This window comes from Gammaproteobacteria bacterium, assembly GCA_027296625.1.
GTDB lineage: Bacteria > Pseudomonadota > Gammaproteobacteria > JAKEHO01 > JAKEHO01 > JAKEHO01.
Genome location: JAPUIX010000170.1, coordinates 1 through 57671, shown reverse-complemented (window position 1 = coordinate 57671; position 57671 = coordinate 1). Strand labels below are relative to the sequence as shown.

Sequence of the window (57671 nt, the reverse complement as noted above, 5' to 3'; positions counted from 1 at the left end):
TTGTTCGGTCAAGGCGTACTACGCCTTAAAACTCGCTGGGGATGATCCCAACGCACCGCATATGGAAAAGGCCCAGCAGGCGATATTGGACCATGGCGGTGCCGCCCATAGCAACGTCTTCACCCGTATTGCGTTGGCGTTGTTTGGTCAGATCCCCTGGCGGGGTGTACCGTTTGTCCCGGTGGAGCACATGCTGCTGCCACGCTGGGCTCCATTTCACATTAGCAAGATTTCCTATTGGTCCCGCACGGTCATGGTGCCGCTTTCTATCCTTTGCAGCCTGAAGCCACGGGCCGCGAATCCTAAAGGTGTGGACATTCCGGAACTCTTCACCACACCACCTTTTGAAGAGAGGCACTATTTTCGGGCGAACTCGGCACTTGGCTCTGTGTTTCTCATTTTGGATCGCGTGCCCCGGGCGCTCGAGCCGCTCATCCCAAGCTGGATTCGCAAGCGCGCCATTAAAAGAGCAGAGACATGGGTCACAGCCCGGCTTAACGGCACGGGGGGTCTGGGCGGGATATTTCCCGCCATCGTCAACGCCTACGAGGTGCTCGCACTCTTGGGCTACCCCGAGGATCATCCGTATCGGGTCGAGACCAAACAAGCGATTAGAAACTTGCTGGTCATCGGCGACACGTCGGCCTACTGCCAGCCCTGTGTATCGCCCATCTGGGATACGGCCCTTGCTGCCTATGCGGTGGCAGAAACGTCCCCCGGCGACCCCCCAGAGGAGCTTACGCAAGCACTGGACTGGCTTGCCGAGCACCAACTGGCTGATGAACCAGGGGACTGGCGTGAAAATCATCCGGAGCTTGAAGGGGGCGGATGGGCCTTTCAATTTCAGAACACGTATTACCCGGATCTCGACGACACCCCGATGGTCGCCTGGGCCATGCACCGGGCTGACCCGCTCCGTTACCAGGAGGCCATTGAACGGGCCGCTGACTGGACCGCGGGCATGCAGTCTGCAAACGGCGGCTTCGGTTCCTTTGACTCAGACAATACCTGCTACTACCTCAATGCCATTCCATTCGCTGACCACGGGGCGCTGTTAGACCCGCCGACCAGCGACATCACGGGGCGCTGTCTGGTTCTGCTGTCGTTGGCAAACAAGCCGGAACACCGTGCTGCACGCGATAAGGCGCTCCGCTACTTGCGGGAAGAACAGGAGCCCGACGGTTCGTGGTTCGGCCGCTGGGGAACCAATTACATCTATGGTACGTGGTCCGTGCTGGCAGCACTGGAGATCGCGGGCGTTTCCCCGCGCGAGCCCTACATCCAGCGTGCTGCAGCGTGGCTCACCAGCGTTCAGCACCCCGACGGCGGTTGGGGTGAGGGCAATGACACCTATTTTGATCCTGCCAAGGCCGGCAGGGATCACGCCAGTACGCCTTTCCAGACGGCCTGGGCCCTGCTCGCGCTGATGGCTGCAGGACAGGTGCACTCAGGCGCTGTGCGGCGCGGCGTTGAATGCCTTATGCGGACCCAGGGAGCGGACGGTCTGTGGCATGACCCGTGTTCCACCGCCCCCGGCTTTCCGCGGGTGTTTTTCCTGAGATACCACGGTTATACCAAGTACTTTCCACTCTGGGCGCTCGCGCGCTACCGTAATCTGAAACAACGATAACGAGCTTGACCTGTCTGGGCGTCATCGCGGCCTTGCCCGACGAGGCCTGCTGTCTCACCGGCCGACCCATACCCACCGGGGATCCGGCCAAACTTGGAGGTGATGTCTTAGTCCAAGTCGCTGGCCTAGGCGCTGAGCGAACGCGCCGTGGCGCGGAACGATTACTGGCACTCGGCGCAACGGCATTGGCAAGCTGGGGCAGCGCCGGCGGGCTCGCCAGCGATCTGTCCCCGGGTGCGCTCGTGCTACCGGAAATGATTTTGGCAGAGGACAATAAAAAATACGCTGTTGATGCCGATTGGCACGCGCGTCTCTCTAAGTGCTTGCAGGACGAGCTTTGCATCCAGGTGGGAACGCTCATTGAAAGCACCAAAGTACTGGCAACACCAGCTGAGAAATCGGCTCTCTTCGTGCGGAGCAGCGCCGTCGCCACTGACATGGAAAGTGCTGCGGTGGCCGAAGCGGCCCGCAGCGCCGGCGTCCCTTGCATCGTGATCCGAGCCATCGTTGACACAGCCGATATCACGATACCCGACTGTGTCACCGCGGCAATCGATCAGGATGGCCAGGTGCAACGACTGAGGCTCCTTGCCGGGCTCCTGAGACGCCCCACAGAGTTATTGCCGGTTATCCGCCTAGGGAACTGTTTCCGCCAAGCGCAAATGACTTTAGGCAAAGTCGCTCGCCTTGCAGGTCCTTCGTTGCTCAACATTTAGCGATCGCGCAAGACTTTGATGAGGGGCGATACATCAAAACATTCGTCTTCACAAGATTGGTAAAATTGGTCCACGAAAACGCCTCAAAGCCACATGTAAAAACCGTCCAAGATATGAACGGAATGATGTCATACATTCACAAAACCCGATAGGGGTGCATCATGCAAAAGAGTGGCTACTTATCAGACAAACAATTGAATGATTTTGATCGCGATGGCTTCCTGATTATCAGGAGGCTCTGTGAGCTTGAGGAGTTACACAACATAACGCAATGGACTGAAGAAGTGGCGTCCTTCCCTGAAGTCCCTGGTAAATACATGATGTATTTCGAACAGAGCAAGCTTGAACCTCACAAGCGTATCCTCTCGCGGGTCGAAGATTTTGTCCCGTATCACGCTGGGTTCGAGAAACTGTTCAATATGGACAAGATGTTCGGCATCGTCTCCGAACTGTTTGGAGAACCAGCCGTGCTATTTAAAGATAAGATCAATTTCAAGATGTCCGGCGGTGATGGCTTCAAGGCTCACCAGGACATTCAGGCCGGATGGGACACCTATGCAAAGCTCCACATTACCGCGCTTGTCAGTATCGATGAATCAACGCCCGAAAATGGTTGTTTAGAATTGGCTGCAGGCCACCACAAAAAGGGCCTCATTGGTGAAAAGTGGCATCCTTTGGAAGACGACAATGAAGTGCGCTACGTTCCATATCCGATGAGTCCAGGCGATGCCGTCTTCTTTGATTCCTATACGCCACACCGATCGGGTCCTAACCTTACGGACAAACCGAGACGCGTTCTGTATGTTACTTACAACCGTTTGTCTGAAGGTGAACACCGGGCCATCTACTATGCGGACAAACGAAGAAGCTATCCCCCCGATTGCGAGAGAGAACCGGGTAAAACCTACGTCTTTCGCGTTTAAACAATCCTCTACACGATGGCCCATCGGATACGCGAAAAATCCAATGACCACAGCTGGCCGGATTGCAGCTATTCTGCGAATTTGCACTGCGCTAACCACGGCCGTGAATATACGACAGCGCCATCCCTTCGCTTTATTTAATACCTTAACCTTTCGGCTGCAGTGATAATTCCTGCACAAATTTAAAATATTCAGAACCCGAGAGTTCTTGACAGGGCAAAATTAAATATGCGCGCCCCCCTTCACCGATACGCAAACGACGCACTTACCTTCTGGGTGAACAGCGTCCAGCGCGGGGCGATCTGGGTTGTGACGGTGGCGACAGTTGCTGCAATCTACATTTTAGGCTACACGGTCGAACACCTTGCCATTAACACAGATACTGCCGAGTTGCTGGCTGAAGAACTGCCATGGCGACAGACATACTCGGCGTACAAACGCGAGTTCCCCCAACAGGTCGACACAATCCTCATTGTGGTCGATGCGGACACGGCGGACGAGGCCCATGATGCTGCTGTCTTAATTACAGAGCGGCTAAAACAAGAATCCGGCCTGTTTAAATCCGTTTATTACCGCAATGGGCTGTCGTTCTTTCGAGCCAATGGGCTCTTGTACTTAGAATCTTCAGAACTTGAAGACCTCACTGACAACCTTGCGATGGTACAACCGTTCCTTTCGAATCTCAGTAATGATCAGAGCCTGCGTGGCCTGTTTTCGATGCTCAATGATGCAACCCGCGCGCTAGTTGATGGCATACACGTTGAACTTGGTACGGTATACGAGCGCATTCGCGATGCCTTGGATGCAGCACTTCAAACACGACGATATCGATTATCCTGGCAAGACGTGATGACAGGGGGGGACACTGACCCAAGAGAATACCGGCAATTCATCATCGTTCAACCTGAGCTCGATTTCAGCCAACTGCTCCCTGCAGAGCCGGCAGTCAATGCCATACGGGCCCTCAGTGCAGACTTGGGAATGACCCCGGAGAACGGCATCCGCGTACGCCTGACTGGGGATACACCTCTAGCTCACGAGGAGCTGATGAGTGCAATCCGCGCGACTGCAGTGGCGGCCGTTCTGGCGCTTGCCATGATTACCATCGTACTGTGGATTGGCCTCGGCTCAATGCGACTTGTACTGATCACGCTGTACACGCTTATCTGTGGCCTTATCTATACAGCCGGCTTTGCGACAGTGGCTGTCGGCGAATTAAACCTCATATCCATCGCATTTGCCGTGCTCTATCCCAGTTTAGGGGTCGATTTCTGCATCCACTTCAATCTCCGCTACCGAGGGCTATTGCAAGAACACGGGGATCATGCCGCCGCATTGCATACCGTGGTACGCCAGATCGGCAGCGCGCTGCTGCTTGCTGCGCTGACTACGGCGGTTGGGTTCTACGCCTTCATTCCCACAGGCTATGTCGGCGTGGCGGAACTCGGCTTGATCGCAGGCACAGGCATGTTCATCAGCTTAGGTTTGTGTCTTAGTTTACTCCCCGCCTTGCTGAGCCTTACGCGGCTCTCACTCGCGCCGCAACAGCCACGGCGTACGTTCTCATCAGCACATCCCAAACTGTTGAATTTCCCCGTAAGGCACGCGCGGATAATCGTGAGCATCACCTTATTCTTGGGCCTGGGGTCTCTATTTTTACTTCCATATGTGACATTCGATCCCAATACGTTGAACCTTAAGGATCCCGAGACCGAGTCAGTCATCACCTATCGAGAGTTGTTGAAAGACAAAGACACGTCTCCTTGGCGGAGTGTGTTGTTGGCAAAGAATCATCGTGATGCGAAACGCACCAAAGATAAACTCAAAAAACTGTCGGTCGTCGATAAGGTTGTCACAGTGGATAGTTTCATTCCGACGGATCAGGATGAGAAATTGCTCCTTATAGATGATATGACGCTGATTCTTGGTCCCACACTGCAGCCCACAGACAACCAAGAGTTACCCAGTGCTATCGAGCAAGCAGAAGCATTACGCGAGTTTCATCACACGCTCAATAAGCTCATTGAGGCCCGCCCTGACGAATCCATCACCCGTCAAGCGAAATCACTCAATGACACCCTGCAGCGCTTTTTCGAACGGTTAGAAGACCTAGACGCGGATGCACGTACTCAACTCTTGGCGCGATTACAGGAAAGTCTTGTCAGCACCCTTCCCGGACGCTTACAGGCATTGCAAGAGGCACTCCGTGCTAAGCCCGTGGCTTTCCGGGATCTGCCACTGGAATTCATTGAGCGCTGGGTTACACCCGGTGGACAGTATCTAATTGAGGTATTTCCTAGGGAGAACTTAGAGGACAATGGCGCTCTGAGACGATTTGTTAGCGAATTGCGGACAATCGCTCCGGACTTTACCGGACCACCGGTTATCAATCTGGAAGCCGGGGATGCGGTCGTGTCCGCGTTCCAGCAGGCATTTCTATCTGCGCTTTTTGTCATCGCGTTATTACTGGTCCTGCTATTGGATAGAAAGATTGATGCAGTTTTCGTCCTGCTCCCGCTCCTACTCGCAGGCGTCTTCACCGCCGCGGCGAGCGTGGTGCTTGATATACCGTTTAATTTCGCCAATATCATCGCGCTGCCGCTGCTTTTGGGGATCGGCGTGGATAGCGGTATCCACATGGTGCACCGTTTCCGCACTGCACCGCCCAAAGACGGCGTGTTACTTGCGACCAGCTCAGCGCGTGCCGTATTCTTCAGTGCCTTGACCACCATTGTTGGCTTTAGCAACCTGGCCTTTGCGCCTCATCAAGGAATGGCCAGCATGGGAAAACTGCTTGCGTTAGGCGTAGCCTTCACCCTTGTCTGCACGCTCGTGGTACTTCCTGCTCTGCTCGCTACCGGCCGCACCGGGGCCGTATCTGAACCCACGAGTCTGTAGCATGACAACCCTAATCACGGGAGCAACCGGTTTTGTCGGCTCAGCCGTCGTACGCGCCCTGTCAGATGCCGGGCACCAGGTGCGAGCACTCGTACGCCCCACCAGCGATCTGAGAAATCTTAACGGTCTGCGCATCGATGTGGCGGAAGGCGATCTCACCGATCGCCCATCACTAGAGCGTGCCCTTTTAACATGCACCGTCCTGTTCCATGTGGCAGCTGACTACCGCCTCTGGGCAAGCAGGCCAGAAGAATTGTATGAGGCGAACGTCACTGGCACACGCAACGTCATGCTTGCCGCCCTCAACGCCGGCATCGAGCGAATTGTGTACACGAGCAGCGTGGCAACTTTAGGTCTCAATCCAGATGGCAGTCCCGCCGATGAAACAACACCTGTGTCTGTCGAAGACATGATTGGTCACTACAAACGCTCTAAGTTTCTGGCTGAGGCGGAGGTGCATCGATTAGTGAAAGATGAGGGGCTGCCGGCGGTCGTTGTAAATCCATCGGCGCCTGTAGGACCGAGGGACATCAAACCAACGCCGACAGGTCGAATGATTCTGGATGCAGTAACCGATCGTATGCCGGCCTATGTTGATACAGGACTTAACCTCGCGCATGTCGATGATGTTGCTGCGGGCCATCTCTTGGCCTACCAGCACGGGAAAACAGGCGAGCGTTACATCTTGGGCGGATACAATATGACGCTTAAAGAAATCCTGCACGAAATCGCCTCGTTGACTGGACACGCCCCGCCCAGAATCCGGTTGCCCCATACTGCATTGTTGCCCATCGCATATTTCTCGGAAGCATGGGCAAAGGTAACAGGCGGCAGCGAGCCGCGCGTGACAGTTGATGGTGTGCGGATGTCTAGAAAAATGATGTTCTTCAGCAGTGATAAAGCACAGCGGGAGCTCGGGTATCAACCACGACCGATCAGAGAAGCCCTGCGAGACGCCATGGAATGGTTTCGCAGTCACGGTTACTGCTGATTACATCACCGGCCACATCACTCATAAGTCGAATCACGGCTACGTATACTGCCCAGCGGTTTGCACTGGATAAGAAAAACCGCGAGCATGGTATTTTAAGTTGCTGGAGTCAGAGTAAGCATACTAAGAGCAGCTAAGGTCCAATGTGTCAATCGAAAGCACGCCACCATTGTTTCTGCTCGTGTCTTAACGTTGGATAACGATCCGTGAAAATCACCGCCTATATCGCCTGGATTGCGGGACTTGCACTATTCGTTGGCATTATCAGCTACCAGGGTGTGTCAGAGGTTGCTGCTACGCTTGCGGTTGCCGGCTGGGGGCTTCTTGTCGTGACACTCTTTCACCTGGTGCCGATGTGGGCGGATGCGGTCGCATGGAGCCGCCTGATTGAACCGACACGGCCACGGTTTCACAGGCTGCTATGGGCTCGTTGGGTGGGTGAATCAGTCAACGGCTTGCTACCGGCCGCCCAGATAGGGGGCGATGTGCTCAAGGCACGACTGCTTATGCACTTTGGTGTCCCAGGTGTTACGGCAGGTGCCAGCGTCGTGGTGGATCTCACCGCAGCGATCTTAACTCAAATCATATTCACGGGCGTTGGTCTTGGTATGTTGCTGACAATATTTAGTGAGCAGCTGGCTGTCAACGCTGTACTTGGCGCACTACTCATCTCATTACTTGCAACCTGGGGATTTTTCTACGCGCAACAGCGGGGTCTCTTTACAGTCCTGGTACGCGTATTGAAAGTAGTCGTCGGTGATCGCGACTGGATATCGTCGCTTGGGGATCCGAAGGCACTCGATAGCGCGATCGTCGACCTCTATCGACAAGACCGAACGATTCTCACCGTTTGCATCTGGCGATTGTTAGGCTGGTTTCTCGGTGTGGGCGAAGTTTGGCTGGCAATGTATTTCCTCGGCAGACCGGTATCATTGATGGAAGCGCTGTTGCTGGAAAGCCTTGGTCAAGCCATCCGAGCAGCCGGGTTCGCAATCCCGGGGGCTCTGGGCGTGCAGGAAGGCGGTTACATTTTTCTTGGCAGCTTGCTCGGGATCACACCTGATATCTCACTGGCACTGTCATTGACAAAGCGGGTACGCGAACTACTGTTAGGATTGCCGGGCCTGCTATCCTGGCAAATTGCGGAGGGGAAGCGTCTGTGGCTACGCCGTGAAAAGCCGTCCAAAGATACGTCCCCAAGTGCAGACAACTAAGCAAAGGCCCCAATGCGAGACACGTTTTCGAGCAATTCATCTCGTTTTTATTCCGCATTAATACCCCTGGTCGCTGTGTGTGACACGACATGAAGGCGATAATCCTCGCAGCCGGGATCGGCCAGCGTCTTGGTAAAGAAGTGCACGATGGCCCAAAATGCCTGATCAAATTCGATGGTGCCACACTTTTGGCTCGACACTTGGAAACGCTTCGCCAGTGTGGCGTCGAGCATGTCATCATCGCGGTCGGCTATCGGCACGAATTAATTGAAGACGAGATACAAAAGGTTGCGCCCGATGGCTTTGTCAGCGTCATCCACAATCCAGACTACAGAAAAGGCAGCGTTATCAGTCTCTGGGTTGTACGGGAACACTTGGCCTCGGGCGACGGTGCGCTATTAACCGATGCCGATGTACTATACGATCATCGGTTGATTCGGCGGCTGATGGATAGCCGATGGCACAATTGTTTCTTGTTAGATCGAGATTTTGAGCCTGGAGACGAACCCGTTAAGTTGTGTCTCCACAATAAGCGCCTGGTCGAGTTTCGCAAGCAGATTGATGAAACGCTCGAATTTGATATGTGCGGCGAAGCCGTTGGATTCTTCCGCTTTTCCAGAGACATTGCTAACCGCATAGCCGCCAGGGCTGAATACTATGCCAGTGCAGGCCTCGATGAGGAACCCTACGAGGAAGTCATTCGGGATGTATTACTTGCTTCTCCCCACGAATTTGCCTACGAAGACATTACCGGCTTGCCCTGGATCGAGATCGACTTTCCAGCCGATATCGGCCGCGCTCAACGCCACATACTCCCCAAGATCATGAATTCGGCTCACTAAATGGCAAAGCCCCAAACACCCGCCTGCTCACCAAGCAAATGTGCTCAGTTACGAGCATTGCTTGAATCGCCGGAACTCGAATTTATCATGGAGGCGCATAACGGAATCAGTGCCCGAATTGTGGAGGAAGCCGGTTTTAAGGGGATCTGGGCCAGTGGCTTGGCCATCTCTGCTCAATTCGGCGTACGGGACAACAATGAGGCAAGCTGGACTCAGGTAGTGGAAATGCTTGAGTTTATGGCAGACGCAACGCGGATCCCAATCTTACTTGATGGGGATACCGGCTACGGCGACTTCAACAATATGCGTCGGCTTGTAAGAAAACTTGAACAAAGGGGAGTAGCCGGTGTTTGTATTGAAGACAAATTGTTCCCAAAATCGAACAGTTTCATCAACCCAAACCGCCAACCCTTAGCAAATGTGGATGAATTTTGCGGCAAGATCAAGGCAGGGAAGGATAGCCAGACCGATCCGGATTTCAGAATCGTCGCGAGAGTCGAGGCGTTAATTACCGGTTGGGATATGAGCGAAGCGCTACGTCGGGCCAGCGCCTATTATAAAGCAGGGGCCGACGCGATTTTAATTCACAGCAGGCTGCCACGTCCCGATGAAGTGCTGACGTTTACACGAGAGTGGTCCGGCCGATCACCACTCATCATTGTGCCCACAACCTATTGTAGTACGCCAACAGATGTCTTTCGCAAAGAAAAAATTAGTCTTGTGATCTGGGCAAATCAAATGATACGCACTTCTGTGTCGAGCATGTCGTCCATCGCTCAGGAGATCCAGTCAAGTCAGACTCTAGTCAATATCGAAGATCGCATCGCCCCAGTCCAAGAACTATTCCGCCTGCAGGGTGCCGACGAATTGCTCGACGCAGCACAGCGTTACGCGAGGCCAAATGAACACCAGACCCATGCAATTGTTCTTGCGGCAACGCGGGGGCAAGAGTTGGCGGGACTGACACATGATCGGCCCAAGGGTATGCTGCCGATCGGAGGCCAGCCACTTCTCAGTCGACTCGTAAGTGAATTCAAGAAACAAGAGATTAACGATATAGCTATTGTGGCCGGTTACAAGGCGGAGGCTATCACTAATATCAAAGGCGTCAAGGTGATGATTAATCCCGACCATGAATCCACGGGTGAGTTAGCCTCGCTGGCCTGTGCTCAAGGGTCATTCCATGACGACATGCTGATCCTGTATGGAGATCTCCTGTTTCGTAGCTACATCTTAAGGGACTTACTGGATTGCCAAGGTGAAATCGTTGCAGTCGTCGATTCGGCAACGCCTAGCACTCCCCTCTCCGGTTCACCGGATTTTGCCTATTGCTCAGCGCCAGATGATCGTTCGTTGTTTAGCCAGGACGTCGAACTCCTGCATGTATCAGAAAAGACCAAAAACGATGACTTCGGGCAACCAAATGGCCGCTGGATCGGCATGCTGCGTACACGCAGACTGGGTAGACAATGGTTAACCAAGGCACTTGACAAACTAATGCAGCATCCTCACTTCAACCGCATGGGCATGCCAGATCTTTTGAACCATCTTGTTCAAAACGGCAACACAATCACAGTGCATTACATCAATGGGCACTGGCTTGACGTGAACACACTGGACGATATCGACCGTGCGGGCGATTTCACACATGGGACCTTAACATACGATCGCCCAAGGAATCGGTGACCGTGATTAGTGCTGAGCAATTCGTCGAATCCGCACGGCGTTGTGGCTACCAATGGTACGCCGGCGTCCCCTGTTCCTTCCTTACACCCTTCATCAACTATGTCATCGACGACGACAGCCTTACCTATGTGTCATCGTCCAATGAGGGCGATGCCCTCGCCGCCTCAGCTGGTGCCGTCATCGGCGGCCAACAAGCCGTGGTCATGATGCAGAACTCCGGGCTGGGTAACGCGATTAACCCCCTGACTTCGCTTTCCCATGTGTTTCGCATACCGGTGCTCATCATCTGCACACTGCGGGGTGATCCCGACCGCGAGGATGAGCCGCAGCACGAGTTGATGGGGCGGATCACAGGTAACCTTTTCGAAACGATGGCAGTGCCCTGGGAGTTTTTTCCTACCGATGCGGAACAGATCGAACCAGTGCTGAGTCGCGTTGAGGCGTACACGTCCTCCGAGCGCAGGCCCTATGCGCTGGTGATGCGCAAGGGCACGGTCGGACCCCACCACCTAAACCGGAAAACGGCCATCACCCCGAAAGAGGCGCCGAAGAGGCGACGGCACCGGTTTTTTAAGCGAAGAGCTGGCGAGCTTCTCACACGCAGTCAGGTCTTAGAGCGCGTCATCGAGCTCACGCCGGAACACGACACGGTGCTCATTGCAACAACCGGTTATACCGGTCGGGAGCTCTTTGCCCTGGCAGATCGAAGCAACCACATCTACATGGTCGGATCGATGGGTTGTGCCTCCTCTTTGGGTCTCGGGCTCGCCATGGCGCGCCCAGATATGAGGGTCGTCGTGATTGACGGCGATGGTGCGGCACTCATGCGCATGGGCAACTTCGCCACCATCGGGGCCTACGGTGGTCCGAATCTAACGCACTTGGTACTGGACAACCATGCACACGACTCGACCGGGGCGCAGGCCACCGTTTCCGCTAGCGTGTCCTTTGCCGACGTGGCGCTGGCCTGCGGTTACACACTGGCCATGGACGGCGATGATTTAGCGCTGGTCGATCGACTGCTTGCTGAAGATGCAGGAGACGGACCTCGATTTGGGCACCTCAAGATCCAGACAGGCAGGCCGAAGGACCTGCCACGGCCGGCCCTTTCGCCCGATGCCGTTTGCCAGCGCCTGATGAGCCATATCCGCAGTGCAACCCAGCCATCCCAGCGCCGGGCATGATCCTGTTGACACCGGGCCCAGTGAACCTCAGCGAGCGTGTTCGCCAGGCCTTACAGCGTCCTGATCTGTCTCACCGGGAATCGGAGTTCTTCGCATTGCAGGACCAGATCCGCCAAGCCCTGCTGCGGGTCTATGGGCTCTCGCCCCAGGCATTTGCAACAGTCCTCTTAACAGGCTCCGGCACGGCGGCAATGGAGGCGATGATAACGAGCTTGGTTCCACAAGAGGGCCGGGTCCTGATCCTGGAGAACGGTGTCTACGGTGAGCGGCTTTGTGAGATCGCTTCGATCCATCAGATTGACCACATGCGCTTCGCCCATCCGTGGGGCGAGAGCATTGACCTTGCTGCGCTTTCGCGAGGCCTCGCCGAGACCAACGGGTTCACGCACGTGGCGGTCGTCCATCACGAGACAACCACGGGGCGGTTGAATAACCTCACCGCGATAGGCGAATTGTGTCGCGGGCGGGGCATCCCATTACTTGTGGATGCCGTCAGCAGCTTTGGCGCGGAGGCGTTGGACTTCGAGGCGTTGGATATCGCAGGCTGCGCGGCAACAGCGAACAAATGCCTCCACGGCGTCCCGGGCGCGTCGTTTGTGATCGTGCGCCGGAATGCGTTGCTTGGTGTGAATGGCCCCCGGCGCAGCCTCTATCTCGATCTGGAACGCTACTGCCGGGCACAGGATACAGGCGACACACCCTACACCCAATCGGTACAGGCGTTCTATGCACTGGCCGAGGCGCTCGGCGAGTTCGAAGACGAAGGGGGATGGCGCGCCAGACACGCTAGGTACAAAACGCTCGCAGAGACGGTCCGCAGCGGCCTTGAGGACTTAGGAATAGTCCCCCTCTTACCTGAAAAGGTCTCATCGGTTGTCCTAAATGCCTTTTATCTCCCCGAAGGAATAGACTACGACACTTTTCACGATGCCTTAAAAGAGCGCGGTTTTGTCGTCTATGCTGGCCAAGGAGAATTCGCTCGCCGTATATTCCGCGTCTCCCCGATGGGTGCAATCACCCACGAGGACATGGGACGTTTTCTCTCGGCCGTTGAATGCGCGATGGCAGAACATGGGGGGCCTCTTGGAAAGCCGGGCGCAGTCGATGCCGCCGCCGATTGAACATTAAGAAAAGCGGTTAACGCTAGCGGACGAAGCGGGCAACTCTGGCGCTTCGTGCCGGACGGCGTTTTTCGTCTTTATGCACACAATCCTGTATGAAACGTAAGATCGCCTCGGAGGTCAGTTCCGCATTCGCCAACATATCGTCACGTGATCCGTGCTGGATGAGGCGATCGGGTAGACCATAGTTAATCACCGGATGGCAGGCACCGTGGGCGGCTAGGCACTCGTTAACCCCGCTACCGGCGCCCCCTGCTATGACATTTTCTTCTATCGTCACCAACAAATCATGCCGCGCGGTCATGTTCAAGATCATGTCTTCGTCCAGCGGCTTGACAAACCGCATGTTGACCACCGTCGCATCCAGTTCCTCGGCAACTTCGAGTGCGGGACTCACCATCGTGCCGAAGGCAAGGATCGCAATGCCGCTGCCCTCGCGACGTAACTCCGCCTTGCCGATGGGTAGCGCCGTCATATCCCACTCCACAGAAGCGCCCGGGCCGCTACCGCGAGGATAGCGTACCGCACTCGGCTGGTCCAGCAGAAAGGCCGTGTACAGCATCTGGCGACACTCGTTCTCATCGGAAGGCGCCATGACCACCATGTCAGGCAAGCAACGTAGATACGTCAGATCAAAGCTGCCGTTGTGGGTTGGCCCATCGGCACCGACCAGGCCCGCCCGGTCGATCGCAAACATGACAGGCAGCTTCTGATTTATGATGTCATGTATGACCTGATCGTAAGCGCGCTGCAGGAACGTTGAATAAATGGCCACGACGGGCTTCAGGCCGTCACACACCATCCCGGCTGCAACGGTCACACTATGCTGTTCGGCAATCCCGACATCAAAGTAACGCTCCGGAAATTCTTTAGCGAATCTTACCAGCCCCGAACCCTCGCGCATGGCGGGCGTAATCGCCACTAAACGCTCATCAATTCGCGCCATATCGCAAATCCAATCACCAAAGATCTTGCTGTACGTGGGCTTAGACTTGGACTTTGAGGGGACAATACCCGTTTTCGGATCAAATGGAGTGACGCCATGATATTTAACGGGATCCGCTTCAGCCGGCGCGTAACCTTTACCCTTGCGTGTGACAACGTGAAGCATTTGCGGTCCTTTCAGGGAACTGAGATTCTTCAGTGTGGTCACAAGCGTAGGCAAATCGTGCCCATCGATCGGACCGATATAATTGAATCCCAACTCTTCAAATAGCGTCCCTGGAATAATTAAGCCTTTGAAATGCTCTTCGGCCCGCCGCGCGAGTTCCCAAACAGAAGGCATCTTGGCTAGCGCTTTCTTACTGCCTTCACGGACAGTCGAGTAGAGTTTGCCTGACAGCACTTTCGCGAAGTAATTAGACAGCGCGCCAACATTAGGAGAGATCGACATGTCATTGTCATTGAGGACGACGAGCAAGTTCGTTCCAAGATCGCCAGCATGGTTGAGCGCCTCAAAGGCCATTCCGGCAGTCATACCGCCATCGCCGATTACGGCCACGACTTTGCGGTCAACATCTAGACGTGCCGCCGCAATGGCCATGCCCAAGGCAGCGCTAATCGAGGTGCTGGAATGGCCGGTGCCAAAAGTATCGAAGTGGCTTTCGTTTCGTTTTGGAAATGGGGCCAGTCCTCCCCACTTCCGTATTGTGTGCATACGCTCGCGCCGTCCCGTCAAAACCTTATGCGGATAAGCTTGGTGGCCTACATCCCAGACCAGCCGATCCTCCGGGGTATTAAAGACATAGTGCAACGCAATGGTCAGCTCTACTGTACCGAGGCCGGCAGCAAAATGCCCGCCACTTTGGCTTACAGACGCGAGCAGAAAATTACGCAGTTCATCCGCCAGAGGCACGAGTTCAGATTCAGAAAGGCGACGGAGATCCTCGGGACCCTTGATTGAATCAAGCATCTTATACTGATGGTCGTTGCTCATAGGCTCAACTGGGCGCAATCGAGCCCACATTATGGATAGGCCACCCAGCGGTTGCAAGAAAATGTGGCTGGTTATCCCCGGCACCCCTACTTTGGCCCGTCGGGACGGATCCCAGCCTAATAGACAGCCTGTACATTTCCGTGTACTTACATTATCTTACTCCGCCACTAAGAAATTCTCCCACCGGTCGGACGATGAGGTGGTAGTTTCCCGAAAAACGAGGGGGAAGTGATGAGTGTCCCATTATTCCAGCAGTATCGTGTAGGCAAATACATCGTTTGGCAAAAGCTCCGTGGGGTAAAGCGCTATCCCCTAGTGCTTATGCTTGAACCTCTTTTTCGCTGCAATCTCGCATGCGCAGGTTGTGGAAAGATCGATTACCCCGACGAGATCCTGAACAAGCGTCTGAGCTATGAAGAATGTATGGACGCTGTGGATGAGTGCGGTGCCCCTATTGTGTCGATTCCCGGCGGTGAACCACTTATTCACAAGGAGATGCCTAAGATTGTAGAAGGTTGCATTAAGCGCAAAAAATTCGTCTATCTCTGCACTAACGCGTTGCTTCTTGAGAAGCGCATAGATGACTACACCCCGTCTCCTTATCTCACGTTCTCGATCCATCTCGATGGCAATCGCGAACGGCACGACACATCTGTATGTCGAGAAGGCGTTTTTGACAAGGTTATAGAAGCAATTAGAAAGGTAAGTGAAAAAGGCTTTCGAGTGACCATAAACTGCACGCTATTTCAAAGGGAACAAGCTGACGAGGTCGCAGAATTTCTTGACTTCGCTATGGGTCTCGGGGTGGAAGGCGTAACCATTTCACCTGGTTATAGTTACGAGCGTGCGCCAAAACAGGATGTGTTTCTAAAACGAAAGACCAGCAACCAACTTTTTCGCGATATCTTCCGGCTTGGCAAGGGTCGCAAATGGCGTTTCAACCAGTCATCCCTGTATCTCGATTTTCTTGCGGGTAACCAAGCCTATCAGTGCACACCATGGGGCAACCCGACGCGCAATGTATTTGGCTGGCAGAAGCCGTGTTACTTACTGGTAGGCGAAGGCTATGCGCCAACGTTTGAGAAACTAATGGAAGAGACGGACTGGGAACACTACGGCACGGGCCGCAACCCGAAGTGCGCAGATTGCATGGTCCACTGCGGCTATGAACCTACAGCGGTCAACGATACTTTTGCTAGCCCCTTGAAGGCACTATGGATCGCTCTTCGTGGGCCACGTACTGAAGGGCCCTTGGCTCCAGAGCCTCTGGTCACCTACAACGACGCCCCCTTACCCCAACCGATATTGATCGCAGAACGCGAGTCAAGCAAGACCTGCACGAATCGGCAGGTCGCGTGAATGACGTGGCTCTACCTGGTATTACCGGGGGCGCTGATCTGGTTAGGCATCCTGGCGTTGCCATGGCGACCATGGAGCACTAAAGAGTCATTGGATGCAAATCCCGAAGGCAAACCTGATCTAAGTCGCATCACCGCACTCATCCCGGCACGGAATGAGGCCAGCGTCATTGAGGCCACACTGCCTGCGCTCGCCCGGCAAGGAAACAATCTCCGGATCATTCTGATCGACGATCAGTCCAACGACAGTACCGCCAACGTCGCGCGCAGGCTTCATCTGGAGAATCTCGAAGTTGTTTCCGGAAAGCCGATGCCATCCGGCTGGAGTGGCAAGCTCTGGGCGCTGGAGCAAGGACGGGCGTACGTCAACACGGACGTGACGCTGCTATTGGATGCCGATATTGAACTGAAACCCGGCATTCTCGCAACACTTCAACAAAAACTGGAGGCAGAGGATCTACAGGCCATTTCGCTCATGGCACAATTACGAATGGTGGGATTCTGGGAAAAGCTCTTGATGCCGGCCTTCATCTACTTTTTCAAACTGTTGTATCCCTTCCGTTTGTCAAACTCTCCGGCACACGCCGTTGCCGCCGCAGCAGGTGGATGCATACTGCTTCGCACAAGCATGCTCGATAAGATTGGCGGGTTTCATGCGCTAAAAGATCAATTGATCGATGATTGTGCTCTGGCGCAATGCATCAAGGCGCAAGGAGGTCACACCTGGATAGGGCTTACCCATTCGGTCCGGAGCATTCGTTCCTATGAGCGCCTTCGGAGCGTCTGGAATACCGTAGCCCGCACCGCCTTTACCCAGCTCCGCTATTCCAATGGGCTGCTGGTATTATGTACCCTGATGCTCCTGGCGGCCTTCACCCTCCCCATGGCGGGCGTGTTTTTTGCCTCAGACGGCGTACGAGCGCTTTCCGCCCTCACATTGGCCGCCATGGCGTTGAGCTATGTGCCGACGCTCAAGTATTACGGCTTGTCCAGCGCGTGGGCCGTTTGGTTGCCCGTGATTGGCATGCTCTACCTGGCGATGACCTGGACTTCAGCGATTCGCCACTGGGCTGGCGAAGGATCCCGTTGGAAAGGCCGCACCTATGCAGACGCTGCCGATAATGGATGACTTGGCCACGCGAGCAAATAAGCCGGAATCGGGATCTTAGACAGATCCCGGCACACCAAAAAAAAATATGCTATGTTGCCTAAGGTCCCAATCAATATGATGGAATCAGGGTGTTAATGCGACGATGAGACACGTGTTCAATGCTCTGCTGGTTGTGCTTCTCTCGATGTCGTTGGTATCCGCATCATCGAAGGCTGCTCCTGAGTCGGGGGCCAGTGAGCTCGTCGACCGGTTCCAGTCCACCCTACTCGATGTCATGCAGAATGCTGACCAGCTCGGCTATAGCGGACGTTATGAGCAGCTTAAGCCGGTTTTCATCTCAAGCTTCGACGTGCCGTACATCAGCAGACTGGTCTTGGGCAGGTACTGGAAGACACTCGATCGTGACCAAAAGACCGAATTCATAAAGACCTTCATTGGTTACGGTATCGCTGCAGCGGCCTCCCTATTCGATGAATACAACGAAGAAACATTCCGGCCCGCGAATGTAGAACGACTAGAGAGCGGGCGTGTCGTTATAAGAACCGAACTAGTGAAGGCGGACGGAGAGATCGTGCATCTCGATTATCTCCTCCACGAAAAAAACGGGCGGTGGTACATCCTCAATGTGATTGCCAACGGCGTAAGCGACCTGTCATTGAAGCGCGCCGAATACACCGCCGTCATAAGAGATCAGGGTTTTGATGCGCTCTTAGCCGAGATAAGGGAGAAGACAGCCGAGTACGATAAAATTGCGGCAAACTGAAGCGAGCGATCCTGTTGCAGCATGCAGTGCCATCGTTGCGACAAGTTACGTTCAATAACCAATCATCAATAACAAAGAGGCCCTATGAACGGCCAACAAGGACCCCGAAGCGTTACGATCTGTCTTTGGCTCATGATCCTCTTCCTGCTTGGAAGCGGGGCAAGTGCCGAATCCACCGCTTCCGAAGCGGCGGAGGCAGATATGCCGAAAGCCGCAGCGATGGACGTGGAAGCGACAGAAGAAGACGCTGCTTCAAGCAACGATCCGCTCGAATATTCGTTCAACAGGCCATCGTACAATTTTAATGATGCCCTCGATAGAGCCATTCTTAAACCCATCGCCAAGGGTTATGTCGCGATCACGCCCCAGCTGCTCCGCACCGGCATAACCAACGTCTACGAGAATTTTGCCTATCTTAACGTTATCCTCAATGACATCCTTCAGGGCAAGGTCGATCAGACGGGCAGCGATGTAGCACGCTTTATCTTTAATACGACGCTGGGCATTGGCGGGATCGTTGACGTTGGAACGGCCATCGGGCTGCCAAGGCACGAAGAGGACTTTGGGCAAACCCTGGCCAAATGGGGTTCGGGCGAAGGGGACTATCTCGTGATCCCATTTCTCGGTCCAAGTACGCCCCGTGACGTGCCGGACTATGGCACGAGCCTCCTAACCAACCCGTTATTCTACTTTTCCATTGCCAACGTTATTCTGATCCCCGTCGCCGCAGTGGGCATCATCAACAAACGGGCGAACCTTCTGGACGCCACCCGCCTGCGCGATCAGGCCGCGATTGATCCCTATACCTTCACGCGAGAAGCCTATCGTCAGCGCCGCACTTTCTTGATCTACGATGGTCACCCGCCAGCGGAAGATTATGATATTGAGAAATTCATCGACGACGAACTAGAGCTAGAAGACGAGGAATTTGACGATATTCTTCTGATTGAATAGTGCGCCCAGCCCAGGCGTTTGCCTACGGATCAACATGCACCTTGATACCCACTCCCCCGAACGGGCGCCCGGGCAGTATCCGAACCAGCCATATCCCGTGTACTTTAGCAGGCAGCGCCGCTACTGCTGCGGGTCCAGTAATTCGATCCAGTGACGGATCGGCACGTCTGCCGCCTGCTGTATATACATCTGACAACCGATGTTGGCGGTTGCAATGAGCGCAGGTTGATCAGCCTGCAGCGCCTCAACCTTGTTGTGTAGGAGTCTTCGGGCCAAGGGCCTTTGCAGCAGCGAGTATACTCCGGCCGAACCACAGCAGAGATGGCTGTCGGGAACCCGCGTCAGTTCAAAACCGAGCCGCCTCAAGAGCGCCTCAGTTATGCCGTTTAGCTGTTGCGCGTGCTGCAGTGTACAGGGGGAATGAAAGGCGAGGCGCTTCGGGATATCCGGGCGAATCGTCAGGGCATTGAGATCAAGCTCGCCCAATACCTCACAGGGATCCATTGCCATCGTGGCGATCTGTGCGGCCTTATCCGCATAATTTGGGTCCTTGCGCAAGATCTGTGCATAGTCTTTAATCATCGCGCCACAGCCACTCGCCGTGCACACAATCGCCTCGGCCCCTTCCTGGATATGGGGCCACCACGCGTCGATGTTTCGACGCGCTAACCCCTGTGCCTCGTCGCCCGCTGCCATATGGTGGCTAATCGCCCCACAGCAGCCGGCGGCGGTTGCCCTGACCGCAAGAATCCCAAGCCGATCAAGGACGCGCGCGGCGGCTCTGTTGGTATTGGGCGCAAGGGCCGGCTGCACACAACCCTCAAACAGCAGCATCTTTCGGCGATGATCGCCTTGTGGCCAAGGAAGTGCACGCGTCTTTGCCGGGATGGCGCGTTTGAGGCTTGAAGGCATCAGCGGGCGGAGCCACTGAGCAAGGCGTAACACGGAGTCAAAGCGCCCCGGATAGGGAAGGGTCTTTCGCAAAAGGTAGCGCGTGAGCCGCTCTAAGGGTGGTCGTTGGACCTTCGCTTCGATGTGCTTTCGACCGATGTCAAGGAGACGCGAGAACGCAACACCCGATGGACAGGTCGTCTCACAGGCTCGGCAGGTCAGGCAGCGGTCCAGGTGAACCTGGGTGGCGCGGCCCGCTTCTTTGCCTTCCAACAAGCCCTTGATGAGGTAGATACGTCCTCGCGGTCCATCCAGCTCGTCCCCAAGTAACTGGTAGGTTGGGCAGGTTGCCGTGCAAAACCCGCAGTGGACACAGGTTCGCAATATCGTGTCCGCTTCCCACCCATCGGGCGTGTCTTTGAACTCGCTTGCGAGTGCCGTCTGCATGTCAACTGGGATCGTGCAATTGCGATGTCCTACATGTCGCGGTACATACGCCCGGGATTTAAGATCCCACGGGGGTCAAATGCCGTCTTGAGACGGCGATGCAGCACAGCTAACGGAGGCGCCAGCGGCTGAAACACCTCACCGGCTCGGTCACCACCACGAAATAGCGTGGCATGCCCGCCGACCTTGTGCGCCAGGGTACGCACTGACTCAGCCGGCGCCGACGTCACCAGCCAGCGCTGCGCCCCACCCCAATCCAAGAGCCATCGGCCTGGCAGATCCAGGGGGCTGGTTGCGGGCGGTACAGACAAGCGCCACAACGGGGCATCATCAGCAAAAAAAGGCAGCGCCAGCTCTCTGAGCGCCTGCCAGTAGCCCCCGGAATCCGGCATTTCCGGCAAACCCAGCCGCTGATGGGCGGATTCGACGGCGCTGGCGTTACCAGACAAGCGTATCGTGAGATGGGTGCCGTCGCAAGCGGCACCCGACAGCGGCAGTGCCTCGCCTGCCCAGCGATTCATCCAGGTGATGGCCTCTTTCATCGACGCCTGACATCGGAGCGTCCGCTCGACCTTCGGCGTAGGCACCACCTTGAGGGAGACCTCGAGCAACACTCCTAGCGTCCCCAGCGCACCAGCAAAGAGCCGCGAGACGTCATAACCGGCGACGTTTTTCATCACCTGCCCACCGAAGTGCGTGGCCTTCCCCGTCCCTGTCAGGCACCGGATACCCAGTACAAAGTCCCTCAGCGGCCCTGCGTAGGGGCGCCGAGGGCCGGATAGGGCGCAGGCAACGGTCCCCCCTAAGGTAGCCCCCTCACCAAAATGGGGGGGCTCGAAGGCCAACATCTGACCGCCTTCGGCAAGGGCCTCCTCAATCTCATTGAGCGGCGTCCCGGCTCGGGCCGTAATCACCAGCTCACTGGGCTCGTAGGAGATGATGCCCTTATGGGGTCTGACATCAAGGACCTCGCCAGACCCGCCTTCCCGCCCATAGAACGTCTTGGTCCCCCCACCGCTGATCCTAAGCGGTTTACCCGCAACATAGGCTTCACTGACAACCTCGGCAAGGTCCTGGAGGCTCTGATCGGCTTTTGGCAAGGGTACGGCTTTTAGGCGGCGCAACGCCTAGTTTTGGACTAAAACCGCTCGAGCTCAGGAAACGGGAGCTCGCCGTCATGTACGTGCATCGCGCCAAACTCAGCGCAGCGCCGTAAGGTCGGCACAGCTTTGCCCGGATTAAGTAGCCCCGGTGGATCGAAGGCCCGTTTGATGGCGTGAAATTGGGTCAATTCATCGGCACTAAATTGCACGCACATCTGATTCAACTTCTCAACACCGACCCCGTGTTCTCCCGTCACGGTGCCACCGGCTGCGACGCAGGCCTCCAAGATCTTCCCGCCAAGCGCCTCAGTCTTTTGTAGTTCACCGGGGGCATTGACGTCATAGAGAATCACCGGATGAAGATTGCCGTCCCCGGCGTGGAAGACATTGACGACCCGGAGCCCATACTCAGCCGAGAGCTCACTGATGCGCGTGAGTACCTCCGAAAGACAGCGTCTCGGGATCGTGCCGTCCATACAATAATAATCCCGAGCGATACGGCCGAGTGCGGGAAACGCGGCTTTGCGACCAGCCCAGAATCTTTGACGTTCTTCCTCATCACGGGCGACCTGAATGTGGGTCGCACCTGATCGCATCAGCACCTCCTGAACATGCTGCATTTCTTCCGTCACTTCATCGGGCGCGCCGTCCAGTTCACACAGTAAGATCGCCTCGGCTTCGGTAGGATATCCAGCCTGGACGAAAGCTTCAGCGGCATGTACCGCTGCCTTGTCCATCATCTCAAGGCCCGCTGGGATGATTCCGCTTGCAATGATATCGGCTACTGCTGTGCCTGCCGTGTCAACTTGATCGAAAGCCGCCAATGCGACCCGGGCATCTTGCGGTTTGGGTCGGAGCTTCACTGTAACCTCAACAATCACGCCCAACATGCCTTCTGAGCCGGTTAGAATTGCAAGCAGATCATAGCCCGGCGCATCCAGCGCATTGTTTCCAATAGAGAGCAAATCGCCTTCGATCGTCACAATCTTCAATGCGAGAATGTTGTGAACCGTTAGGCCGTATTTCAAACAGTGCACGCCGCCGGAATTCTCTGCTACGTTGCCACCGATGGTACAGGCGATCTGAGAAGAGGGATCCGGCGCATAGAACAAACCATATGGCGCAGCCACGTCGGAAATGGTGATGTTCCGCACCCCCGGCTGAACCCTGACCGTCCGATTAACCGGGTCGACATTCAGGACGCTCGTGAACTTGGTGAGGCTCAGTACCAGTCCGTCAGGTATCGGCAGCGCACCACCCGATAGACCCGTACCCGCCCCCCGTGCGACTACCGGGATGTGTCGTTGGTGACAAAGGCACAGGATCTGTTGCACCTGGGCAATGGTATCCGGCAGAACCACGACTCCCGGTAACGCGCGATACGCCGAGAGGCCATCGCATTCGTAGGCCCGGAGCGACTCCTCATCCGCGATCACGGCCTCGGCGGGTAATATCCGACGGAGCTGGTCCAGTAAACGCGCTTCCACTGTCGATCCCTTCATCCTGCCCTGGGCTTAAGCGCTGATATTTCGGCATGCAACGCCTGCGTACCCAGTAAACACTGAATTGTAGGTTCGATCAGTGTCTAACTCCAGAGGAGCGAAGTTTCGCTAAAGCCCAGATGCCGAGATCGGGTCTGACCCATGCAGGGCTCCACTCGCCACATCTAGCCAAGAAACCCGCATCTTGGTTAAATGGGCGCCAGGTGGGTTTGATTGGCAGTCGGTTTTTCTTACCTAGGCGAGAATAAGCGCGCCCAACGAATGAGCGAAGAAATCCTAATTAACGTGACTCCCCAGGAGACGCGCGTTGCAGTCTTAGAGAATGGCGTCCTCCAGGAAATCCTGATCGAGCGATCCAGTCGACGCGGTCTAGTGGGCAATATCTATAAGGGCGGCGTGTCCAGGGTCCTACCCGGGATGCAGGCAGCCTTTATAGACGTCGGACTTGACCGGACGGGATTCTTGCACACCTCGGATATGGTTGACGGTTCCGCAAACATAGATGGCGAGAATCGCACGAGGATTTCCACTCCTGGGATCGATATGTTGCTCCGGGAGGGCCAGGAAGTGCTGGTCCAGGTCATCAAGGACCCGCTTGGTAGTAAGGGGGCACGATTGACCACACACCTTTCAATTCCGTCGCGCTACATCGTTTTTGTGCCAGCGTTTCACACAGTTGGCGTTTCCCAGAAGATCGAAGACGACTTGGAGCGTGATCGGCTTCGGCATATCGTGCTTCGCAACCATCCTGGGCTACGGAAGATTGCAGTCGTAGGTGACGACACGCAAATTGTGACGACAAGCACAGAACAAGTAAGCGGCCCGAACGCCGGTGGTTACATTGTTCGGACTGCCGCAGAAGGTGTTAGCGAGGACAAGTTGTGCAAAGACATGGAATTTCTACGAAGGCTTTGGGATTCTGTAATGGTACGCGCCGAAAATACGTTCGCGCCGGGCATCGTATATGAAGATCTACCGTTGGTCATGCGAACGATGCGTGACTTGGTCGACTCCGACATAGAGAAAGTGCGCATTGACTCCCAAGAAGCCTATCAACGCGTGCTTGAATTCGCGAAGCAATTTATTCCGGATTTTGTCGACCGGATCGAACATTACGCCGGCGAACCTCCCATCTTGGACCTGTATATGGTAGAGGACGAAGTTCAGAAGGCGTTAGAACGTAAAGTGCAACTTAAATCCGGGGGACATCTCATCATAGATCAAACCGAAGCGATGACAACGATTGATATCAACACTGGCGCATTCGTTGGGCATCGTAATCTTGAAGAAACGATATTTAAGACTAATCTCGAAGCCTCGCAGGCGGTCATACGTCAACTGCGACTACGGAATTTAGGTGGCATTATCATTGTTGATTTTATTGATATGTCTGAGCCGGGACACCGACGGCAAGTTTTGCGCGCGCTGGAGAAAAATCTAGAGCGAGATCATTCAAATGTTACGATAAGCGAAATCACCTCACTAGGACTTGTTCAGATTACGCGCAAGCGCACACGTGAAAGTCTTGAACATATCCTGTGCGAGACCTGCCCTACCTGTAACGGCCGAAGTTCTATCAAGACGGCAGAAACTGTGTGCTATGAGATCTTCCGCGAAATTGTTCGTGAGGTGCGTCAATTTGATGCACAGAAATTGCTTGTTGTAGCCTCACAGACAGTCGTCGATCGGCTCCTTGACGATGAGTCAACCAGTGTCGCCGAACTGGAAGAATTTATCGGCAGGCCCATTACATTCCAGGTAGAGACCCTCTACACCCAGGAACAATATGACATTGTTCTACTGTGACGCTACAGCATCGTAGATGCTCATCCGCCTAATTAAATCAACACTCGCTATCGCCTGGTATGTATTCGCCGGGGTCACCCTGTTGGCAGCCGTAACCGTCACTGCGGTGCGGCTTATGCTGCCCGGAATCGGCGAATATCAAGACCAAATTCAACAGTGGGTAAGCGCCTATATGGGCCAGCCGGTGGAAATAGAATCCATCGAAGCCGAATGGCGCGGCTGGCGCCCGCAGCTCTACCTAAAGAACATCAGCCTATTGGATGCAGACGGCACAGGACGGATGGCACACTTTGACCATGCCCGCATCAGTATCGATCCCATCAACAGCGTGCTTAGAAAAGAGTTGGTCCCTGGACACCTGACAATAACCGGATTGCAGCTGTCACTGACGCGAAACCTTGACAGGTCGGTCGTGGTTGAAGGGTTGGGTGAGGGTGATTGGAGCGACCCGGACGGTGCCATCAGCGACCTGGGTACCTGGCTGCAACAGCAGAATCAACTCGCTATCCAACAGGCGCGTGTGACCTGGGTCGACCTGCAAACCATGGCCGAACCACTGTCCTTTACGGACGTGTCACTGCAACTTCGAAGTGCAGGCGACCGCCTGCAATTGGAAGGATCTGCCCGTCTACCTCACTCCATGGGTGAGGGGCTTGATTTCGCCCTAGATGCTCAAGGCGACCTCACAACCTCCGATTGGTCCGGGGAACTTTACATAGAAGGACACGGAATTCATCCGGGGCCATGGCTCCGCGACATCGTCAAGACCAACCTTGATATAGCACATGGCGAAATTGATCTCCAAGTTTGGACCAGATGGGCCGGTGCCAAGCTCAGGACGATCGAGGGACAATTTGCGATTGGATCTTTCGAACTGTTATTTGACAGTGCGGGTATATCTTTTCAAGAGGCCAAGGCGCAAGTTGCCGCTTTGCGGACAACGAATGATGGTTGGCTGATTAATGTAACTCGACTCTGGGTTAAGACGCCCCATGGAGCCTGGCCGGAAGATGACATCCAGCTCCGTATCACGCCACTGCCAGAGACAGGTCAACACCGATTCACAGGTAGTCTTCGGTTTCTCCAACTCGATGATATTGCGCCGTTCTTGGCGAGGTTGCCTGTCCTACCACCAATACTCCGCCGGTACGTTTTGAATGCCGCACCACGCGGTGAGCTTCGGCGTATCCGATTTGATTACCGCCCGGAGCGGAAATTCGATGAGCGACTTTTTCTCAGGGCACACTTTGATGATCTGATCGCCGATGCAGCTGCCGATCTACCGGGAATCAACGGATTACGTGGCAGTGTCAGCGGTACGTTTGGTGGTGGCGAATTGCTTTTGGATGCAGATTCACTCCAGCTGGAATTTCCTAAATGGTTTAAGGTGCCGCTGTGGCTTGATCGGCTAGAGGGGAAGATACACTGGACGCATGATGAGGACGGCTGGATGGTGACATCCGATCTGTTAACCATAGACAGCGAAGAAATCAATGCGACACTCGGCGGACGACTCGCTTGGCCGGGAAAAAATTGGATTCCAACAGCCGATCTTGTCGTGAGATTTGAAGATGTGAGGCTAGAACACATTGCCCGATATCTCCCGAACACCGTATCGGAATCAGATAAGCAATGGGTCAAAGATACGATCGCTGCTGGATGGATCACGGAAGGCCAAGGTGTATTGCGCGGCCAGCTTGACGAGTTCCCGTTCACTGAGGGTCAAGGGCGTTTTGAAGTACGGGCAAGCATTAGCGATGGGGTCTTGAACTTTGCGTCAGGTTGGCCTCAAGTTAACGATATTGAGGCGAACATCACCTTCAAAGGCCAGAGCGTCAGCTTCGATGCGACACACGCGAGAATACTTAACTCTGAAATTGTGAACGTACATGGCGAGATTGCTGATGTCAACGCAGCGAAGATGCTATTCAAAGGACACAGCACAATAATAGGGCCTGCTAAGGATGTGCAGACATTGATAGTACAAAGTCCATTAGCATCGAAGGCCGTTGGAAGGCAGTTCAGCACGATGGCCTTCGATGGCGCAATCACGGTAGACATCACCATGGAGGTCCCCTTGAATAGCCGGGGCGATTACACCGTACAGGGGCAGGTGCAAGGGACCGGGAACTCCGTATCCTCCGAGCGGTTGGGTATCACAATTACGGACCTTGCCGGCCAGTTGGAGTTTACGGAGAAACGTTTGTTCGCAGAAGGGCTTGAAGGCCAGCTCTTCGGGCGGCCCATCCAAATTGACATCAGCACAAATTATGCCGGTGGGAAAGCGGATACCGAACTGCTGCTGATTGGCACGGCCGATGGTGCCTTCATCGCGGATCAGCTCATTCAGCTTGAATCAAGGCTTGCACTCTTTGACGAACGCTGGGTTGACGGACAGACGAATTGGCAAGCTCGGGTGCGTCTGCCGACTGACTGCTGTAACCCGGAGAACCCTGGGCAGATTCGGATCACTTCAGCGCTTGAGGGTATGGGGATTAACATGCCTGCACCGCTTGGTAAGGCCCCCTACGAAACGCGAAACTCCACCATCGTTACCCAAATTTCTGACTTGACACGACATGACTTCACCTTCCATTACAGCACAATCGTAAGCGGCAAGCTTGAGCTTCACGAGGGACCCAGCGGCCCCGCCCAGAATCGCATCAGCATACAACTCGGCCAAGGTACACCGCGCCTACCCGATAACCCAGGACTTCTTGTTCGCGGTGAACTCGCCGAACTCGCCTTGAGCCCGTGGCTGGATTTCCTACACAGCCATGCGCGCAATGCGAAACTGTCAACAATCAGCCTCCAGCCGGAAACGATTGACATCGAGATCGGGGCTTCCAAACTGGAAGTTTTCAATCAGTGGTTCAATGACGTTAGCCTAAAGATTAACCATGATCGACAGCAATGGGTCGCCGACATCCGAGGGCCCGAGGCGAGTGGGTCGATTACGGTGCCTCCAGATCCATCCGTCGCACCCGTCCATGTGGCATTTGACTATCTGAAGCTTGACCGTGTCACGTCAGACGAAGGCAGAAGGCGCGTCGATCCAAGGCAACTCCCTGCGCTCAACGCCCATTGCGAAGCACTGACCTATGGGACCATCGAGCTGGGTGAGGCTCGCCTCAAGACATCGCCTGTCAACGATGGACAACGATTGGATGAACTCGTGTTGACCTCACCGGGCGTCAATATCTCCGCCCAGGGAGACTGGCTAATAAACAATAAAGAACAACGATCGCAGTTTGATATAGCCGTTCAGGCAGAGGCGCTTGGGGAATTGCTTAAGCAATTCGAATACGACGTGACTTCAATTGAAGGCGGCGAGACGCAATTAAATATCGGTGCACAGTGGGAAGGGGCGCCAGGGGATTTTTCGCTGGCAACCATGGACGGCGTCCTGTACATGAACATCGGTAAAGGACGCTTTCTCGATATTGATCAGGGTGTCGGTCGCGTATTCGGCCTGCTGAGCTTTCAGACCCTCGCGCGCCGCTTGAAGCTCGATTTTGATGACCTCTATCAAGAAGGTTTTGCCTTTGATCGCATCGAAGGCACGTTCAACTTTGAAAACGGCAATGCCTACACCAATAACCTCGTCCTGGAAGGCCCTTCTGCACGCATGACCATAACCGGTCGCACCGGTCTGGCAACCGAAGATTACGACCAGGTCATCCTGGTCACGCCGGAGTTCGCAAGCAGCTTGCCCGTTGCCAGTGCCTTTTTCGGACCGGTCGGTCTTGGCGTTGGCGCCGCCATCCTGTTAGCGGGGCAGATGTTTAAATCCTTGCCCGATCAAATAGACAACGTACTCAGCCATGAGTACACGATCACGGGCAGTTGGGACGATCCAACGATCGAGCGAGTGAACGGCAAAAATCAGGACACCGCCAGCACACCGCCTCGATTCATCGATGGGCTTAAAAAATAACAGCGCGCTGATAAAGTATTTTTTCAGCGCCTTTCTAATGAAACAAGTTCGCGTTCACCGTAAGATGGACCCAGATGCTGGCGGCATACCCCAATCCGATAGCCCAGCTCCATTTGAGATGAGAGAAGAAGGTATAGATGCCGCGCGCTTGCCCCATCACGGCCACACCCGCCGCCGATCCAATCGACAGCAACGATCCGCCGACACCTGTGGTGAGTGTCACCAGCAGCCATTGGCCGTGGCTCATATCAGGTGACATCGACAGGACGGCGAACATCACCGGGATATTATCGATGATAGCGGACAGGATCCCGACAAGTATGTTGGCCGTAGTGGGTCCCAGATCGACATACAGCACCTGGGCACCCATTGCGAGGTAGCCTATCTGCGCAAGCCCCCCCACACACAGGATGACCCCGTAGAAAAACATCAAGGTATCCCATTCCGCCCGCTCCAGGGCCTTGAAGACATCAAACGGCGTTTTAGGTGGTGATGTGATTAGCGCTTCATCCACCTCAAGCCTTGCCTCCTCAGGCCCTTCGGTCGGCCGCCGCAAGGCCAACGCCCCGCGGGTCTTTAGGTAATACCCATAGAACTTCAAAAGCCCTAAGCCCGTCATCATCCCCATCACAGGCGGCAGATTCAGGAAATAGCGTGCCGATATGGCCATGGTGATCGTCAACAAAAAGAGGCCAAGCACTCCCCAGGCCCCTTTCTGCAGCTCTGCCTTCTCAGCGACGGCATCGGGTTGCCCCTTGGGCACTGTAAAGGACATGATGACAGCCGGGATAATCCAGTTGATGAACGATGGCGTAAACAGTGCCAAGAATTCATGAATTTTGACGATGCCCTTTTGCCAAACCATCAAGGTGGTGATATCGCCAAAGGGGCTGAACGCCCCGCCCGCGTTCGCGGCAACCACAATGTTCACACAGGCCACGGTAACAAAGCGGACATTCGTACCGCCCACCGCCATCACCACCGTCGCCATCAACAACGCCGTCGTCAGATTATCTGCAAGTGGCGATATACAGAACGCGAGCACTCCCGTTATCCAGAAGATCGTTCTAAGCGAAAAGCCCCGGGACACGAGCCAAACCCTAAGGGCATTGAAGAGACCGACTTCTTCCATCGTGTTGATGTAGGTCATCGCTGCAAGGAGAAATAGAAAGATCTGGGCAAATTCCAGTAGATTGTGGAGTACCGCCTCTTCCGCCGTGTGCATGTCACCCACTTGTAAATAGGCGAGGGCAACTAGGGCCCAAATGATGCCCGCCGCGACCATGACAGGTTTTGATTTCCTGAGGTGCAGCGTCTCCTCGGCAATGACCAGGGTATACGCGAGCACAAAGATCGCAATTGCCGCAATACCCATCCATTCGCCGGTAAGATCTAAGACAAGCCCTGCATCGCTTGTCGCATGCGCTGCTCCCGGCAGACAGAACGCTACGCTTGGGATTGCCATTCGCCGCAATCGGCTCAGGATGACACTGTGTATCGAGCCCAACTTAATCATTTTTCCCCTCCAACTGATCCATCTTGTTGAAACACCATTCAACCTAGTCATACGGGCAACCCCCTCCAACGGTGGCGCCAACGACACGACAGGAAGCCCCCACAACGCTACTTTAACCGCAAGTTCATCATCAGTGTTAGCCCATGCCCGCTATGCCACGGAATGTCACCATCGTATCGACAGCCAGCGTGCAATCGATCGAGGTCACCCACGCATGATATCTGTGCATCAGTTCAGCAATACCTCAGCGACTAATCCTGGCCAATCACATCAATCCAAACCCGGGATGCTGAGGTTTGGGTTACAATGGCCCTTATGGTTTGGAAACCCAATGTGACTGTCGCTGCCATCATAGAGCGGGATCGACGCTTTCTCTTGGTTGAAGAAACCGCCAATGACGGTCGGGTGGTGTTCAATCAACCGGCCGGCCATCTTGAACCGGGAGAAACCTTGTTCGACGCGGTGAAACGGGAGGTGCTGGAAGAGACGGGTTGGCACTTTGAACCAGAGGCGCTGGTTGGTGTTTATCTTTGTTCAAACGCCGAAGAGGATGTTACATACCTTCGCATGTGTTTTTGTGGTCGCTGCCAAAAGCATGAGCCTGAGCGTCCGCTCGATGAGGGTATTATCCGGGTCAGATGGCTCTCGCGTGACGAGCTTATCTCAATGCGCGAGAAACTTCGCAGTCCAATGGTACTGCGGTGCATTGACGATCATATGAAGAGAAGACATTACCCCCTAGACATCCTCAATCACTACATACCGGGGAAAAGGTTGGCGGCCTCGACGGGCCCAGAGGAGACAGCATGGTCGCAACACAAATAGCTCCAACCACGCTTGCCTGCAGCAAGGTCATCATCGGTCTTTCTGGTGGTGTCGACTCATCTGTTAGTGCCATGCTGTTGAAGCAACAGGGATATACAGTCGAAGGTCTTTTCATGAAAAACTGGGAAGAAGACGACACTGAATACTTCTGTGCCGCAGCTGAAGACGTACAGGATGCCAAACGTGTCTGCGATGATCTGGACATTCCACTCCATACGGTAAATCTATCGACTGATTATTGGAAAAATGTCTTTATGCATTTTCTCAATGAATACAGATGCGGTCGCACGCCTAATCCGGACATCCTTTGCAACCGTGAGATCAAGTTCAAGGCTTTTCTCGAGCACGCACTAAGTTTAGGTGCCGAAATGATCGCAATGGGCCATTACGCACGGGTCCGTTCGGCAGATGACCGCTTTCAGCTACTCAAAGGCTCAGATAGCAACAAGGACCAGAGCTACTTTCTGTACGCGCTAGGGCAAAAACAACTCAAGCACTCGCTCTTTCCGATTGGCGAGATGAGAAAACCAGCAGTTCGAAAACTCGCTGCAGACGCAGGCCTTGTAACACACGATAAAAAGGACAGCACTGGGATCTGTTTCATCGGTGAGCGCCACTTCAAGACATTTCTAATGCGTTATCTGCCAGCGCAACCAGGCGAGATCCAGACGCCGGACGGGAAGACGATCGGGCATCATGACGGAGTGATGTACTACACCTTGGGTCAGCGCAAAGGGCTTGGCATCGGTGGCCGCACAGACGCCCGTAGTAAACCCTGGTACGTTGTAGCGAAAGACCTCAAAAAAAACGTGCTCGTTGCCGTCCAGGGAAATGATCATCCCCTACTCTTCAGTCATCGTGTTGTGGCGTCGGGACTCCACTGGATCCTCAGCCCGCCACCTGAGCTCCCGTTCAAATGCAAGTTGAAAACCCGCTATCGGCAGCCTGATCAGGATTGCACCATTACGTCGCTTGACAACGATCAATGTCACGTGGATTTTGACCGGCCTCAGCGCGCCGTGACACCCGGTCAATCAGTAGTGTTTTATCAGGGCGATACCTGTCTCGGCGGAGGCACCATAGACAAAACGTATCGATAGCACCACCGGCCACTTTCAAGCACGCCGTGATCGCGGATCTAGGCACGGCCAGCGACAAAGATCTCCGCGAACTCGCCGAACACCCGCACAATAGGTAAAATCTCCCCTTACCAATTTGGAGGGAAAAATGAAAAACAGTTTCCAAGCGCGCTCGACGCTCAATGTTGGGAAATCAACGTATGAGCTATTTGCGCTTAAGTGCCTTGATAAGCGCTTTGATATCCAGCGCCTACCCTTCTCACTGAAGATCCTGCTCGAAAACCTTTTGCGCTGTGAAGACGGAGTCAATGTGACAGTCGACGACATTGAAGCCCTTGCATCGTGGGATCCCCAAAGCGAGCCGACCCGTGAGATTGCGTTTACGCCGGCCCGCGTACTGATGCAGGACTTCACTGGTGTGCCCGCCGTTGTCGACCTTGCCGCCATGCGTGATGCCTTGGGCAAACTCGGTGGCGATCCCGCTCGCATTAATCCCATTTCTCCAGCAGAACTGGTGATTGACCACTCGGTTCAGGTGGATGTGTTCGGGCGCGCGGATGCGATCGCACAAAATGCTGCAATCGAATTCGATCGCAACAAAGAACGTTATGCATTCTTGCGATGGGGCCAACAGGCGTTTTCCAACTTCAAGGTGGTACCCCCCGGTACCGGCATCGTACATCAAGTCAATTTGGAATATCTCGCCCGTGTAGTGTTCACCAAAAAAGACAATGGGATTGAACAGGCCTATCCCGACACATTGGTCGGCACCGATTCCCATACCACCATGATTAACGGCTTAGGCGTATTGGGCTGGGGGGTTGGGGGGATCGAAGCCGAGGCCGTCATGCTCGGCCAACCCATCAGCATGCTGATCCCCCAAGTGGTCGGTTTCAAACTCACAGGCCAACTGCCCGAAGGCGCCACCGCCACAGACCTCGTACTCACGGTCACCCACCTACTTCGAGAGCGGGGCGTGGTGGACAAGTTTGTCGAATTCTTCGGCGAGGGTCTCGACCACTTACCACTCGCCGATCGCGCGACCATCGCGAATATGGCCCCGGAATACGGGGCTACCTGCGGGATCTTCCCCATCGACGGCGAAACCCTGCGCTACCTGGAACTCTCCGGCCGTACAGCAGAGCAAATCGCATTGGTGGAAGCCTACACTAAGGCCCAGGGCCTTTTCCGAACAGCCAGCAGCGATGAAGCGGTGTATTCCGATGTGCTGGAACTGGATATGCGCAGCGTCGAACCTAGCCTCGCCGGCCCAAAGCGACCGCAGGACCGAGTCTCGCTGCGCGAGGCCAAGCAGGTCGTCAACCAAGCACTGCGCGAACATCATCATGAACGAGCGGCATCTAGAAACGGCGACATGGCGCGTTTTGAAAATGAAGGTGGCGGCACAGCCGCCGGGATAAAAAACTCCGGCCCCGCGAATAGCGCGCCCATCGTCTTAGATGACAGTGCATTCCCGATTGCAGACGGCGCCGTCGTCATTGCCGCAATCACGTCGTGCACCAACACCTCCAACCCGTCCGTCATGGTGGCGGCTGGCCTACTGGCGAAGGCGGCACACGAGCGAGGCCTCAAGGTAAAACCTTGGGTAAAGACGAGCCTTGCCCCAGGATCAAAGGTCGTGAGTGACTATCTGGAAAAAGCAAAGCTGATGCCCCACCTTGAGGCGATGGGGTTTAACCTCGTGGGCTACGGCTGCACCACCTGCATCGGAAACTCAGGCCCATTGCCCGAGGCCGTAAGCCAGGCCATCCAAGCGCGTGATCTGGCGGTGTGTGCGATCTTATCAGGTAACCGCAACTTCGAGGGACGCGTGCATGCTGAGGTAAAGATGAATTTTCTTGCTTCACCCCCCCTGGTGGTAGCGTATGCCATAGCGGGCACGATGGACATCAACCTCTACAAGGAACCCCTAGGCATCGACAAACAAGGAAAACCCACTTTTTTGAAGGACATCTGGCCCAACCAGCAGGCTATCCATGAAACGATAGCAAGCAGTATCGATCCCGCAATGTTCCGCGCAAGTTACGAGAATGTTTTCTCAGGTGATAGTCGTTGGACCAGCATGACGATACCACAAGCCGACCAGTTTGACTGGGACCAACGTTCTACCTATGTCAAGAGTCCTCCGTACTTTGATGACATGCACGCTAACCCCGATAGCATCGCGGCCATCCGCGGCGCTCGCGTTTTGGCCCTGCTTAGCGATAGCATCACCACGGACCACATCTCCCCCGCCGGTGCCATCAAACCCGACAGTCCCGCCGGTCAATACCTGATCGCGCACGGTGTTCAACCCAAGGACTTCAATTCTTACGGGTCACGACGTGGAAACCACGAAGTGATGATGCGCGGCACATTCGCGAACATCCGCTTGCGTAACCAACTGGCGCCAGGTACCGAGGGCGGATGGACAGTCCATTTTCCCTCCGAAAAGCAGATGAGTATTTATGATGCTGCCATGAAGTATCAGACGGACAGCGTGCCGCTATTGGTCTTAGCCGGTAAAGAATATGGCACCGGATCCTCACGCGACTGGGCCGCCAAGGGTGTCGCGCTGTTGGGCGTGAAGGCCGTCATTGCCCAAAGCTTTGAGCGCATTCACCGATCGAATCTCGTGGGTATGGGGGTTCTGCCCCTCACCTTCCAAGACGGGGAAAACGCGGAAAGCCTAGGGCTCGCTGGCACGGAGGTCTACGATATCGAGGGGCTTAAGCCTCAGGCCAAGGAAGTCACCGTGCTTGCAACAGCCGATGACAGCGAGCCCATACGCTTTACTGTCAAGGTTCGCATCGACACACCCAAGGAGTGGGACTACTTCACGAACGGCGGCATCCTACCCTATGTACTGCGGCAACTCGCGGCCTAGGCCTTATGGATGGAAACACGCTGTTCGCCCCCGCTGGGTGACCACTGTGCTGGATCAGATTCTGTAATTGGCGCCACAGAGTCGTCTTGAACTCCCTTCGATCAGTCACCGCAAGTCCATGAGTATTCATCCCACAGCAGTCGTGGAAGACGGAGCAGTCCTAGGCCACGATGTCATTGTCGGCCCCTTTGCTTACATCGAACGGGGGGCGTGCCTCGGCGATGGGTGTGCCATCGGACCTCAGGCAGTCATCTACCGAAACACGACACTGGGACCCGGCTGCCGGGTCCACGCCGGTGCAGTGCTGGGGGACCTGCCACAAGATCTCACCCATAAGAATGACGAAACCTACGTCAAGATCGGCGCCAACTGTGTGGTCAGAGAGGGTGTGACGGTCCACCGCGGCACGAAAGCGGGTAGCTCGAGTATCGTTGGCGACGAATGCTATCTGATGAGCTGTTCTCACGTTGCACATAACGTAAAGTTGGGCAAGGGTGTCATCCTTGCCAACGGGGCGTTACTGGGTGGTTACAGTGAAGTCGGCGATGGGGCTTTCATCAGTGGCAACTGTCTGGTGCACCAGTTCTGCCGCGTGGGGCGACTCGCCATGCTGGGTGGCGGCAGCGCAATCAGCCTAGACGTTCCGCCATTTTGCACCACACAACCCCTTCAACCCAATAAGATTCTCGGGCTGAATGTCATCGGCATGCGCCGCGCAGGCATGTCACCGGTAGAACGTCAAGAGGTCAAACACGCCTTTACCCTTATTTACGGATCGGGCCTCAATGTCCCACAGGCCACACAACGTGTTCGCGATGAATTTAACGACGGTCCCGCCATTGAGTTGTGTGAGTTTATCGAGGCATCCAAACGCGGCGTTTGCAGAAAGAATATTGAGGAAAACGATATCGACGTAAACTTGGATTTGTAATGCATTATCGGATACAGATCTGATGTTTCTCTCCGTATTCAGCACAGACCCACTGCGCAGTAGGCTCATGAGGGACTTAATAATTTAGTACTGCGAACTGCAACTCGTCGCTATGACACGGCCACCCTTCGGACATAGAGGAAGTAATACATTAGGGAAGCAACGGCAAGCCACCCAAGCGCCAGGTATCCAATAATTCCGTCATAATTTCCGACCAAGAATCCCCAGTCCGACTGATAATCCAATCCCGTAAGCTTTTTCGTCATTTTGAGCGATAGCACCCAACCGGCATGGATTCCAATACAGTACCCAATATGACCTGTCTTGAAGCGGACCAGAGCAAGAAATATCCCTGCTGCGAGTAGCGCTAAGAAAGAACCCAGAAACCCAAGGTTCCAGTAACTGCTGAAGGAATCCGACAGCACCGTAAAGCCGCTGAACCAACCTACATCATCGAAGGGAATTTCGATTTGGGGGCGAATGAAATGAACCGCAGCATAAAGGAATGCTGTAAACACGATTGTTCCTGTAACGTTAAGCGCCTCTTGTAGGACACTAAATAAGGCGCCGCGGAACAATGTCTCTTCGATTAGTCCAATTAAAAGCCCTGCAAACAGCGCCTTTACTAAAATGCCCATGAACTCGAGTGAAAAGAGTGATATGTGTAAATTGACGACTCTCACCCCAAGGATTACCAACACGATCGCAAGGGATGCCATAATCGTGATCCCAACAATCATGCCACGACCGACAGCTGCCAAAAATGCCCTCGGCGGGATACCAAATCCCAGGTTGCTGCCTGTTGACAATCCAAGCGATTTTCAATAGAGGCCAGAGAGCAACCAAGGCAACGAGCAGGAATGCGCGAGGCGCAACCTTATGAAAAGGAATTTGCAACAACGCCGACTGCTCAAACAGACTATGATGGATCAACAGAAACAGGAGATACGATAGCAGCGCGCCGAAGACGACCGTGGCGCCAATATAGACAAGGAAGTTGCTCAATGCCTTCATTTAATATGAGAAGCGTGAAACTGTGAGGCCCGCGCGCATCCTCGTGTTATTGGTCTACGGCGATCGACACTGCCGTGCCGAGTCACCCACCCTTTTCTAACATCGAACCACCTAACCATCTCTTCTCGACCGCATGACATCCAGCACCACCCGCGCAGCTCGAAGGCTTGGTGGCTCACCGCCCATACCCAGCATCTCAGCTACATGGCGCTCGCCTTCGATTTGTTCAGCGCGCCACTCAGAATCACTCAGCATGCGTTCCACGGCAGGTACGAGCTTTTCTGGCCTGCAGTTTTCCTGTAACAGCTCCGGCTGCATAGGGCGCCCGAGCAGAATGTTAACGAAGCTTACATAGTCCAGTTTAATCATCCGCCGCATCATGAATGCTGTTAGCGGATTGACACGGTGGGTTACGACAGTAGGCACGCCCGCCGCCGCGAGTTCGATCAGCGCCGTACCCGATTTAGCCAGCGCAACATCTGCCGCCGCATACACGTCATATTTTTCATCTCGGCGCCGAACGACTATGACGGGCATCGGCAAAGCTGAAACCGCCTCCTCAATGAGATCGGCGACAGTGGACACCGTTGGGAGCGCTACGCGAAGTCCCGGTACACGCTCATTAAGCTGGGTAAGGGCCTTTATGAACACGGGCAGCAGGCGTGCTGTCTCGCCTCGACGGCTCCCAGGTAGTGCGCAGATGAGTGGCGCGGTCATCGGGATCCCGTAGCGCTCGCGGAACCCCTGTCCATCGCCTCCGGAGGCGCCCTCCACGGCCGGGTGACCCACGAAATCACAACGGAGCCCGTGCACCTCAAAATAGGGTGGCTCGAATGGCAATAGAGCCAACACGCGGTCCAGAAAACCCGTCATCTTCCTTGCCCGCCAGGGCTTCCAGGCCCATACCGTCGGTGCCACATAATGGATGAGTGGAATTCCATGACCCTTCAGGCGTTCGGCCACCTTGAGCGAGAAATCCGGTGAGTCGATGGTCACGACGACATCGGGTTGACATTTCAGAACCGCTTGAACGGTATCACCGATGCGGCGAAAGATACGCGGTAAGTGCAGCATCACCTCGACGATACCCGTCACAGAGAGCTCCGTCATCGGAAAGAGACTCTTGAGCCCCTGCTCGGCCATCTGCTCCCCACCGATACCCGCAAACTGAATCGCGGGGCCTCCCTCGTCCTTCAGCGCTGCCATCAGGCGTGCCCCAAGTTGATCGCCCGATGGCTCACCTGCAACGAGAAAAATCAGCTCTCCCGCTTCAGAGTGGGCTGGCGCGCTCACGCCTTGATCGTGATTCCGATAAGAAACAAGCCGGCTTCATCGGCTGCGCGGGTTACAGCAGGCTGATCAACGACCAGAGACACTCCGGCTTCAATGGCAATGCCTCGAAGGCCCGCAGCAGCCGCCGCTTGAACCGTACTGACGCCGATCGTCGGCAGATCGACACGATGCTCTTGCGCAGGCTTCTTCACTTTCACGAGAACTCCCCCGGGTCCGTCGCGGCCCAGCGCAGCGCAGCGGGTCAGCAGTGCGTCCGTGCCCTCGATCGCCTCAACACCAAGGACAATGCCGTGCTGCACCACGACACTCTGGCCAACATCCACATTGCCCAGTGCCCGTGCCACTTCGACGCCACGTTCGATGTCCAGCCTTGCCTGTTCATCAGGTGCGGACTCTGTATATATACCTTCAACAGCCAACACATCTCCGAGTATGTTATCCAGTCCCACCACCCGAAATCCCTCTTCTTCAAACTCCTTGATCACACCTGAAAGTAGCCCGTCATCCCCAAACGCAGCGGCTCCTATTTTAAACAGCAAACGGCGCAGCCGTCGGTCCGGCTTCATCCCGGTAAAGGACGGTCGGCGCGCATGGCCGGCCAGGACGAGTTCTTCAACGCCTGCTTCGCGCAGCAGCTGAATACTGGTTTCAAAAGCGCCTAAGCGTGTCCAGGCATGCGGCACGTCGGCAACCAGTTTCGGATCGGTGTACCCCTCAACGGCAAGGACGAAAAATTCGCGCCCGATGGCGCGGCAAACGGAGATGAGAGAAGCAGGCAGGTCGCCGCCGCCCGCGATGATACCGAGCTTAGGCGGCATAGGTCACTTTCGCCCGACACACAAGGCACAATAGCTCAGCTTGCGCCACTCCGATATCACCCAAAAGCACCCGATAGTTTATTGCCATTTTGTCCGACTCAACAAACCTCTTAATGTGTACCCTACATTCGGGTATTTAGCGCTGCGACGACAAACGTTATTCACTCTCGTACCTCGATTGGAGTCAATCGGACAGCATCAACTTATGCCAAACAGGCACGTGTGGACAGTGCTCTGAAGAATAAGACAATGTTTTTGTGCCGACAAGTCCATCAAGTCACTCGGCGAGCGTGGGGCGCATTACGTTCGTAACTCGTGCTCTTCCCCTTGTACTTCTATGGAAGATCTCTTAGCCGTAGCCTTCACAAAGCGCCTGCCAATCCCGATCCGAAAAATAATAAGCATCTGTGTATTTTCTAAGTTTTATTAAGGATCGATACAACCGCGTCAGATTCCTAAGGCGCCAACGGTCGGACTGATTACACAGTTTGCTTCGATCAAAATCAACAACATATATCGCATCTTTTCCCTTTAGTAAAATATTGTGTGCATTTAAATCTGCGTGGTATACGCCAGCATCATGAAAACGTCGTATACAGGTGCCAATAGATCTCCATAAATCCTCGCCTAGTTTGTGTTGTCTGAGTAATTCAGTTAGAGAGCAAGCGCCGATCAGGCGCTCGATTATTATATCTGCCGTGTAGAATGGGCCGCGCCTCAAAACCCGGGCTGCCACTGGCTGCGGCACTGGCAATCCCATTTCACAAAGCTTCTCTAACATGCACCATTCCCGCCATGCTCGCGTGCGACGAATTCCTGTCCAGAAGTACTTATCACGTATGACCCGTGCTATAGCGCCGCCCCGGTAGTAGTGGCGCAACACGCAATCCTGGCCTTTCAATTTGATAAAGTAGGTCACGCCCCGCCCCTGAACTTTGCCGACCACGGAGCCAACATCAGCCAACTGCTTGGGATCGAAACTAATATCCTCACCACTCTGAACGACATCCCGGTCATAAATAATATAGCCACGATCAAGCGATTGTTCGCGCGCGTTCATCAGCATCTGCCATCAATTACTGCTTGCCAACAAGGGGCATCCAGAATTGGCCCCGACCAATCGGCGTACCCCATAGTTTCCCATTTAAAAATGGTATCTCCTAAGACACAGTTGTATCTCGAAGGGCGAGGGCGTTGATTTGAGGGAAATTAAATAGGAAAGCCATACTAAATACGGCCGCGCGGAGATTGCACATTTTTTTGAGTGTAATCAGCATAGGATTTTTCTTCAACGATGTCAGAGTGAAAAAGGATATTGATCTGACGTTTAATAGCCGCCCGCTTATCATTATTTTTGTATACTGCGCGAGCTAACTCAACGAATTCTGAATCAAACTGACCTTCGGCCTCTTTGAGCCTAATCTTATCCTTAATATCCCAGAGCGCTTCGTTTATCGACTTGATCTCATTCCTCTCCTTATTAATATCATCTATAGCATAAGGAGAATTTTCCCATGTTCGATTTAACAGATCCAATTCTGTTCTGACGTTCCTGCGTTTGTTGACATCACCGATTCGCTACGACTTCGTTTCCAGGATAGTGATTTTGTCGATAAGCTCACCGATGGAAATCGGTACAGTTATGTGGCTCATTCAGATAAGCTCCCGCAAAAAATGAAGCGACATTGTACGCCAAGTCAACAGATTGCAACAAATATGATATGAAAACTCTTTTGTAAAGAATGCTTCAGCCAGCTAGGCACAAATACGAACGTTCCCTGCTTCAGATCACCACGTGGAGCCAACGTGGTCCACAAATCAGTCACGAAGCCTATAAACTAGTGCCCATTTGCATCGTCTGTCTCAATGAGATCTTGGTATAACTTTGCGTAACATCCCGCCATTGCATCAATGGTGTGACGTGCCTGGAGCAATGAAAACGCATCCTCGACGTATCCAGCAGCGCTATTGCAATCCAACAGCACATCCAGGATCTTCTCGGCTACCGCGTGAGGATCACTTACAGGCGCTAGATAACCCGTCTGTCCATCTTGTACTAATTCGCCTATCCAACAGCGGCAGTTGCCGCCACCGGTACGCGATATGCGAAGGCATCCAGGATCGCCGAGCCTAGGCCTTCAGACTTCGAAGTCAGTACAAATACGTCAAACACTTTGTAATACGAATAGGGATCTGTCTGATAACCTTCAAGGAAGATGTTTTTCAAACCGAGCTCCTCTGCTTTTGCCTTTACAGTGTCTTCATCTTTCCCTCCGCCGACCAATACAAAGGCCACATTGTGTTGATGGTCTTGAACATGGCGAGCGGCTTGGAGGAATGTCATGGGAATCGATGTGTCAGGGTTTGCTGCCTATTTCGCCCATCAGCAGTTTGAACTGGACGTGCGATGCGTTACCCTCAAAGATGCATAGTTTCCGGATAACGCATTCGACTATATCCCTCAGAAAGATCTGCTCGAACACGTTCTTCGCCCGCGTGATCACCTACTGGAAACCCATCGGGTTTTGCGTGTAGGTGGATGCCTTCAGTTGATCACTCCCAACGGCAACGCAGATCTTGAAGTAATCAAGAAAATGTCGGACACCCTTCAGCGATCGTCAAAAAGCTTATTGGCCCTCCTAGGCCAGATCCACCTCGCTTTCTTTTCAAAGCCGCATTTGTTACGACTGTTCTCGGAGTATGGGTTCGAATGCGTCAGGTTCCGAAACATACATATCAAAAGGGATCCGCACGCTCTCGGCTATCTGCCAGCGATGAGAAAGACGCTGCGGGCTGTACCGGCCCGTCAGTCGCGAGACGAGCTAGACTTGTCTTCACGGATGCAGAAGGTCATTGCGATTTCAGACGATCCCAAGACGGAGGGCCTTGTCAAAAAGATAAGACATGGATTGGCAACGCATTGATCGCGACTTCGAACCTGGCATCCATACTTTTATTTCCGGCGTATTCAAGAGAGAATGGGTGCGTGGCCGAGTTTTGCCACCTTGGGCATTGATTTTGGATACGACTTCGAGTTCCTATTACGAAAGCGATAAAAACAAGTAAACATAGATTGCTGAACTACCGTGCCAAACTCTCTAGCGCGTTCGTCAGACAGTGCAATGATCGGCTGACTTGATAATCACACGGCCGGATGCAAAATACCATGGAATCATTTATGTCAAAAATCCACACAGCAGTTATCGGCGTTGGTTACTTGGGCAGGTTCCACGCTGAAAAGTATGCTCAACTAGAAGACAGTGAACTTGTTGCAGTTGTGGATGTCGACCGCGACGTCGCTGAAGAAGTCGCAACCCGGTATAACGTTGAAGCTTTGACTGATTATCGGGCATTACTCGACCGGGTCGAAGCTGTGAGCATCGTTGTGCCCACCAGCTTTCACTTCGAGATCGCTAAGGCATTTATAGAGCATGGCAGTCACGTGTTAGTGGAGAAACCTATCACGACGACCGTCTCACAGGCAGAGGACCTGATAACGCTAGCGAAGGCCCACGGTAAGATTCTTCAAGTCGGGCACCTAGAACGATTTAATGCAGCACTCCTCAATCTCGACAAGCTGCGGGATCAACCAGTGTTCATTGAAACACATCGACTAGCGCGCTTTGATCCACGGGGTACAGACGTCAGTGTGGTGTTGGATTTGATGATCCATGATATCGACATCATTCTTAATCTAGTTGATTCCGATTTGGTACGAATCGATGCCACGGGTGCGTCCATTCTTTCAGATGCTGTTGATATCGCGAACACTCGCCTACTCTTTGCGAGCGGTTGTGTTGCTAATGTGACTGCGAGTCGTGTCAGCATGAAGACCGAGCGTAAGATGCGTTTATTCCAGAAAAATTCTTATGTCTCTATAGATTTTCAGAATAGAGTGCTGACCGTTCATCGAAAAGGTGCTGGTGAGATGTTTCCCGGAATCCCTAATATCGACAGCGAGCAAACGACTTTCGAGGATGGAGACGCACTAAACACGGAAATCGCGCTCTTCCTCAACGCAATACGCAGTGGGGGGCAGCCGATCGTCTCAGGCGAAGATGGTAAGCGCGCGTTGGAGACCGCAATTAAAATAACTGAACTATTGAATAAATCTCCCTTGACAGCCCCCTGATGCCACGCGGGGTAACGGGTTCCTTGAAATTTAAGAAAACGTACGAGGCCAGACCACACATGATCCCGATGCTTGATCTCAAACAACAGTATCAACAGCTTAAACCTGATATTGTTCCAAAAATACGGGCGGTTCTGGAGAGTGGTCAGTACATCCTTGGACCAAATGTTTCAGCCTTCGAGCAGGAAGTGGCTAATTACCTGAATGTCGACTACGCAGTATCGTGTGCCTCAGGAACTGATGCACTCCATCTTGCACTCAGAGCCGCGGGAATTGGGCCTGGCGACGAAGTCATCACCACAGCGTTTACCTTTATTGCCACTGCCGAAGCCATTCGTTACGTTGGCGCCACACCTGTTTTTGTTGACATCGATCGGCAGACCTTCAACATAGACCCTAACAAGATTCAACAAGCAGTTACTGAAAAAACCAAGGCAATACTGCCGGTCCATCTATTTGGTCAACCGGCGGACATGGAAGCGATCACTGCACTCTGCAAAAAGCATGGCCTTGATTTGATCGAAGACTGTGCCCAGTCATTTGGCGCGCATATCAATGGACATCAAACAGGCACCCTTGGGACCATGGGCTGTTTCAGTTTCTTCCCGAGTAAAAACCTGGGTTGCTATGGGGATGGCGGCATGGTCAGCACGCGTTCGGGTAAACTCGCTGAGCGGCTCCGCACGCTGCGAAACCACGGTTGTAACGAACAACATCATCACGGTGTCATTGGACTTAATAGCCGCTTAGATGAGATCCAAGCAGTGGTACTACGTACCAAACTGCAATACGTGGATACCTACAACGAGGGCCGACGGCGAGCAGCGCATTTCTATAATCGCTTATTGTCTGATGTCAATGTAACGATCCCGTATGAGGAAACTACCCGTTATCACGTGTATCACCAGTACACTGTACTAGTACCGGACCGCGATAGAATCATGGATCGATTAAGAGATGCTGGTATTGCAAGTGCAATTTACTATCCTATTCCGTTGCACAAACAGAAGGCATTTATAGACACGTATAGGGCTATGGATCTGACCACAACCGAGCAAGTTGCGCAACAGTGCTTATCCTTACCGATGTATCCAGAACTCAAAGATGAAGCGATCGAAGAGATCGTGGCTGTGATAAAAGAGGCGGTCAACAACTAAGTGCATTCAGCACGGCTCATCGATGCTCCTGACAGCCGCAGCCACGGGGTAAGTCTATTCAAATATTGAATGACTGACATAAGCGCGGCCGACACGGGATCGTGAGTCACGTCGTTAGTTAAGAGCGAGCCAATGACAGACGTTGAGCCATATGATGCGATGGCCGTGCGCGGATTCACGAATCAGTCGTGCGAATTGTGGAAACAGAAATCCCGCCCTCAGGGGATATTCAGATCTTAGACGTTGGAGCAGGTCGTGGGGGACTTTCTCGAAGGCTACTCAACGCCGGCTATTCCGTACAGGGCTGTGATCTATTTCCTGATAACTTTGATGTTCCTGGCGTGGAGTGCCGACGCGTGGATGCTACCGGGCATTTACCTTATTCTGATGGCTCGGTCGATCTAGTCTTGGCAGTCGAGCTAATAGAACATCTCGAAGACCACTGCGGTCTGTTCAACGAAGTATCGCGGATTTTAAGACCGGGTGGCACACTTGCATTCAGTACGCCAAATATCATTTCATTGAAGTCCAAACTCGCATTCTTATTCACTAGGCTATTTCTACTCATTCCCAACATTGGATCCAAATCAGTTGGATCCAGTGTCGCAACACATCACACCATTTACGCTTGATAGATATCGGTGGCGTTTAGCGCAAAGTGGGCTGGATATCACTCACGTTCGGACAGATAAATTCCAGCGAACATCGATGCTCTTGGTATTTCTAACTCCATTCATTTGGCTCAGCGCACGCATGAAGTATGGGCGATCTGAAACGGCGGCACACCAAAACTCAAAAACAGCTCTTTATGGCCGCACACTCATCGTACTCGCAAAAAAGCGGTAGCATTGAGTCTTCGAAAGAGCCCAAAGCACCGATTTGCTCGGCTAAATAAGCGTAGGAATGCAGGTCGATCTAAATAATACAAAGTTATTTCCGGATCCCTCCCTTAGTCAACTCTTTAGGGTCGAGTAGCCGGACAAGTTCCTCTTTCGAAAGGTCGGTCATTTCCATTGCCACCTCCCAAATTGGACGCCCTTCTGCGTACGCCTTCTTTGCAATCTGAGCACCCTTCTCATAACCAATTACCGCATTTAACGCTGTAACAAGGATTGGATTCTTCTCAAGGGCCTCGTGCAGCTTTTCCACGTTGACTGTGAATCCTGCAATAGCCTTATCAGCAATGAGCCGCGCAGAGTTTGATAATAGTTCAACACTCTGCAGTAAATTGTACGCAATAACCGGTAACATCACGTTCAGCTGAAAATTTCCGGCTTGACCACCGATGGTAACCGTTACGTCGTTCCCTATGACCTGAGCAGAGGCCATCATGACTGCTTCTGGGATCACAGGATTCACCTTTCCCGGCATAATGCTGCTGCCTGGCTGCAAGGCTGGCAAGCTAATTTCTGCCAGACCCGCCAGCGGCCCACTATTCATCCAGCGCAGATCATTGGCGATCTTCATTAGACTCACCGCGACGGTCTTTAACTGGCCGCTCATTTCCACAGCTGCGTCCTGAGAACTTAGGCCCTCAAAATAATTTGGCATAGTGGCAAAGTGCGCGCCTGTTGCAGCCGTAAGATTAGCTACTACCCTTTGACCGAATTCCGGATGCGCGTTGATGCCGGTACCCACAGCGGATCCACCAATCGCCAACGCTCGTAAGCGCTCCAGTGCTGAATCGATGCGCTCGCGTCCATGCCCAACCTGCGCCTCCCAAGCGCTGAGCTCCTGCCCAACGCGCACCGGCATGGCGTCCATCAAGTGGGTGCGCCCGGTCTTCACAATACTATCCAGCTCCCGAGCACGCCCCGCGATGGTATCGGCAAGATGACCAAGCGCAGGTAATAATAAATCTTCGATCTCCAAGATTACACTGACATGAATCGCCGTGGGTATGACATCGTTACTACTCTGACCCATATTAACGTGATCATTCGGGTGTACTGGATTTCCTAGACGCTCCGCGGCTAGGCAAGCGATCACTTCATTTGCGTTCATATTCGTACTGGTTCCCGACCCAGTCTGAAATACATCTATCGGGAAATGTTGGTCGTGCTCGCCGTGCTCCACTTCGGCCGCAGCGTTCACGATGGCTTCCGCCATATCAGTCTCCAACAGACTAAGTTCCTCGTTGGCATTCGCCGCCGCCGCCTTGATAACCCCCAATGCACGGATAAACGCCCGAGGCATTCTTAGCCCACTGACTGGAAAGTTCTCCACAGCGCGCTGCGTATGGGCCCCGTACAAAGCCTCCAAAGGGACTTTAATCTCACCCATGCTGTCCCTCTCAGTACGATAATCTTTTTCAATCATCGGCATGGCTCCTATTTCGTCGATTGGGGCAAAAGCCAACTCTGGCTGCTAACCCGTACTGGGTTACCCAACGAAATTCAACAGACGGGTTATCTCCAGGTCGAAATGATAAGGAGGTGGATACGTCTAAACGCCAACTAATTAATCAACGTAAGCCCCGTGGTTCCCCACCGGAACCCCATTAGTAAAAACGTTGAATGCTCCCCGTTTCATTATCGTCCATTCTTCGTCGTGTGTAAGTGGTCGCGATGCGATAACTGTCACAATATCCTTTGGTGTGGTTTCTTTCTCAAAGTCCACGACGACCTCTGCATCGATCAAGCGTGCCCTTCCAAAGGGCGCACGCCGCGTTATCCAACAGAGATGCGTGCTGCAGTGGCCATATAGAAACTTCGAATCGCTCAGTAAAAAATTAAACGATCCGCGTTTCCGCAACTCCCAGGCCAAATCATATATAAACCTCCAAAGTGTCTCCGGGCGACGCGGCGCATTGCGATATCGCCCGCGGATCCTATCTAACATCCAGCAGAACGCGTGCTCACTATCAGTTGTGCCAATGGGTTTGTAAAATGATAATGGTAGCTTTTTTACGCCCTTCAACTGGCCATTATGAGCGAAAGTCCAGCTACATCCCCAAAGTTCTCTAGAAAATGGATGGGTATTCTCTAGGCAAACGCGACCACGGTTCGCTCTGCGAATGTGACTTACAACAATCCTGCTTTTAATTGAGTAGCTCTTGATAAGACGCGCAACCTGTGAGTCCGCGCTTGCCTGGGGATCGTGAAAGAGACGACAAGCTCGTCCTTCGTAAAATCCAATGCCCCAGCCGTCACGATGTGGCCCAGTGTGGCCGCCGCGCTGCATTAGCCCCGTAAAGCTAAAGCGGATATCGGTTGGTACATTAGCACTCATCCCAAGTAATTCACACATTGCTTACACCGACAGCCATGCAAGTGGCCCATGCTAGACACGCGAATGCAGGTATTTTAGCGCCTCAGGCAAATCGTGCCACCCGGCAGGCGAGCCGGACTGTGGTTGTACCCAAGGTGGGACACCACATCGCGACAAAATCGGGGCCTGCCACACGGTTTCTGGTATTGCGTCTCGAATTATGCTAATGATTAAAATGATGCGCCCGACAGCATTTGCCATTGGGTTCACTCTATTCGCCTTATTCTGTGCGGCGCTTATCTATTTGTCTGGGCGTGAGCCGGATTCGGCCTCTATGGCAACTCAGATGTCTGCCTCATCACCCCAACCACAAGTTACCATTGGCAATAAACGCTATCTGTTCGATGTGTCGGATCACTCGCCACGAGAACTCGAAGCGCTACTAAGACGGGCAGAGGACCTTGCTCAAAGCTCAGACGCAGAAAATGATCAATTGGATATCGCTTTGGTCCTTCACGGGCCGGATGTTGAGTTATTCACCAAGGAGAACTATGACAAATACAAGGATATTGTCGATCTAGCCGCAAGGCTCGATGCATTTGATGTAATTGACTTCAAGGTATGCCAAAGGACGATCACAAGCCGTGGCTTGACGGATAGCGATATGCCGGCATTCATGGAGTTGGTCCCTTTTGCACCTGATGAGATAGAACGCCTGCAAGCGGAAGGTTATGTGACGCTATAACAGGGTCAGCGATGTTTCACGAACGCCTTATTAATTGGGTCGTTGTCCTGAACGGTTCGAGCGTACCTAGTCACCCAAGAAGGCCACGATGAACAGGCAAGAAACAAACCTGAGTATGACTGTACTTATGGCACCGGACATGGCGAATTTTGCTGGTAACGTCCATGGTGGCGCAATCCTCAAACTGCTCGATCAAGTTGCATACGCCTGTGCGGCAAGGTATAGCAAGAGTTACGTGGTCACAGTATCTGTAGACCAAGTGTTTTTCAAACAGCCTATCCACGTCGGTGAGTTAGTCACGTTCCAAGCCTCTGTCAACTATGTCGGCCGTAGCTCTATGGAGATAGGTATCCGAGTCGAAGCAGAGAATGTCCAGACAAAGGAAACGCGGCATACGAACTCCTGCTACCTTACGATGGTGGCGCTGGGCGAAGATGGCAAGCCAATCGAGGTGCCCCCGCTATCCATTGAAACGGCGGTTGAAAAAGAACGATACGAGGCCGCTAAACTTAGAAAAGCAATGCGAAACGACGCGCTAAGAAAAACTAAGAGGCTGCACGTAGGCAGTGGCACCAGCGCCGGTTAGTCCCTCATCCACACTCGTCCTCTGCCCCGTGGGTCCGATCAGCTCCGCGTCTACTGAAAATGCTTATACCCGACTGCGTCCGGATGGAACTCAGTTCCGTCAGGTCGGTAACACCGAAGTCCCGGTTCCTTTAAGATCGAACCCACACAGGTCAGGCCGCAGGAAAAGCAACCTATCGCTTCTTGCAATGGTTGCTGCCGGTGGCTCGGCACCGTGATGCAGAGCTCATAGTCATCCCCAGCCGCAAGCGCCATTTGCCAGGCCGTATCTCGATCCGTTTTCGCTGAAATGGCAGAGGACAGCGGGATATCAGCAAGGCAAAGCCTCGCGCCCACGTCACTGACAGACAAGATATGCCCCAAATCCGCCAGTAGGCCATCGGAGATATCAATGGCGCTGTTGGCGAGCCCACGGAGCGCCACGCCTTCACGAATCCTGGGTGTTGGCCGGTTCAGTCGCCTCTGCAAAAAGCGATCATGTGCATCGGTCACACGGTCACCGCGCTCAAGTATGGCAAGTGCAAGACCCGCATCGCCCAGCGTCCCCGTAATGTAGATCTGATCCCCTGGTAACGCCCCGCTTCGTGTCAATGCCGCCCCTACCGGCACCAGACCATGCACCTGCACCGTCGTGACCAGCGGCCCACGGGTTAGATCGCCGCCGATGAGCTGCACGGAGTGTTGCTTCGCCATTTCGAAAAACCCGGCGGCGAACCGGCCTACCCATTGCTCATCGGGCTCAGGAATTGTTAGTGCTAGCGTCGCCCAAGCAGGTTCAGCGCCCATAGCCGCTAGATCGCTCAAATTGACAGCTAGCGCCTTGTACCCGATATCCGCCGGATCGGTATCCTCCGGGAAATGTACGCCAGCAATCAACGTATCAGTAGACAACGCAAGCTCCACGCCCGGAGGAACTCGGATAAGCGCAGCATCATCGCCGATGCCGAGCGCGACGTCATCACGCATCACGAATGTGCGTTGGAAGTACTTCTCGACGAGATCAAACTCGGATGGAAGCATCGTCGTGCGGCTTCTTGCCCAGGCAGGGTCCCGGCGAACTCGCGCGGCGGTATGGAAACCCTATTCGAAGCGCAACGCAGACAATATCATTTTTCAAGAAGTACACCCCATCTCCGCAGGTCTTAAGCTGTGGGCTGCCCTGTCGAGTATGCCGTTCACAAATTTGTGAGACTGCTCGGCACCGAACATCTTGGCGAGTTCCACGGACTCATTAATTACGACGCGCCATGGGATCTCAGGGCGGTAGCGCAATTCGTACATTCCAATATGAAGGACAACCCGTTCTACGGGGTCTAATTGTTTTAATGGTCGATCAAGCAAGGGCTCAAGCGCTTCATCCAACTGTTCTGCATGGTCTGCGATCCCCTCGAGCAAAGACCGGAAATACGTCCTATCCGCCTTACGTAGATCCCGTTCTGTCTCAAACTCTTCGATTATCTCCTGGATCGCTTGATCGGTCATCCGCCATTGATAAAGCGCCTGGACCGCGCTTCGACGCGCCCGAACCTTTGCACGCTTGGAAACCTCCACATCGGGATCATTCATTTCTTGAGCTTGCGCATGAGGCTCACCATCTCGATGGCTGCCAGTGCCGCATCGACGCCTTTATTCCCCACCTTGGTCCCGGCGCGCTCAATGGCCTGTTCGATGGTATCGACAGTTAGGACACCAAAAGCAAGTGGTATATCAAATTGCGTGGCAACCGTAGCGAGCCCTCTCGAGCATACGCCCGCTACATACTCAAAATGAGGCGTGGCACCACGGATCACGGCTCCAAGGGCGATCAGCGCGTCGTACTGGCCTGTTTGTGCCATACGCTTCGCCACCAGCGGCATCTCGAAAGCCCCCGGAATCCGCACCACGATAATATGTGCTTCTGAAATACCGTGGTGCTTCAATGTATCGAGACATCCGGACAGCAGGCGTTCAACGATAAAACTGTTGAAGCGACTTGCTACGATCCCAAATCGTGCATCCGCGACGAGATAGTCTCCTTCAATCGTCTCAATATCTGGCATTAAGGTTACTTCCGCGCATAAAATTAATAGCTAAGCCTTATACAACTAGTTCACGTATTCCACCACCTCAAGGCCGAATCCCGAAATAGCATGGATCCTCTTAGGAGCACTCAAAACTCGCATCTTTCGGACACCTAGGTCAGATAGTATCTGGGCGCCGAGTCCAATCGTGCGTAAGTCCTTAGTATTGGGTTTGTGCGGGAGATCCTCCCGATTATCTTGCCACTTATAACTATTAATTTGGCTGATCAGATCTGGCGGCTCTACTTGGTTACACAAGATCACAATCACTCCGGCCTCTTCCTTTGCAATCCGTTGTAATACATTGCGGAGTGGCCAACCACAATCTTCGCGCAGACTCCCGGTCAGATCGCATATGGGATTTTGAAGATGCACTCGAACAAGCGTCGGCTTATCCTTACTGATCTTGCCTTTAATCATGGCCAAATGCACATCATTCTGAACGCTGTCACGATAGGCGACAAGTTTAAACTCGCCGTACTCTGTCGGTAAAAAGCAGTCGGCAACTCGTTCAACGGTCTTTTCATTTTGAATGCGAAAATGAATTAGGTTAGCAATCGTCCCAATCTTCAGACCATGTTCACTAGCAAACGCTTCCAGATCGGGTCGTCGCGCCATAGAGCCGTCTTCCTTCAAGATTTCGACGATCACGGCAGCAGGCTCGAAACCGGCAAGTCTCGCAAGGTCACAGCCAGCCTCTGTGTGACCCGCCCGCCTCAACACGCCGCCCGGCTGCGCCATCAGTGGAAACACGTGCCCAGGTTGCACCAAATCAGACGGTTTGGCATCAGCCTTGACGGCCGCCCGTATTGTCAGCGCCCGATCGGCCGCTGATATACCAGTCGTTACGCCCTCTGCCGCCTCGATCGCGATCGTAAAATTCGTCGAGCGGCTGGCATAGGCATCACCCACCATCAGCGGCAATCGTAACTGTTTACACCGCTCACGAGTTAAGGTGAGACAAATGAGACCGCGTCCAAAACGGGCCATAAAATTGATGTCCTCTGGCCGCACGCAGCTTGCCGCCATCAATAGATCGCCCTCGTTCTCACGATCTTCGTCATCCACAATAACGACTATCTTTCCGTGACGAATGTCCTCAATAATCTCTTCTGTTGCGTTTAAAGACATATCATTGCGATACTCGTAAAAAACACCTGTGCCACAAATTGGCCGATCGGAGCAATTATAATCGGTTACTTTATCAGTTTCCCCTAGGCACTTGAAAGGAATAGACTGTTACTTGTCACCGGATGAGGAAAGTGGATTATTAGTGAAGCCGTGTTCGGCAAGAAACTGTAGTGTCATTGAGCCACCGTCAACAGTTGCCGCGCGCTCTCCTAGCAGCAGTCGCTCTAGATAACGTGCGATGATGTCGACCTCAATGTTGACCATTTGATCGATCAGAAGCCGATCAAATGTCGTTTGTTCCAGGGTATGGGGGATAAGATAAACGTCAAACGTGGCACCGCGGACACCATTGACAGTTAGGCTTACACCATCCACGCACACGGAGCCCTTTTCACTGATGTATCTTGCCAACGCATGAGGGGCATTGACAGACAAGCGAACGCAACGCCCGTCATTCGCGCATTCAATCACTGTTCCGATCCCGTCGACATGGGCGGTAACCAGATGCCCACCGATACGACCTGCGAGGGTTAATGCCAATTCCAAATTCACGAGATTACCGACTTCCAATGCGCCCAGAGTCGTTCGAGAAAGGGTCTCCGCTGAGACGTCTGCTCCAATACCGTCATCAAAGCGATGCACCACACTCAGACAGACACCACTCACAGCAATGCTGTCTCCTACCCTAACATCGGAGAGCTTAAGCTTCCCGGTACGGATGCGTATCAACTGATCGACACCTTTCGATTCTATCGCAGCAATGGTACCAATCGCTTCTATGATGCCCGTAAACATGAAAACGAACTCAAACTGTCTCTATGCTTGTGGCCCTACCTTGCGACACGCGCTGTAAGGCGCAGATCGCGTCCAATCATACGCATGTCAATGACGTCGACTTCGACACGCTCGCCCAGTGTATCAAGGCTAGGCAGGCGGAATAAGCCGTGCCCGGCATCTCCCAAAAAGATAGGTGCAACATACAGCACTATCTCGTCAATCAAACCATTCTGTAACATCGCTCCACTCAGTGTGGCGCCAGCTTCCAGTAATACCTCGTTGACCTCTAACCCCGCCAGATACATTAGGGCACTTGGCAGGTCGACGTGACCATTGCGCTCCGTGATCTGAACGACCTCAGCTCCGGATGCGGTCAGTTTCTCCCATTGTGGCAGGTCATTTGAGGTTGTCATCACTAACGTCTGACCTGGCAGGCCCAACATGCGCGCCGCCTTTGGCATCCGAAGTTTAGAGTCGATAACTCCACGTAACGGCTGGCGTCCTGGAGGCAATGAGGCTGTGTCACGCACCGTCAGGGCGGGGTCATCAGCCAGCACCGTACCGATGCCAGTCACAATGGCAGAACTGCGCGCGCGCAGCCGCTGCACGTCTGTGCGCGCTTCCTGGGATGTGATCCACTGGCTTTTGCCCGATGCCGGCGCGGTTCGGCCATCGATACTCATTGCCAGCTTACATCGGACAAAGGGCCTGCCGTGGCGCATGCGCATAACAAACCCTGCGTTTAATCGCTCGACTTCACCCTTTAAGAGGCCCTCTTCGACGGTAATACCCGCATCCGCCAGGCGCGCCAGGCCTTGGCCGTGGACCTTCGGGTTGGGATCCAGCATGGAAGCGACGACACGGGAGACGCCGGCTGCGACGAGCGCATCAACACACGGGGCCGTCTTGCCATGGTGGGGACAGGGTTCGAAGGTAACGTAGCAGGTGGCTCCGCGGACTTCGTCTCCGGCGGCATTGAGGGCGTGGATCTCGGCGTGGGGTCCCCCCGGAGATTCGTGCCAGCCTTCGCCCACGACGACGCCTTCCTTGACTAATACACAGCCGACGCGAGGATTGGGATGCGCCGTATAGAGGCCACGCCCAGCAAGCTGCAGGGCACGGGCCATGTAGCGGTGATCAGCGACCGTCCAGTTCAACGCTTGTCACCATCCCCTGGCAACAGGTCTAGCTGATTCTCCTTCAGCTCTGGTGGCAACTCATTCTCAAGACGTTCAATCTCCTCAAGGAAAGCCCTTACATCGTCAAAACTACGATACACAGAAGCGAAGCGGACGTAAGCAACCCGATCCATCGTACTCAATTGCTCCATGACCAAATCACCGACCTTGCGTGACTTAATCTCACGCTCGCCACTAGCGCGTAAACGGTGCTTGATTTTTGAGATCGCGACTTCCACACGCTCCATCTTCACAGGTCGCTTTTCAATGGCGCGCAATATGCCTCCCCGGAGCTTTTCTTCTTGAAACGGCTCGCGCCGACCGTCCGATTTGACGATTCGAGGCAAACTCAGCTGGGCGGATTCATAGGTCGTATACCGCTCGTTGCAGCCAGTGCACTCTCGGCGGCGGCGCACTTGATCACCTTCACCGACAACACGGGAATCAATAACCCGAGTCTCAAACTCGCCGCAAAACGGACAGCGCATACAATCTAAAGTGTGTCTCGGAGGTTAAGAGTCAATGGTAACAGATTATGGAATTAGGAGTCGGGATCGCTGATTGGCTGTTCGCCTATGGACACAGAACGTGCGCCGGTTCTCATTACGGTCGCCAAACTGTTTAAATCATCTTTCGAACCACAATTGCAGCGGTGACTTGAGATGTCACACAGCGCCTGCTTCTCGATCCTCTTTGTGACCTACGCCGCCGTAAACTGGAAACTCCTTGCAGATTTCGAGCACCAGTTTCTTCACTCGCTGGATCATGGCTTCGTCTCGAACGTTATCTAGCACGTCGCACATCCAACCTGCTAGCTCTTTCGCTTCGTTCTCTTTGAATCCGCGTGTCGTCATGGCAGGTGTCCCTACACGAATTCCACTAGTCACAAATGGTGACTGTGGATCATTGGGCACCGCATTCTTGTTTACTGTGATATAAGCCTGACCCAATGCGGCGTCTGCCTCCTTTCCGGTAATTCCCTTATCGATCAGGTCGACCAGAAACAGATGGTTATCTGTGCCTCCGGACACCACCTTGTATCCTCGCTGCATGAACGTATTGGCCATGACCTTTGCATTGTTCATCACTTGCTGTTGATACTTCCTGAACTCGGGCTGCATCGCTTCCTTAAACGCCACCGCCTTCCCTGCAATGACATGCATTAACGGCCCGCCCTGATATCCGGGGAATACCATGGAGTTGATCTTCTTTTCAATATCCGGATTGCTTTTAGCGAGGATGAGTCCTGAACGCGGTCCTCTCAGTGTCTTGTGAGTAGTGGTTGTAGTGACATCTGCAATCTGTACCGGGCTCGGGTAAAGCCCGACAGCTACCAAACCAGCAACATGGGCGATGTCAGCAACAAGGTAGGCACCCACTTTGTCCGCAATGTCGCGAAATCGCTGCCAATCCAATATGCGTGAATACGCTGAAAATCCGGTCATGATCAACCTGGGTTTGTTCTCGACTGCTAATCTTTCTGCCTCATCATAATCAATTTCGTCAGTGTCTGCGTTGAGGCCATAGAGAACTGAATTGTAGATCTTGCCGGAGACATTCACCTTCGCTCCATGGGTCAGGTGACCACCATCCGCCAAGCTCATCCCCATGATCGTGTCCCCAGGTTGGATCAGGGCAAGATAAACGGCACCGTTGGCCTGGGATCCCGAATGCGGTTGTACGTTCGCGAAATCTGCCCCAAATAGCTCTTTTGCTCGGTCGATGGCGAGTTGTTCGGCAATATCAACGAATTCGCAACCGCCGTAGTAGCGCTTTCCGGGATATCCTTCAGCGTATTTGTTGGTTAGAGCAGAGCCCTGCGCCTCCAGAACGCGGGGACTCGCGTAGTTTTCAGAGGCGATTAACTCAATATGCTCTTCCTGGCGCTTATTTTCTCCTTCGATGGCACGGAATAGCTCATCATCAAAACCCGCGATCTGCATGTCTCTTGTGAACATGTTAGCTCTCTCTTTTCCATTAATTAGCAAGACTTGTAGGCCGACATCCCTTGCCGCATTTTAAAAACACCAACACGCGTAAGAGTCTGTCAACAAAGGACAAATTTCATGAAAAGCAACCTATATAAGACTATCAGAGAATGGCGGCTCGTGTATAGCAGACCGGTGTCGATCTTCATTAACCAAGTCACCGGGGGCTCATAGCGCGCCCGACATGGCGCCCAATTTAATGAGAGGCGCATTGTCAGTCGTGTTCAAAAAAGGCGCTGACAACCGCCGTCCATGCGCGGGCAATATTATTGTGATCGTAGCCACCGCCGCCCATTCCTAGCACGCGACCTCTACAATATTGATCAGCCAATCGACACAGCTGCTTGGCCGCATGCGCATGGGCGTTGGGTGAATATTGCAAATGGGTTATCGGGTCGCCAGCCACACTGTCAGCTCCACACTGAAGCAATATAAAAGAAGGCTGCGCTTCGTGAAGAAATGCTTCGACGCGTTCCCATGCAAGCATAAACTGCTCATCCGTCGAATAGGGCGGCATCGGAATATTTAGTTTAGTTCCAACGGCGTCCCCTCGACCTGTCTCGTCGGCATTTCCTGTCCCAGGGTAGAGGTAGCGACCATCTTCATGTATGTCAGCAAAGAATAATTGAGGATTGTCTTCGAATGCGTAAAACACACCATCACCATGATGTGCGTCGATATCTACATAGGCAATGCGGCTCTGCCCATAAGTTGACTGCAGTGTCTCAATCGCCACACCACAATCGTTAAAGACGCAGAACCCTGCAGCCGAATCCCTTCGTGCATGATGCAAGCCTCCGATGGGTACAAAGGCACGTCGACAATCACCTGCCATGATCTTATCAAGGGCATCCAACGTGCTTCCCACAACATATGAAGCCGCTTCATAAACGCCTGGAAACGCCGGCGTATCGCCCAGATCCAAAAAACCCTTACCCGTTGCCGATTGATGAATGACCCGGTCAACATACTGGGCTGTGTGAAATCGTTCGATCGTAGCTCTTTCTGCCTTGATGGGCTTACACAATCGAACCTGCTGGTCGAGGCCAGCGCCAGTGAGTGCTTGTGCGAATGCATCGAGGCGCTGAGAGTTGAACGGATGGTCATCTCCAAAACTATACCTTCTAAGTTCCTCACCAATATATACGCACACAGATTTGGAGTTCGCCATCACTATAACAGTTCTAAAGCGCACCCAAGGCGAGCTCGTTGCGATTCACTTCCCTCAGACACAGCCAACGCGTGTCACTGATCCCCTCTTACATGCTCAAGGGTGATTGCTTAGACAGCTCGCTCCGTGCTAACAACGAGCGATCAAGCACCAACCTTACT

47 protein-coding genes and 1 pseudogene (1 of these 48 running past the window's edge) are annotated in these 57671 nt (G+C 53.8%); 26 read left to right on the top strand and 22 right to left on the bottom strand.

Features of this window, described 5'->3' with window-relative positions:
- The 10 genes from shc to O6944_10520 form a co-directional block, all read left to right on the top strand.
- Positions 1-1630: the 3' portion of a squalene--hopene cyclase gene (shc, locus tag O6944_10565; GenBank protein ID MCZ6719580.1), read on the top strand. Its footprint begins 317 nt before the window's first position; the window shows 1630 of its 1947 coding nt (coding positions 318-1947); its start codon lies beyond the left edge, outside the window; its stop codon occupies positions 1628-1630.
- Positions 1631-1635: 5 nt separating this feature from the next.
- The gene (locus tag O6944_10560; protein ID MCZ6719579.1) at positions 1636-2346 is read left to right on the top strand and encodes a purine phosphorylase; all 711 of its coding nucleotides are present in this window, start codon (positions 1636-1638) and stop codon (positions 2344-2346) included.
- 161 nt (positions 2347-2507) lie between these two features.
- Positions 2508-3269, top strand: coding sequence for a phytanoyl-CoA dioxygenase family protein (locus O6944_10555; GenBank protein ID MCZ6719578.1), 762 nt, complete (start codon positions 2508-2510; stop codon positions 3267-3269).
- 228 nt (positions 3270-3497) lie between these two features.
- Positions 3498-6167 (top strand): MMPL family transporter, encoded by a 2670-nt coding sequence (locus O6944_10550; protein ID MCZ6719577.1) that lies wholly within the window; start codon positions 3498-3500, stop codon positions 6165-6167.
- 1 nt (position 6168) lies between these two features.
- Complete coding sequence (locus O6944_10545; GenBank protein MCZ6719576.1) at positions 6169-7158, top strand: NAD-dependent epimerase/dehydratase family protein; 990 nt, start codon at positions 6169-6171, stop codon at positions 7156-7158.
- A gap of 206 nt (positions 7159-7364) precedes the next feature.
- Complete coding sequence (locus tag O6944_10540; GenBank protein ID MCZ6719575.1) at positions 7365-8372, top strand: lysylphosphatidylglycerol synthase domain-containing protein; 1008 nt, start codon at positions 7365-7367, stop codon at positions 8370-8372.
- Between the two features lie 89 nt (positions 8373-8461).
- Positions 8462-9214: a phosphocholine cytidylyltransferase family protein gene (locus O6944_10535; protein MCZ6719574.1), complete on the top strand. Its 753-nt coding sequence runs from the start codon at positions 8462-8464 to the stop codon at positions 9212-9214.
- Positions 9215-10900 (top strand): phosphoenolpyruvate mutase, encoded by a 1686-nt coding sequence (gene aepX, locus O6944_10530; protein MCZ6719573.1) that lies wholly within the window; start codon positions 9215-9217, stop codon positions 10898-10900.
- Between the two features lie 2 nt (positions 10901-10902).
- The gene (aepY, locus tag O6944_10525) at positions 10903-12084 is read left to right on the top strand and encodes a phosphonopyruvate decarboxylase (protein MCZ6719572.1); all 1182 of its coding nucleotides are present in this window, start codon (positions 10903-10905) and stop codon (positions 12082-12084) included.
- Positions 12081-13205, top strand: a complete 1125-nt coding sequence (locus O6944_10520; GenBank protein ID MCZ6719571.1) for a 2-aminoethylphosphonate aminotransferase — start codon at positions 12081-12083, stop codon at positions 13203-13205. Before aepY ends, O6944_10520 begins: the two co-directional genes overlap by 4 nt.
- Positions 13206-13227: 22 nt before the next feature.
- On the opposite strand, the gene dxs is transcribed toward O6944_10520, so the two are convergent.
- Positions 13228-15141, bottom strand: a complete 1914-nt coding sequence (gene dxs, locus O6944_10515; GenBank protein MCZ6719570.1) for a 1-deoxy-D-xylulose-5-phosphate synthase — start codon at positions 15139-15141, stop codon at positions 13228-13230.
- A 231-nt stretch (positions 15142-15372) separates the two neighbouring features.
- Between dxs and hpnH the strand changes: the two genes are divergently transcribed.
- From hpnH to O6944_10495, 4 genes are all read left to right on the top strand, one after another.
- Positions 15373-16500 carry an adenosyl-hopene transferase HpnH gene (gene hpnH / locus O6944_10510; protein ID MCZ6719569.1) on the top strand — a complete coding sequence of 376 codons (1128 nt, stop codon included), beginning with the start codon at positions 15373-15375 and terminating at the stop codon, positions 16498-16500.
- Positions 16501-17628, top strand: coding sequence for a glycosyltransferase (locus O6944_10505; GenBank protein ID MCZ6719568.1), 1128 nt, complete (start codon positions 16501-16503; stop codon positions 17626-17628).
- A 124-nt stretch (positions 17629-17752) separates the two neighbouring features.
- On the top strand, positions 17753-18373 hold the full coding sequence (locus O6944_10500; protein MCZ6719567.1) for an ABC transporter substrate-binding protein: 621 nt from the start codon (positions 17753-17755) through the stop codon (positions 18371-18373).
- Between the two features lie 84 nt (positions 18374-18457).
- Positions 18458-19327, top strand: a complete 870-nt coding sequence (locus O6944_10495) for a VacJ family lipoprotein (protein ID MCZ6719566.1) — start codon at positions 18458-18460, stop codon at positions 19325-19327.
- Positions 19328-19447: 120 nt separating this feature from the next.
- On the opposite strand, the gene glcF is transcribed toward O6944_10495, so the two are convergent.
- From glcF to O6944_10480, 3 genes are read right to left on the bottom strand one after another with little or no spacing between them, the layout of a single operon-like run.
- The gene (glcF, locus tag O6944_10490; GenBank protein ID MCZ6719565.1) at positions 19448-20665 is read right to left on the bottom strand and encodes a glycolate oxidase subunit GlcF; all 1218 of its coding nucleotides are present in this window, start codon (positions 20663-20665) and stop codon (positions 19448-19450) included.
- 29 nt (positions 20666-20694) lie between these two features.
- A complete protein-coding gene (glcE, locus tag O6944_10485) occupies positions 20695-21789 on the bottom strand; it encodes a glycolate oxidase subunit GlcE (GenBank protein ID MCZ6719564.1) in 1095 nt (364 codons plus the stop codon).
- Between the two features lie 14 nt (positions 21790-21803).
- On the bottom strand, positions 21804-23270 hold the full coding sequence (locus O6944_10480) for an FAD-binding protein (protein MCZ6719563.1): 1467 nt from the start codon (positions 23268-23270) through the stop codon (positions 21804-21806).
- Between the two features lie 261 nt (positions 23271-23531).
- On the opposite strand from O6944_10480, the gene O6944_10475 reads away from it, so the two are divergent.
- Positions 23532-25076 (top strand): Rne/Rng family ribonuclease, encoded by a 1545-nt coding sequence (locus tag O6944_10475; GenBank protein MCZ6719562.1) that lies wholly within the window; start codon positions 23532-23534, stop codon positions 25074-25076.
- 16 nt (positions 25077-25092) lie between these two features.
- A complete protein-coding gene (locus O6944_10470; protein ID MCZ6719561.1) occupies positions 25093-29013 on the top strand; it encodes a YhdP family protein in 3921 nt (1306 codons plus the stop codon).
- A 34-nt stretch (positions 29014-29047) separates the two neighbouring features.
- Here O6944_10470 and nhaD read toward each other — a convergent pair whose 3' ends face one another.
- Complete coding sequence (gene nhaD / locus O6944_10465; protein MCZ6719560.1) at positions 29048-30529, bottom strand: sodium:proton antiporter NhaD; 1482 nt, start codon at positions 30527-30529, stop codon at positions 29048-29050.
- Positions 30530-30844: 315 nt separating this feature from the next.
- On the opposite strand from nhaD, the gene O6944_10460 reads away from it, so the two are divergent.
- The 4 genes from O6944_10460 (at position 30845) to lpxA (ending at position 36251) form a co-directional block, all read left to right on the top strand.
- Positions 30845-31354, top strand: a complete 510-nt coding sequence (locus tag O6944_10460) for an NUDIX hydrolase (GenBank protein ID MCZ6719559.1) — start codon at positions 30845-30847, stop codon at positions 31352-31354.
- On the top strand, positions 31336-32454 hold the full coding sequence (gene mnmA / locus O6944_10455) for a tRNA 2-thiouridine(34) synthase MnmA (protein MCZ6719558.1): 1119 nt from the start codon (positions 31336-31338) through the stop codon (positions 32452-32454). The genes O6944_10460 and mnmA overlap by 19 nt, the downstream gene beginning before the upstream one ends.
- Before the next feature lie 127 nt (positions 32455-32581).
- On the top strand, positions 32582-35320 hold the full coding sequence (gene acnA, locus O6944_10450; GenBank protein ID MCZ6719557.1) for an aconitate hydratase AcnA: 2739 nt from the start codon (positions 32582-32584) through the stop codon (positions 35318-35320).
- Positions 35321-35438: 118 nt separating this feature from the next.
- Positions 35439-36251 carry an acyl-ACP--UDP-N-acetylglucosamine O-acyltransferase gene (gene lpxA / locus O6944_10445; GenBank protein MCZ6719556.1) on the top strand — a complete coding sequence of 271 codons (813 nt, stop codon included), beginning with the start codon at positions 35439-35441 and terminating at the stop codon, positions 36249-36251.
- A gap of 110 nt (positions 36252-36361) precedes the next feature.
- Here lpxA and O6944_10440 read toward each other — a convergent pair whose 3' ends face one another.
- The 6 genes and pseudogenes from O6944_10440 to O6944_10415 all read right to left on the bottom strand — a co-directional run bounded on the left by O6944_10440 (position 36362) and on the right by O6944_10415 (position 41720).
- A complete protein-coding gene (locus O6944_10440; GenBank protein MCZ6719555.1) occupies positions 36362-37060 on the bottom strand; it encodes a CPBP family intramembrane metalloprotease in 699 nt (232 codons plus the stop codon).
- A gap of 316 nt (positions 37061-37376) precedes the next feature.
- Positions 37377-38558 carry a lipid-A-disaccharide synthase gene (lpxB, locus tag O6944_10435; protein MCZ6719554.1) on the bottom strand — a complete coding sequence of 394 codons (1182 nt, stop codon included), beginning with the start codon at positions 38556-38558 and terminating at the stop codon, positions 37377-37379.
- A complete protein-coding gene (lpxI, locus tag O6944_10430; protein MCZ6719553.1) occupies positions 38555-39376 on the bottom strand; it encodes a UDP-2,3-diacylglucosamine diphosphatase LpxI in 822 nt (273 codons plus the stop codon). The genes lpxB and lpxI overlap by 4 nt, the downstream gene beginning before the upstream one ends.
- A 349-nt stretch (positions 39377-39725) precedes the next feature.
- Positions 39726-40436 carry a 3-deoxy-D-manno-octulosonic acid kinase gene (locus O6944_10425; GenBank protein ID MCZ6719552.1) on the bottom strand — a complete coding sequence of 237 codons (711 nt, stop codon included), beginning with the start codon at positions 40434-40436 and terminating at the stop codon, positions 39726-39728.
- Positions 40437-40603: 167 nt separating this feature from the next.
- Positions 40604-41029: pseudogene (locus O6944_10420) on the bottom strand (DUF6165 family protein).
- A gap of 412 nt (positions 41030-41441) precedes the next feature.
- Positions 41442-41720 (bottom strand): glycosyltransferase, encoded by a 279-nt coding sequence (locus O6944_10415; GenBank protein MCZ6719551.1) that lies wholly within the window; start codon positions 41718-41720, stop codon positions 41442-41444.
- Positions 41721-42280: 560 nt separating this feature from the next.
- Between O6944_10415 and O6944_10410 the strand changes: the two genes are divergently transcribed.
- The 4 genes from O6944_10410 to O6944_10395 all read left to right on the top strand — a co-directional run bounded on the left by O6944_10410 (position 42281) and on the right by O6944_10395 (position 45297).
- Entirely contained in the window at positions 42281-42442 is a 162-nt protein-coding gene (locus tag O6944_10410) for a hypothetical protein (GenBank protein MCZ6719550.1), read from the top strand.
- Between the two features lie 112 nt (positions 42443-42554).
- Complete coding sequence (locus O6944_10405; GenBank protein ID MCZ6719549.1) at positions 42555-43508, top strand: Gfo/Idh/MocA family oxidoreductase; 954 nt, start codon at positions 42555-42557, stop codon at positions 43506-43508.
- Positions 43509-43567: 59 nt separating this feature from the next.
- Entirely contained in the window at positions 43568-44665 is a 1098-nt protein-coding gene (locus O6944_10400) for a DegT/DnrJ/EryC1/StrS family aminotransferase (protein MCZ6719548.1), read from the top strand.
- Between the two features lie 197 nt (positions 44666-44862).
- Entirely contained in the window at positions 44863-45297 is a 435-nt protein-coding gene (locus tag O6944_10395) for a class I SAM-dependent methyltransferase (protein ID MCZ6719547.1), read from the top strand.
- Positions 45298-45595: 298 nt separating this feature from the next.
- On the opposite strand, the gene O6944_10390 is transcribed toward O6944_10395, so the two are convergent.
- Both O6944_10390 and O6944_10385 read right to left on the bottom strand, forming a co-directional pair.
- A complete protein-coding gene (locus O6944_10390) occupies positions 45596-46984 on the bottom strand; it encodes a class II fumarate hydratase (protein MCZ6719546.1) in 1389 nt (462 codons plus the stop codon).
- A gap of 141 nt (positions 46985-47125) precedes the next feature.
- Entirely contained in the window at positions 47126-47914 is a 789-nt protein-coding gene (locus O6944_10385) for a class II glutamine amidotransferase (GenBank protein MCZ6719545.1), read from the bottom strand.
- Between the two features lie 181 nt (positions 47915-48095).
- On the opposite strand from O6944_10385, the gene O6944_10380 reads away from it, so the two are divergent.
- Positions 48096-48620, top strand: coding sequence for a DsrE family protein (locus O6944_10380; protein MCZ6719544.1), 525 nt, complete (start codon positions 48096-48098; stop codon positions 48618-48620).
- 88 nt (positions 48621-48708) lie between these two features.
- A complete protein-coding gene (locus tag O6944_10375) occupies positions 48709-49206 on the top strand; it encodes an acyl-CoA thioesterase (protein ID MCZ6719543.1) in 498 nt (165 codons plus the stop codon).
- 50 nt (positions 49207-49256) lie between these two features.
- Here the strand turns inward: O6944_10375 and thiL are convergent, their stop codons facing one another.
- From thiL to O6944_10330, 9 genes are all read right to left on the bottom strand, one after another.
- Positions 49257-50225, bottom strand: a complete 969-nt coding sequence (gene thiL / locus O6944_10370; protein ID MCZ6719542.1) for a thiamine-phosphate kinase — start codon at positions 50223-50225, stop codon at positions 49257-49259.
- A gap of 93 nt (positions 50226-50318) precedes the next feature.
- Positions 50319-50771 (bottom strand): transcription antitermination factor NusB, encoded by a 453-nt coding sequence (gene nusB / locus O6944_10365; GenBank protein MCZ6719541.1) that lies wholly within the window; start codon positions 50769-50771, stop codon positions 50319-50321.
- Positions 50768-51244 carry a 6,7-dimethyl-8-ribityllumazine synthase gene (gene ribE, locus O6944_10360; GenBank protein ID MCZ6719540.1) on the bottom strand — a complete coding sequence of 159 codons (477 nt, stop codon included), beginning with the start codon at positions 51242-51244 and terminating at the stop codon, positions 50768-50770. The genes nusB and ribE overlap by 4 nt, the downstream gene beginning before the upstream one ends.
- 45 nt (positions 51245-51289) lie before the next feature.
- On the bottom strand, positions 51290-52396 hold the full coding sequence (gene ribBA, locus O6944_10355; GenBank protein ID MCZ6719539.1) for a bifunctional 3,4-dihydroxy-2-butanone-4-phosphate synthase/GTP cyclohydrolase II: 1107 nt from the start codon (positions 52394-52396) through the stop codon (positions 51290-51292).
- 108 nt (positions 52397-52504) lie between these two features.
- Complete coding sequence (locus O6944_10350; GenBank protein MCZ6719538.1) at positions 52505-53191, bottom strand: riboflavin synthase; 687 nt, start codon at positions 53189-53191, stop codon at positions 52505-52507.
- Positions 53192-53226: 35 nt separating this feature from the next.
- Positions 53227-54300, bottom strand: a complete 1074-nt coding sequence (ribD, locus tag O6944_10345) for a bifunctional diaminohydroxyphosphoribosylaminopyrimidine deaminase/5-amino-6-(5-phosphoribosylamino)uracil reductase RibD (GenBank protein MCZ6719537.1) — start codon at positions 54298-54300, stop codon at positions 53227-53229.
- Positions 54301-54326: 26 nt separating this feature from the next.
- On the bottom strand, positions 54327-54839 hold the full coding sequence (gene nrdR / locus O6944_10340) for a transcriptional regulator NrdR (GenBank protein MCZ6719536.1): 513 nt from the start codon (positions 54837-54839) through the stop codon (positions 54327-54329).
- A gap of 177 nt (positions 54840-55016) precedes the next feature.
- Positions 55017-56309, bottom strand: a complete 1293-nt coding sequence (locus O6944_10335) for a serine hydroxymethyltransferase (protein MCZ6719535.1) — start codon at positions 56307-56309, stop codon at positions 55017-55019.
- A 244-nt stretch (positions 56310-56553) separates the two neighbouring features.
- Entirely contained in the window at positions 56554-57510 is a 957-nt protein-coding gene (locus O6944_10330; GenBank protein MCZ6719534.1) for an acetoin utilization protein AcuC, read from the bottom strand.
- Between the last annotated feature and the right edge of the window lie 161 nt (positions 57511-57671).

Excerpts from the sequence above, each read along its gene's own strand:
- O6944_10555 (MCZ6719578.1), top strand. The coding sequence starts at position 2,508 with ATGCAAAAGAGTGGCTACTTATCAGACAAACAATTGAATGATTTTGAT.
- O6944_10550 (MCZ6719577.1), top strand. The coding sequence starts at position 3,498 with ATGCGCGCCCCCCTTCACCGATACGCAAACGACGCACTTACCTTCTGG.
- O6944_10545 (MCZ6719576.1), top strand. The coding sequence starts at position 6,169 with ATGACAACCCTAATCACGGGAGCAACCGGTTTTGTCGGCTCAGCCGTC.
- O6944_10535 (MCZ6719574.1), top strand. The coding sequence starts at position 8,462 with ATGAAGGCGATAATCCTCGCAGCCGGGATCGGCCAGCGTCTTGGTAAA.
- aepX (MCZ6719573.1), top strand. The coding sequence starts at position 9,215 with ATGGCAAAGCCCCAAACACCCGCCTGCTCACCAAGCAAATGTGCTCAG.
- O6944_10520 (MCZ6719571.1), top strand. The coding sequence starts at position 12,081 with ATGATCCTGTTGACACCGGGCCCAGTGAACCTCAGCGAGCGTGTTCGC.
- dxs (MCZ6719570.1), bottom strand. The coding sequence starts at position 15,141 with ATGAGCAACGACCATCAGTATAAGATGCTTGATTCAATCAAGGGTCCC.
- hpnH (MCZ6719569.1), top strand. The coding sequence starts at position 15,373 with ATGAGTGTCCCATTATTCCAGCAGTATCGTGTAGGCAAATACATCGTT.
- O6944_10505 (MCZ6719568.1), top strand. The coding sequence starts at position 16,501 with ATGACGTGGCTCTACCTGGTATTACCGGGGGCGCTGATCTGGTTAGGC.
- O6944_10500 (MCZ6719567.1), top strand. The coding sequence starts at position 17,753 with ATGAGACACGTGTTCAATGCTCTGCTGGTTGTGCTTCTCTCGATGTCG.
- O6944_10495 (MCZ6719566.1), top strand. The coding sequence starts at position 18,458 with ATGAACGGCCAACAAGGACCCCGAAGCGTTACGATCTGTCTTTGGCTC.
- glcF (MCZ6719565.1), bottom strand. The coding sequence starts at position 20,665 with ATGCAGACGGCACTCGCAAGCGAGTTCAAAGACACGCCCGATGGGTGG.
- O6944_10480 (MCZ6719563.1), bottom strand. The coding sequence starts at position 23,270 with ATGAAGGGATCGACAGTGGAAGCGCGTTTACTGGACCAGCTCCGTCGG.
- O6944_10475 (MCZ6719562.1), top strand. The coding sequence starts at position 23,532 with ATGAGCGAAGAAATCCTAATTAACGTGACTCCCCAGGAGACGCGCGTT.
- O6944_10470 (MCZ6719561.1), top strand. The coding sequence starts at position 25,093 with ATGCTCATCCGCCTAATTAAATCAACACTCGCTATCGCCTGGTATGTA.
- nhaD (MCZ6719560.1), bottom strand. The coding sequence starts at position 30,529 with ATGATTAAGTTGGGCTCGATACACAGTGTCATCCTGAGCCGATTGCGG.
- O6944_10460 (MCZ6719559.1), top strand. The coding sequence starts at position 30,845 with ATGGTTTGGAAACCCAATGTGACTGTCGCTGCCATCATAGAGCGGGAT.
- mnmA (MCZ6719558.1), top strand. The coding sequence starts at position 31,336 with ATGGTCGCAACACAAATAGCTCCAACCACGCTTGCCTGCAGCAAGGTC.
- acnA (MCZ6719557.1), top strand. The coding sequence starts at position 32,582 with ATGAAAAACAGTTTCCAAGCGCGCTCGACGCTCAATGTTGGGAAATCA.
- lpxA (MCZ6719556.1), top strand. The coding sequence starts at position 35,439 with ATGAGTATTCATCCCACAGCAGTCGTGGAAGACGGAGCAGTCCTAGGC.
- lpxI (MCZ6719553.1), bottom strand. The coding sequence starts at position 39,376 with ATGCCGCCTAAGCTCGGTATCATCGCGGGCGGCGGCGACCTGCCTGCT.
- O6944_10425 (MCZ6719552.1), bottom strand. The coding sequence starts at position 40,436 with ATGAACGCGCGCGAACAATCGCTTGATCGTGGCTATATTATTTATGAC.
- O6944_10415 (MCZ6719551.1), bottom strand. The coding sequence starts at position 41,720 with ATGACATTCCTCCAAGCCGCTCGCCATGTTCAAGACCATCAACACAAT.
- O6944_10410 (MCZ6719550.1), top strand. The coding sequence starts at position 42,281 with ATGGATTGGCAACGCATTGATCGCGACTTCGAACCTGGCATCCATACT.
- O6944_10405 (MCZ6719549.1), top strand. The coding sequence starts at position 42,555 with ATGTCAAAAATCCACACAGCAGTTATCGGCGTTGGTTACTTGGGCAGG.
- O6944_10400 (MCZ6719548.1), top strand. The coding sequence starts at position 43,568 with ATGATCCCGATGCTTGATCTCAAACAACAGTATCAACAGCTTAAACCT.
- O6944_10390 (MCZ6719546.1), bottom strand. The coding sequence starts at position 46,984 with ATGATTGAAAAAGATTATCGTACTGAGAGGGACAGCATGGGTGAGATT.
- O6944_10385 (MCZ6719545.1), bottom strand. The coding sequence starts at position 47,914 with ATGTGTGAATTACTTGGGATGAGTGCTAATGTACCAACCGATATCCGC.
- O6944_10380 (MCZ6719544.1), top strand. The coding sequence starts at position 48,096 with ATGCTAATGATTAAAATGATGCGCCCGACAGCATTTGCCATTGGGTTC.
- O6944_10375 (MCZ6719543.1), top strand. The coding sequence starts at position 48,709 with ATGAACAGGCAAGAAACAAACCTGAGTATGACTGTACTTATGGCACCG.
- thiL (MCZ6719542.1), bottom strand. The coding sequence starts at position 50,225 with ATGCTTCCATCCGAGTTTGATCTCGTCGAGAAGTACTTCCAACGCACA.
- nusB (MCZ6719541.1), bottom strand. The coding sequence starts at position 50,771 with ATGAATGATCCCGATGTGGAGGTTTCCAAGCGTGCAAAGGTTCGGGCG.
- ribE (MCZ6719540.1), bottom strand. The coding sequence starts at position 51,244 with ATGCCAGATATTGAGACGATTGAAGGAGACTATCTCGTCGCGGATGCA.
- ribBA (MCZ6719539.1), bottom strand. The coding sequence starts at position 52,396 with ATGTCTTTAAACGCAACAGAAGAGATTATTGAGGACATTCGTCACGGA.
- O6944_10350 (MCZ6719538.1), bottom strand. The coding sequence starts at position 53,191 with ATGTTTACGGGCATCATAGAAGCGATTGGTACCATTGCTGCGATAGAA.
- ribD (MCZ6719537.1), bottom strand. The coding sequence starts at position 54,300 with ATGGCCCGTGCCCTGCAGCTTGCTGGGCGTGGCCTCTATACGGCGCAT.
- nrdR (MCZ6719536.1), bottom strand. The coding sequence starts at position 54,839 with ATGCGCTGTCCGTTTTGCGGCGAGTTTGAGACTCGGGTTATTGATTCC.
- O6944_10335 (MCZ6719535.1), bottom strand. The coding sequence starts at position 56,309 with ATGTTCACAAGAGACATGCAGATCGCGGGTTTTGATGATGAGCTATTC.
- O6944_10330 (MCZ6719534.1), bottom strand. The coding sequence starts at position 57,510 with ATGGCGAACTCCAAATCTGTGTGCGTATATATTGGTGAGGAACTTAGA.